The 48743-nt window shown below is 64.8% G+C and carries 43 protein-coding genes; 18 read left to right on the plus strand and 25 right to left on the minus strand.

The genetic code is table 11. From position 1 onward, the window contains the following. On the minus strand, window positions 1-1150 hold a 1150-nt coding region (locus A5906_RS27790; RefSeq protein WP_245326945.1), incomplete at its 3' end, for a Spy/CpxP family protein refolding chaperone. A 146-nt stretch (window positions 1151-1296) separates the two neighbouring features. Next, entirely contained in the window at window positions 1297-2286 is a 990-nt protein-coding gene (locus tag A5906_RS27795; RefSeq protein ID WP_080138419.1) for a LysM peptidoglycan-binding domain-containing protein, read from the minus strand. A 184-nt stretch (window positions 2287-2470) separates the two neighbouring features. On the opposite strand from A5906_RS27795, the gene A5906_RS27800 reads away from it, so the two are divergent. From A5906_RS27800 to A5906_RS27810, 3 genes are all read left to right on the plus strand, one after another. Next, a complete protein-coding gene (locus tag A5906_RS27800; protein WP_080138459.1) occupies window positions 2471-3166 on the plus strand; it encodes a hypothetical protein in 696 nt (231 codons plus the stop codon). A 181-nt stretch (window positions 3167-3347) separates the two neighbouring features. Continuing rightward, entirely contained in the window at window positions 3348-6008 is a 2661-nt protein-coding gene (locus A5906_RS27805) for a bifunctional diguanylate cyclase/phosphodiesterase (protein ID WP_080138420.1), read from the plus strand. A gap of 284 nt (window positions 6009-6292) precedes the next feature. Beyond that, entirely contained in the window at window positions 6293-6685 is a 393-nt protein-coding gene (locus A5906_RS27810; protein ID WP_080138460.1) for a hypothetical protein, read from the plus strand. A 1994-nt stretch (window positions 6686-8679) separates the two neighbouring features. Here A5906_RS27810 and A5906_RS27830 read toward each other — a convergent pair. Both A5906_RS27830 and A5906_RS27835 read right to left on the minus strand, forming a co-directional pair. Continuing rightward, a complete protein-coding gene (locus A5906_RS27830) occupies window positions 8680-8877 on the minus strand; it encodes a hypothetical protein (protein ID WP_080138424.1) in 198 nt (65 codons plus the stop codon). Window positions 8878-9056: 179 nt separating this feature from the next. Further along, a complete protein-coding gene (locus A5906_RS27835) occupies window positions 9057-9572 on the minus strand; it encodes a Spy/CpxP family protein refolding chaperone (RefSeq protein WP_080138425.1) in 516 nt (171 codons plus the stop codon). 231 nt (window positions 9573-9803) lie between these two features. Here A5906_RS27835 and A5906_RS27840 point away from each other — a divergent pair, with 231 nt between their 5' ends. After that, entirely contained in the window at window positions 9804-10064 is a 261-nt protein-coding gene (locus A5906_RS27840; protein ID WP_080138426.1) for a hypothetical protein, read from the plus strand. A gap of 3 nt (window positions 10065-10067) precedes the next feature. Here the strand turns inward: A5906_RS27840 and A5906_RS27845 are convergent, their stop codons facing one another. Then, complete coding sequence (locus A5906_RS27845) at window positions 10068-10958, minus strand: LysR family transcriptional regulator (protein ID WP_080138427.1); 891 nt, start codon at window positions 10956-10958, stop codon at window positions 10068-10070. Window positions 10959-11063: 105 nt separating this feature from the next. On the opposite strand from A5906_RS27845, the gene A5906_RS27850 reads away from it, so the two are divergent. Continuing rightward, window positions 11064-11945: an SDR family oxidoreductase gene (locus A5906_RS27850; protein ID WP_080138428.1), complete on the plus strand. Its 882-nt coding sequence runs from the start codon at window positions 11064-11066 to the stop codon at window positions 11943-11945. A gap of 195 nt (window positions 11946-12140) precedes the next feature. Then, window positions 12141-13838 carry a GMC family oxidoreductase gene (locus A5906_RS27855; protein ID WP_080138429.1) on the plus strand — a complete coding sequence of 566 codons (1698 nt, stop codon included), beginning with the start codon at window positions 12141-12143 and terminating at the stop codon, window positions 13836-13838. A 144-nt stretch (window positions 13839-13982) separates the two neighbouring features. Here the strand turns inward: A5906_RS27855 and A5906_RS27860 are convergent, their stop codons facing one another. The 3 genes from A5906_RS27860 to A5906_RS42685 form a co-directional block, all read right to left on the minus strand. Further along, window positions 13983-16082, minus strand: a complete 2100-nt coding sequence (locus tag A5906_RS27860) for a methyl-accepting chemotaxis protein (protein WP_080138430.1) — start codon at window positions 16080-16082, stop codon at window positions 13983-13985. Between the two features lie 155 nt (window positions 16083-16237). Beyond that, entirely contained in the window at window positions 16238-16360 is a 123-nt protein-coding gene (locus tag A5906_RS46030) for a hypothetical protein (protein WP_283807739.1), read from the minus strand. Window positions 16361-16455: 95 nt separating this feature from the next. Then, window positions 16456-16632 carry a hypothetical protein gene (locus A5906_RS42685; protein ID WP_161495441.1) on the minus strand — a complete coding sequence of 59 codons (177 nt, stop codon included), beginning with the start codon at window positions 16630-16632 and terminating at the stop codon, window positions 16456-16458. A gap of 247 nt (window positions 16633-16879) precedes the next feature. On the opposite strand from A5906_RS42685, the gene A5906_RS43240 reads away from it, so the two are divergent. The 4 genes from A5906_RS43240 to A5906_RS27880 all read left to right on the plus strand — a co-directional run bounded on the left by A5906_RS43240 (window position 16880) and on the right by A5906_RS27880 (window position 19582). Beyond that, window positions 16880-17017, plus strand: a complete 138-nt coding sequence (locus A5906_RS43240) for a hypothetical protein (protein WP_186465202.1) — start codon at window positions 16880-16882, stop codon at window positions 17015-17017. 129 nt (window positions 17018-17146) lie between these two features. Next, complete coding sequence (locus A5906_RS27870) at window positions 17147-18271, plus strand: lactonase family protein (protein ID WP_080138432.1); 1125 nt, start codon at window positions 17147-17149, stop codon at window positions 18269-18271. 59 nt (window positions 18272-18330) lie between these two features. After that, the gene (locus tag A5906_RS27875) at window positions 18331-18510 is read left to right on the plus strand and encodes a hypothetical protein (RefSeq protein ID WP_080138433.1); all 180 of its coding nucleotides are present in this window, start codon (window positions 18331-18333) and stop codon (window positions 18508-18510) included. 178 nt (window positions 18511-18688) lie between these two features. After that, a complete protein-coding gene (locus A5906_RS27880; RefSeq protein ID WP_080138434.1) occupies window positions 18689-19582 on the plus strand; it encodes an efflux RND transporter periplasmic adaptor subunit in 894 nt (297 codons plus the stop codon). A 278-nt stretch (window positions 19583-19860) separates the two neighbouring features. Here A5906_RS27880 and A5906_RS27885 read toward each other — a convergent pair whose 3' ends face one another. Then, window positions 19861-20712 carry a caspase family protein gene (locus tag A5906_RS27885; protein ID WP_080138435.1) on the minus strand — a complete coding sequence of 284 codons (852 nt, stop codon included), beginning with the start codon at window positions 20710-20712 and terminating at the stop codon, window positions 19861-19863. Between the two features lie 422 nt (window positions 20713-21134). Between A5906_RS27885 and A5906_RS27890 the strand changes: the two genes are divergently transcribed. The 3 genes from A5906_RS27890 (at window position 21135) to A5906_RS27900 (ending at window position 25036) form a co-directional block, all read left to right on the plus strand. Beyond that, window positions 21135-22862, plus strand: coding sequence for a hypothetical protein (locus A5906_RS27890; protein ID WP_080138436.1), 1728 nt, complete (start codon window positions 21135-21137; stop codon window positions 22860-22862). Window positions 22863-23019: 157 nt separating this feature from the next. After that, window positions 23020-23742 (plus strand): thermonuclease family protein, encoded by a 723-nt coding sequence (locus tag A5906_RS27895; protein WP_080138437.1) that lies wholly within the window; start codon window positions 23020-23022, stop codon window positions 23740-23742. 106 nt (window positions 23743-23848) lie between these two features. Continuing rightward, entirely contained in the window at window positions 23849-25036 is a 1188-nt protein-coding gene (locus A5906_RS27900; RefSeq protein WP_080138438.1) for a pyridoxal-phosphate-dependent aminotransferase family protein, read from the plus strand. Window positions 25037-25227: 191 nt separating this feature from the next. On the opposite strand, the gene A5906_RS27905 is transcribed toward A5906_RS27900, so the two are convergent. Further along, window positions 25228-26328, minus strand: a complete 1101-nt coding sequence (locus A5906_RS27905) for a hypothetical protein (RefSeq protein WP_080138439.1) — start codon at window positions 26326-26328, stop codon at window positions 25228-25230. Further along, on the minus strand, window positions 26328-27764 hold the full coding sequence (locus A5906_RS27910; protein WP_080138440.1) for an MBOAT family O-acyltransferase: 1437 nt from the start codon (window positions 27762-27764) through the stop codon (window positions 26328-26330). The genes A5906_RS27905 and A5906_RS27910 overlap by 1 nt, the downstream gene beginning before the upstream one ends. Window positions 27765-28071: 307 nt before the next feature. On the opposite strand from A5906_RS27910, the gene A5906_RS27915 reads away from it, so the two are divergent. Next, window positions 28072-30171 carry a S9 family peptidase gene (locus tag A5906_RS27915; protein ID WP_080138441.1) on the plus strand — a complete coding sequence of 700 codons (2100 nt, stop codon included), beginning with the start codon at window positions 28072-28074 and terminating at the stop codon, window positions 30169-30171. Between the two features lie 159 nt (window positions 30172-30330). Here A5906_RS27915 and A5906_RS27920 read toward each other — a convergent pair whose 3' ends face one another. From A5906_RS27920 to A5906_RS27945, 6 genes are all read right to left on the minus strand, one after another. Continuing rightward, complete coding sequence (locus A5906_RS27920) at window positions 30331-31422, minus strand: SMP-30/gluconolactonase/LRE family protein (RefSeq protein ID WP_080138442.1); 1092 nt, start codon at window positions 31420-31422, stop codon at window positions 30331-30333. 76 nt (window positions 31423-31498) lie between these two features. After that, window positions 31499-32218 carry a ribonuclease activity regulator RraA gene (locus tag A5906_RS27925; RefSeq protein ID WP_080138443.1) on the minus strand — a complete coding sequence of 240 codons (720 nt, stop codon included), beginning with the start codon at window positions 32216-32218 and terminating at the stop codon, window positions 31499-31501. Window positions 32219-32316: 98 nt separating this feature from the next. Next, window positions 32317-34053 carry an L-arabinonate dehydratase gene (gene araD, locus A5906_RS27930; protein ID WP_080138444.1) on the minus strand — a complete coding sequence of 579 codons (1737 nt, stop codon included), beginning with the start codon at window positions 34051-34053 and terminating at the stop codon, window positions 32317-32319. Then, the gene (locus tag A5906_RS27935) at window positions 34050-34913 is read right to left on the minus strand and encodes an ABC transporter permease (protein WP_080138461.1); all 864 of its coding nucleotides are present in this window, start codon (window positions 34911-34913) and stop codon (window positions 34050-34052) included. The genes araD and A5906_RS27935 overlap by 4 nt, the downstream gene beginning before the upstream one ends. Window positions 34914-34924: 11 nt before the next feature. Then, entirely contained in the window at window positions 34925-35686 is a 762-nt protein-coding gene (locus tag A5906_RS27940) for an ABC transporter ATP-binding protein (RefSeq protein WP_080138445.1), read from the minus strand. Then, the gene (locus tag A5906_RS27945; protein ID WP_080138446.1) at window positions 35686-36702 is read right to left on the minus strand and encodes an ABC transporter substrate-binding protein; all 1017 of its coding nucleotides are present in this window, start codon (window positions 36700-36702) and stop codon (window positions 35686-35688) included. The genes A5906_RS27940 and A5906_RS27945 overlap by 1 nt, the downstream gene beginning before the upstream one ends. A 95-nt stretch (window positions 36703-36797) precedes the next feature. Here A5906_RS27945 and A5906_RS27950 point away from each other — a divergent pair, with 95 nt between their 5' ends. Next, window positions 36798-37511 (plus strand): GntR family transcriptional regulator, encoded by a 714-nt coding sequence (locus tag A5906_RS27950; RefSeq protein ID WP_080138447.1) that lies wholly within the window; start codon window positions 36798-36800, stop codon window positions 37509-37511. A gap of 1 nt (window position 37512) precedes the next feature. On the opposite strand, the gene A5906_RS27955 is transcribed toward A5906_RS27950, so the two are convergent. Continuing rightward, the gene (locus A5906_RS27955) at window positions 37513-39633 is read right to left on the minus strand and encodes a HAMP domain-containing methyl-accepting chemotaxis protein (protein WP_080138448.1); all 2121 of its coding nucleotides are present in this window, start codon (window positions 39631-39633) and stop codon (window positions 37513-37515) included. Window positions 39634-40029: 396 nt separating this feature from the next. Here A5906_RS27955 and A5906_RS27960 point away from each other — a divergent pair, with 396 nt between their 5' ends. Together A5906_RS27960 and A5906_RS27965 are read left to right on the plus strand one after the other, a co-directional pair. Next, window positions 40030-40449 (plus strand): response regulator, encoded by a 420-nt coding sequence (locus A5906_RS27960; RefSeq protein WP_080138449.1) that lies wholly within the window; start codon window positions 40030-40032, stop codon window positions 40447-40449. Then, the gene (locus tag A5906_RS27965; protein WP_080138450.1) at window positions 40427-44023 is read left to right on the plus strand and encodes a PAS domain S-box protein; all 3597 of its coding nucleotides are present in this window, start codon (window positions 40427-40429) and stop codon (window positions 44021-44023) included. The genes A5906_RS27960 and A5906_RS27965 overlap by 23 nt, the downstream gene beginning before the upstream one ends. Window positions 44024-44176: 153 nt before the next feature. On the opposite strand, the gene A5906_RS27970 is transcribed toward A5906_RS27965, so the two are convergent. Next, a complete protein-coding gene (locus A5906_RS27970) occupies window positions 44177-44812 on the minus strand; it encodes a response regulator transcription factor (protein WP_080138462.1) in 636 nt (211 codons plus the stop codon). Between the two features lie 149 nt (window positions 44813-44961). Here A5906_RS27970 and A5906_RS27975 point away from each other — a divergent pair, with 149 nt between their 5' ends. Continuing rightward, a complete protein-coding gene (locus A5906_RS27975) occupies window positions 44962-45267 on the plus strand; it encodes a hypothetical protein (protein WP_080138451.1) in 306 nt (101 codons plus the stop codon). Between the two features lie 170 nt (window positions 45268-45437). On the opposite strand, the gene A5906_RS27980 is transcribed toward A5906_RS27975, so the two are convergent. The 6 genes from A5906_RS27980 to A5906_RS28005 form a co-directional block, all read right to left on the minus strand. Next, window positions 45438-45941 (minus strand): response regulator, encoded by a 504-nt coding sequence (locus A5906_RS27980; protein WP_080138452.1) that lies wholly within the window; start codon window positions 45939-45941, stop codon window positions 45438-45440. Between the two features lie 140 nt (window positions 45942-46081). Further along, window positions 46082-46399, minus strand: a complete 318-nt coding sequence (locus A5906_RS27985; protein WP_011083221.1) for a hypothetical protein — start codon at window positions 46397-46399, stop codon at window positions 46082-46084. A 2-nt stretch (window positions 46400-46401) separates the two neighbouring features. Next, window positions 46402-47280 carry a CheR family methyltransferase gene (locus tag A5906_RS27990; protein WP_080138453.1) on the minus strand — a complete coding sequence of 293 codons (879 nt, stop codon included), beginning with the start codon at window positions 47278-47280 and terminating at the stop codon, window positions 46402-46404. Between the two features lie 61 nt (window positions 47281-47341). Further along, window positions 47342-47728, minus strand: a complete 387-nt coding sequence (locus tag A5906_RS27995; RefSeq protein ID WP_018321619.1) for a response regulator — start codon at window positions 47726-47728, stop codon at window positions 47342-47344. A gap of 31 nt (window positions 47729-47759) precedes the next feature. After that, window positions 47760-48233: a chemotaxis protein CheW gene (locus A5906_RS28000; RefSeq protein ID WP_080138454.1), complete on the minus strand. Its 474-nt coding sequence runs from the start codon at window positions 48231-48233 to the stop codon at window positions 47760-47762. Between the two features lie 27 nt (window positions 48234-48260). Beyond that, a partial coding sequence (locus A5906_RS28005; protein WP_136615527.1) for a response regulator occupies window positions 48261-48743 on the minus strand: 483 nt, incomplete at its 5' end.

Consider the following 48743-nt stretch of genomic DNA (forward strand, 5'->3'; position numbering starts at 1 on the left):
GGGCCAGCGGCGTCGCGGCGGCCTCCGCGGGACAGGCGCTCAGCGTCTCCATGGTGCGCAGCGTGGTGTCCTGGAGTACCTCAAAGCGGGCGCGGCCGGTGTCGTCGAGGCGAAGCGTCGCGGCGATGTCGTCCGCAGGCCATTGCTGCTGCACGAGCTGCTCATATTGGCGCTGCGCCTTTTCGTCGTAACGAGGATCGTAGTCGGGCCGGCAAGCAGCGGCGGCCTGCGCGTCCCTGGACTGATCCTTGGGCTGGCGAGACGCAAGCTGAGCGCGACGATCATTGGCGAGGGCATTGAGCCTGGCTTTCTGGTCGTCGTTAAGGAGGCCCGCAAACTTCGCGAGCGGCGCTTCGATCGCATCCGTCGCCTTGATCATGGCCGCGATGCGCTCGCGCATCAGGCCGAGGCGCTCCAATGCGGTCGCGGGCGCTTGCGCCGGACAGGCGGCGCGGATGCCGTCGCGCGCTGCATTCCAGGCCGCACTGAGCTCATCGAGCGCTGCGCGCTGCAACTCGTTGGGCGCCACAATCGCGGCGATGCGATCGACCGGCAGGCCGCCGGTGTCGGTGGCATCGCAAATGCTCTCGACCGAGGGGACCCTTCGCGCGCGCCGGCCTTGCGGCGCGGTGTAGGCGGCAAGCTCGGTGGCCGCATACGGCGCGAAGATCGCCGCATAGATGTCGCCGTAACCGTAAAGCGAGAGGCTGGTCGTATCGCCGAAGATGATCGCGTTGGTGAGGTCGTCATGCGCGAACGGCCAGAACACCGGACCGGCCCAGCCATAGCTGCCGTCGGGGTGGCGCCACCAGCCCTGCGGGCTGCGCCCACCGCGCCAGCCCGACAGCGCGGCTTGCGCCGTCAGCGCCGCACGCAGGACGTAAGGATTGGCGGGCTGGCCGCGTTCGGCGCCGCGCGGGTCGTAACGAGGATCTTGGGACCGCAACGCAGCGGAACGGTAGCGGCCCCCGCGCACCGCCATGCGGGCATGGCGCAGGCGTGACAGGCCGATCACGTGGCCGACGGCGAAGCGTGCAACACCGAGCGGCCCACCTCGCAGTCCGAACTGTGCTTGCGCACTATTCGGCAGCAGCACTGCCGCAATCAGGAGGGTCGCGCCAGCGAGCACCAGCCCCATGCGTCCCGACATGACCGCCGCTTTGGCCACTTTCTGGCCCTCCCTCCCGCATGAAGCGCGCAATGTGCCTCACCATAATGACGCGCGAGGGAACTAAATGTTCCGGAGGTACACAGGCGAAACGTCGCTGGCGCGCAACGGAGCGCCAACGCGCCGCGTCACGGCGTCTTCTGCGGCAGCACGAGAGTTTGGCCGGGATAGATCAAATTGGGATTGTGGATCTTGTCGCGGTTGGCCTTGAAGATCACAGCGTAGCGGGCGCCGTCGCCATAGGCGAGCCGGCTGAGGGCCCACAGGCTGTCTCCGCGGGAGATCACACGGCTGGCGCCCGCTTCCGCCGGTGCGGCGCTGAGGGCGTCGGCCGGCAAGGCCGACGCGACCGTCGTGGCCGCCGGCACCCGCGCCATGGCCCTTGGCTTTGCCGCGCCCATCCGAAGGGCGGGAGACGTTGACGCCAGGTGCGGTGCGGCCGATTGCAGCGACGCCACGATATCCGATTTGTCGTCGACCTTCTCGGCCTGCTTCGCAACAGGCGCGAGACGCGCGGGCGGCGGCGCCGCGGCGGCAACCGTCACCGGCATGGTGCGACTGGACTGCGTGACGGTGCCGTCGGGCGCCTTGGCCCGCAGCGTCAGCTCGTAGCTGCCTGCAGGAAGCTGCGGCGGCGTCATGACGAACTGACCCGACGCATCAGCCACCACCGAATCGAGCGGCTGGCCGTCGCGCAGCAGTTCGACCTTCGATCCCGGCGCGGCCTGGCCCGCGATCACCGCGGCCTCGCCATGATCGTCGATGCGGGCGACGTCGAACCGGGGCCCGGCATCCGTCACGGCCGGAGGCGGCTTGACCGGGGCGAGATCGGCGAGCGCGGCCGTAACCTGCGTCCGCGTCTCGGCCGCCCGATCCGCCAGCTTCGGCGCGGCCGCTGGCGCGGGCTGTGCGGCGGCGAGCTTCGGTTCTTCGGGTTTCGGCGCTGCCGTGATTTCGGCTTTGGGCTCGACCTTGATCTCGGGCTTGGCGGCGACAGCAATCTCGGTGCCCGTTCCGCCCGGCAACAGGCGGCGCAACTCGGCGGGACCGATCACAAGGACGGTGCCGCCTACCGCGAGCAGGCAGAACGCAATGAGGGCCTTGGTTGCGGTCATCATCAGAGGTCGAACCCTTGCTGGCAAATCAGCCGATGGGGGACAAAGTGCGCCGATTTGGTTTCGGCAGCAAGTCGCTCAAAGGGATGATCGGCCATCGTTCCCGCACGCCGCGGATGAACCGACACCGCCCCCTCGGCGTCAAATGTGCGAGGCCCCGCTGCGGCTATTTTTCAAGGATTTTTCCATGACCGCACCCTTTCGCACCGCGCCATGGCTGGCGCTCGCCCTGATGCTCGCTGCAACCCCCGCGCTCGCGGCGTCCGGCCCACCGCCGGGCTACGTCCTCACCGACGATGAGGACCTCGCCTTCACCTCGCCCGACGGCGCCACCAAGCTCGAGCAGTACATGAAGGACAGTGAGGACCTTTTCGGCATCAAATGGCAGGTCTGGGCGCGGCGCGGCGACCAGATGACGGAGCTGAAGCCCGAGCAGGGCTATGGCGCCGGCTTCCGCTTCACCAGCGACTCGCAATGGCTGGTGCGGATGCAGAAGACCGGCTCGGGCTCGCAGGATCTCTTCCTTTACCATTTCGAGAACGGCGCCTTCGTGAACGCGACGAAGAAATCGCTCAGCGAGCTCGCCTGGGCCTATTTCCACAGCCGGCCCGACACGAAGAATATGAAGCTCGACTACCACATCTCGGCCGACCTCATGAAGGGCACCGAGGATGCCTATCGCTGGCTCGGCGTCGATTGGCCCAATAACCGCTATCTCCTGATCTCGCTGTCGGGCGCGATGGACAAGCACCCGAAGAACGTCGCCGTGAAGGGATTGGGGGATTGGACGTGCCGCTATGACCTCAAGACCGGCAAGTTCGACGTGCCGGCGATGTTCGCGAAGGACAATGCGGAAGCGCTGAACTGGGAGATCAAGCGGTGAGTGCCGCTGCGTAGCGTCGCAGCTTCGTCGGCTGGGCAATTGCGTGCCCGCCCCGCGGTCTCGTCACGGTGCGCACTGGGAACCAACTCACTGATTCCGCTCCGATTCATATTTTTCTAACCCTCAATGGTAACGGGGTCTTGTCGGTTTTGCTGCATCTTGCATCCCAAGGGAGGGCTGGATGGGCACATCGATCCGATGGACCGCGCGGATGCGCGCGCTGCTGCGCCGCTGGCGTGGGGCGCCGCTGACATGGCTGACCGCCGGCGGCTTCGTGCTGATGCTGGCGACCGCCATCGGCACAGCGCTCACCGTCGACCGCTTCCGCCAGAATGCGATCGAGAGCGGCCGCGACAGTCTCGAGAGCGCCGTCCGCCTGCTGGCCCGCCATTTCGACCGCGAGTTCGAGGATTTCGCGGTGCTGCAGAAGAGCATCATCGCGGAGCTCGAAAGCCACGGCATCGCGTCCGCAGACGTCTTCCGCAGCGAGATGGGCACGCTCGCCATGCATGAGGTGCTGCGCGCCAAAGCCAGCGCCTGGTCCGACGTCGCCGGCGCCAATGTGTTCGACGCAAGCGGCATCCTGATCAACTCGTCGCGGCGCTGGCCGGTCGCCAACGTCTCGGTCGCCGACCGCGACTATTTCAACCGACTGAAGAACGACCCGATTGCGGAAGAAGAAGTCGAGGTCGTGCCGGGGCGGCTCGGCAACGGACCGGCGATCGTGTTCGCGCGGCGCGTCTCCGGCCCGCGCGGCGAGTTCCTCGGCATCGTCTCGCGCGCGCTTGCTCCAGAGCAGCTCGAAGCCTTCTTTGCCTCGACCGGGCTCGGCGAAGAATCCTCGATCGCGATGCACCACCAGAACGGCCAGCTGCTCGCGCGCATTCCGCATGTCGATGCCATGATCGGCCAGAATTTTCGCCAGGGCACGCCGGAGCAGATGGCGGTGTTCGAGCGCACCTTCGTCACGACGCAGCTCGCGAGCCCGATCGACGGCAAGGACCGCATCGTCGCCTCGCGCCTCTTGACCGGCGAGCCGCTGGTCGTGGTGGCGACGAGGTCGCTGGATGCGACGCTCGCCACATGGCGCACTCAGACGAAATTCTTCGTCACCGTCGCCGTGACGTCGATCGGCCTGCTCGTGCTGACGCTGTTCCTGATCTTCCGCCAGGTGACGCACAGGCTCTCGCTCGAGAAGCAGCGGCTCGACACCGCGATGAACACGATGAGCCAGGGCCTCCTGATGTTCGACCAAGACGAGCGGCTGATCGTCTGCAACCGGCGCTACATCGAGATGTATGGCCTCTCCACCGACGTGGTGAAGCCCGGCGCCCATTTCCGCGACGTGATCCAGCATCGCCACGACACCGGCTCCTTCGACGGCGATGTCGATGCTTATTGCGACGGCATTCTGGGCAGCGTCGAGCAGACGCACAGCACAATCGTGGAGACCGGTGACGGCCGCCTGATCGAGATCAAGAACCAGCCCGGCGCCGCCGGTGGCTGGCTTGCCACCCATGACGACGTCACCGAGCGCATCCGCGCCAACGAACGCATCGCGCATATGGCGCATTACGACGCGCTGACCGACCTGCCCAACCGCGTGCTGATGCGCGGCCATCTGGAACGCCGCGTCGCGGAGCTTCACCACGGCAAGCCGTTCGCGATCCTCTATATCGACGTCGACGAGTTCAAGGGCGTCAACGATTCGCTGGGACACGAGGTCGGCGACGAGCTGCTGCGCCAGGTCGCGAGCCGCCTGCGCGCCTGCGTCAGCGGCAATGACCTCGTCGCCCGGCTCGGCGGCGACGAATTCGCCATCGTCAAGGCCGGCACAAGCGATCATGCCGAATTGACGGTGTTGGCGGAATCGATCCTCAATGCACTGCGCGTGCCGGTGAACTGCAAGGGCCAGGAGGTTCCGACCGATGCCAGCATCGGCATCGCGGTCGCGCCGGAGCATGGCGACAATCTCGACGATTTGCTCAAGCGCGCAGATCTCGCGATGTACGCCGCGAAATCGGAAGGCCGCGGCACCTTCCGCATCTTCGTGCCCGAATACGACGCCAAGGCGCGGATGCGCCGACAGCTCGAGCTCGATCTGCGCCAGGCGCTCGCCCGCGGCGAGTTCGAGGTGCACTACCAGCCGCTGGTCGATCTCGCCGCCGACGTCGTCACCGGCTGCGAGGCGCTGCTGCGCTGGCGCCACCCCGAGCGCGGCATGGTCTCGCCCGCCGATTTCATCCCGGTTGCGGAAGACACCGGCCTGATCGGCGAGATCGGCGAATGGGTCTTGAGGCAGGCCTGTGCCGAGGCCGCCGGCTGGCCGGACAATATCCATATCGCCGTCAACGTCTCGCCGGTGCAGTTCCGTTCCAGGTCGCTGGCGCTGAAGGTCGCCGCCGCGCTTGCGGACTCAGGCCTGGCGCCCAGACGGCTCGAGCTCGAGATCACCGAGACGGTCCTGATCCGCGACGACGAGGAGGCGCTGACGATCCTGCAGCAGCTGCGCGAGCTCGGCGTGCGCATCGCGCTCGACGATTTCGGCACCGGCTATTCGTCGCTGAGCTATCTGCACCGTTTCCCCTTCGACAAGATCAAGATCGACCGCAGCTTCATCAGCGACATCGGCGAACCCGAGGATTCCTCGCCGATCGTGCAGGCCGTGGTGCACATGGCCGCCGCCCGCCACATGGCGACGACGGCGGAAGGCGTCGAGACCGAAGCCCAGCGAGAGGTGCTGCGCCAGCTCGGATGCAGCCAGATGCAGGGCTGGCTGTTCAGCCCGGCCGTGCCGGCAGCGAAGCTGAAGCAGCTGCTGTCGGCGCAGGCGGCTGCCTAGGATCAGCACTGTCGTCCGGGTACGACAGGATTTCGAAGAAGATCCTGGAGTGCCTGAAGCGATCGGCCGGCCCCAGTCCCGACATGGCACCGAGCAAACGCTCCAGAGAGCGCGACGCGTCGACATCCCTCCGCTACCGCCGTGCGCACGGTTACGTGCACAGCTCGTCGAGAGACACAACTTGAAGTCACGAGACAGGCCAAGGCCGTTGATCTTGGTCAATGTCGGCGTCACCCGGCGGGACTTCTTACGCAAGGGGCGGGCGACAGCATAGGAGGAAAGCGATGAAGCAGACGGCTTCTAGAAAATTTGCAATTGCAGCTTCGACGATCGCTTTTGCAGCACTGTTCACCGTCGACTGGTCTGAGCAGCGCGGGCTTTCGCTCTCAGTTGAGAGTGTCCAGGCGAGGCGACTCTATGTCAGCCCGTATCCCTATAATCACTACATACCCGATCAGACCGGCCTCCCCTGGTACGCAGTGCGGGCCTACTACACCGGCGGCCCCTGGTGTGGCGTCGGCGGCAGGTCCGGATACAGCACCACCGTTGGTGTCTTTGGACGCGCTTCCTATACCTGCTACGACGGTTGGGATAGCTATGCGAAGCTCAACGGCATTGGCTGCACGCCGGGTACATTGATCAAGGGCGCCGACGGAATCATGTACGTCTGCCAGTAAGCACGCGAGCCACAAGGAGAGGCGGCACAAGCGCCGCCTCATTCATTCTGACAGCGGTGCATTCCCGCCGTCGCGGGCTCGGCTCGCTCGACCCGCACCTCGACGAAAACTCGTCGGCAGCGTCAATGTCTCTGCCTTATCCGGGCCCCGCAAGCCGCCTCGCCCATCCTTGATCTAGCGCAATGCTCGCCCCGGCGGGGAAGCAGCATTTTTTGAGTATGGGGCAAGCCAGTCACGGAGCAGGTTCATGAGACAGATGCATCTGACAAAACTTGCAATCGCGAGCTCAACCGTCGCATGCGCGGCACTGTTCTCGTTTAGCTGGTCTGAACAACGCGGCATCTCTTTGTCAGTGGAGAGTGCCCAAGCGAGGGTCGGTCGACCGCTGACCCCAATGAGCGTCGCAGGTGTTGCTCGCCGGCACGATCGGCGGGCTGCATATGGGTATGGAGCCGGGGTCGTCGGCGCTGGCGTCGCTGGCGCGGCCGCCGTGGGCACGGCCGCCGCTGTGGCGGCCACATCACCCAACTGGGGATGGGGCGGCGGGCCTTACTCCACGGGTCCGGGCTACTACACGGGTGGCGACGTCAGAGCAGCCAACGCCTACTATGGTGCGCCCGCAGCCGCCTCCAGCAGTGGCTGGTACATAGGGCCTACCGGCATGGCCTGCACATCGGGGACCTTGGTCACAGGCGCCAACGGCTTGCCGTTCCGCTGCCCGTAGGACACGGACGAAAGCGGGTACAGCGGATATCGACTTCGGCCCGGAGGCGGCCCACACGGCCGCCTCCTGATCAAACTCTTTCTGGTCCTGCATGCGGACTGATGTTGCCTTCGAAGCGAAGCCAACCTCGCTCTGCTTGATTTCAAGAGGAGGGTGACGATGATCAGGTTATTTGCTGTCGCAAGTTTTGCGCTAGCCATCGCGACATCGACGCAGGCAATGCCACGCGCGCCGATTCAGTCGGACGACCTCATCACGCAAGTCGCTGCCGGCTGCGGGCCGGGCAGGACAATGGTCAATGGCGTGTGCGTAGCCAGAACCACAATCCGTCAAACCCGCCGGGACGTCCGCAGGTGCGTGCGATGGAATGCAGGCGTTTGCGCGCAGTATCAGTGAACCATCATCGCGCAGGCATCTGATCGGCCACCCGCAGTTCAGACGCGAGAAGAGGTCATTCGCCGCGCCTGGCTCGCGTCGGACGAGCGAACACTTGCGAAGCCACGCAGGCGTCACGTGTTACCGCAGCTTCCCCTTCGGACAATGGTGCGAGCGGCAGTTTCAAGCTCCAAATTAGCGGCTGACCTCTCGCGTGAATGTGCGCCCGGAGGTTGGCTTGGCGGGGCTCCAGAACAGTACAGGTGAACCATGCTTGTCCGGGGATGGCGACAATTGTGTTCCCTGCGGGCTGTGCGCCCGCGCATCAGTGTGCGCGCGTGGTTCACGGCGGGCCACAAGCCTCGTGCGTCAAATGAGTGTTCTCTTGATCCGCTCACGTCCCCGATCGTCATGGGTTGGATGAAGAGCAGTTTGCATCCGCCCAAGGACGACTGGCGCGGAGTCAGGATTGTTTCGCTCTTCAAAACAGCGAGCAGGCTCGATGGAGAGAGGCTGCCGTAAGCCCGTCATGCCCGGGATCTGCGAGTTTGGCGTTGACGGTGGGGTTCGCGGAGCGCCGAGACGGCGACGGAACTATCACTACCCGCTGTAATTAGAACGGAGATGACGGCAATTTGGTATGTAACCTTTGCAGCTCGCAGACATGGCCTGCTTCGGAAGCCGCGAAGTCCCCACGAAACGAGGACGTTTGCGACCGAGGCCGAGGCCAAGGCATTCGCTCGGTCAAAGCTTGAGGACGGTTTGATCCTGTTAGCTGGCACGATCAATCCGCATTCTCCCAAGCAACTCATTCCGGCGTCTCGCATCCAGTCCTGGCTGGCTGACGATCAGGAAGGGGAAGCCCCAAATGCCGCTTGCCCCGAGTAGGCGAGCGTCAGGCCATGAGGTGCTTGCCCACGAAATTCATCAGCAACATGACAGTTATCAGCACACCCATCACCACCACGGCGACGTTTCCCACGCGCCGGAACGGCCCGCCAAGCGGGTTCAACTCGATCAAGAAGCGCAAAAGCCAAATCACGAGGCCGACGACAACGATATTGACGACCAGATAGATCAGACCTTCGATCATGGCTGGCCTTTCCTCAAATCTCGAGCTGATCAGGAGGATTAGCTCGGACAAGCGCGGCCCCTCGATGGTCGCGCATGCGGCCTGGGGATGTCGCCCTTGGCAAAGGGGACATCCCCAGGCTTCAAATTAGCCGCGCGGGTTCAGGCCATCACGCGGCGTGTATGGATCAACATCCTGTTTCAGTCCTCATCCTCGGCCTGCGCACGACGTCGTTCCACGACATCGCTCATGTCGTGAAGGACAAGGACCGCGAGGGCCCCCATGCGCTGCCTCTGTTCGGGATTGAGGGTCTTGTAGAGTGGCTGCCATGCCTCGGCGAGTTTATCCAAATCGGCGGATCGTTGAGCCAATGCCTCCGAGCGTCGCTGCAGGAAGGCGATGGGGTCACGATTACGTATCGTTTCGACGGCATTTTGGTCGGCCCGTCTACCCACTGTTTCCGAGATTTTTGCAACACGGGCCTTCCGATCCTCCGCTCTGGCACGAATGGCGCTCTCGACAGGCGGCCAGAGTTTTTCCTGGTCAGGTGTCAGCTGCAATGCGGCCTTGGTCAAATCGATCCGCATGTCCATCAATGTATTCCGGTCCACTGCGTTGAGGCGTTCTGACGTCGCAGGGGACGGAGCTTGCGCGCTGGCAATCGACGGCGCGGCAAGAAGGAGTGCGGCTGTTCCGATCACGACTATTTTCATCATCGGCGACCTCCTAGGTGAGGAGCCCCCAGGCACCACGCTAACAATGGTCGGCAGGGCGATGTCACATTGATTCAAATCAAGGGACTTGGAGCAAGGGACTTGGAGCAAGGGACTTGGAGCAAGGGACTTGGAGCAGGAATTGTGGCGCGCGCTGAGCATGACCTGCGGCGTGGGCCTGAGACTTTTTCCTCGGCGCCTTGCAATCGCGCGGAGGTTCCATATCTCATCGGCATGATAAAGCTCACACTCGTGCAGGACCAGGCCATCCAGGCGCTGATGGCAGGTATAGTCGGCGCCAAAACATTCGATCACGTCTTCGCGGGCATCCGCTTCGACGAGATCGAGGGTACGATGCTCTACGCCATCGCCAGGAACGAGGACGTCGCGTCCGACATCGAGGACGGCTACGCGCCTCTCATCGCCGCGCTCGCATCGCGGGTGCTGGGCAAGCAGATCGATGTCGTTGTCGTCATGCCGAAGGTCCTGCAATAGAGCTCAATCGATAAATGATGCAAACTCCTCCGGAGTCCCGGAGGGAAACGCCTCCTTGAGACAATCGAGGAACGCGGACACGCGCGCGCTCAGCAGTCGGCGCGATGGATAGAGCGTCCAGAGAGCGATCTCGGGTCCATCGACATCACCCCAATGCACGAGCCTGCCGGCCGCCAGATCGTGACTCACAAGCGAGACGGGGAGCCGCGCGGCCCCGACGCCAGCGCGCACCGCATCGCGGACCATGACGAGCGACGACAGGCGAAGCACCGGCTCGACCCTGATACGCGAGCTTCCGTTGGACTGCATCAAATCCCAGACGGAATTCAGATCGCTTGCTCCGCGCACGACGGCCGGCACAGCGACATCGCCCGCGGGACGACCGAAGGCCGGGCTCGCCACGACCACGAGCCGGTCACGCAGGAAGATTCGTCCAACAAGAGTTTCGTCCGGATCCGGGTTGACGCGGATCACCAGGTCATAGCCCTCCTCGATCATGTCGACGACGCGATCTTCCGTGGTGACCTCGAGCCGGACCTCCGGATATTTCAGCGCGAACAGGGCAGCCAGTTTTCCCATCGCGGTCTGCGAAAACAGCAGCGGCGCGCTGATCCGCAATCTGCCACGCGGCCTGTCGCCGCCTGACGCGATTGCGGCGGCGGTCTCGTCGAGCTCCGCGAGCAATGCTCCCGTCCGTTCGTAGAGCGCGCGACCTTCTTCGGTGAGCTTCAGCTCGCGTGCGCCGCGCTCGAACAGGCGCAGATCGAGACTGCCCTCCAGTTCAGAGACCCGGCGGGACAGCGTCGCCTTTGGACGGCCGGAGGCCCGTGCGGCCCGGCCGAAGCCTCCGTGCCGGGCGACCAGATTGAAGTCCGCGAGCGCAAGCAGGTCCATCTGTTCCACTTATGAGACACTTGGTCTATAATTAGCGTCTATAGGCCCGAATGTGGATCACTAATTTGCGGGTGTCTTCTCAATCCCAAAAAAGGAGTGACCCCCATGACCATCCTCATTACCGGCGCCACCGGCCGTGTCGGCCGCCATGTTGTCCAGCAACTCGTTAAGCGCGGTGCGGACGTGCGCGTGCTGTCCCGTGATCCCTCGAAGGCCGATGTTCCGGCCGGCGTGACAGTCGTGAAGGGCGACCTGCTCGACATCGACTCCCTGCGCACTGCAGTGAACGGCGTCAGCACGCTGTTCCTGCTCAACGCGGTGACGGGCGACGAATTCACCCAGGCGATCATCGCCCTGAACATCGCCCGTGAGGCGGGCGTCGACCGGCTCGTCTATCTGTCGGTGATCCACGCCGATCGCTTCGTGAACGTACCGCACTTCGCGGTGAAGTCCGGCGCCGAGCGGATGATCGAACAGATGGGCTTCGGTGCCACGATCCTGCGTCCGTCCTACTTCATCGACAATGAGCTGATGATCCGGGACGTCATCCTGAACCACGGCGTCTATCCGATGCCGATCGGCAGCAAGGGTGTCGCCATGGTCGACACACGCGACATCGGCGAGGTCGCAGCGATCGAGTTGATCCGGCGCGAGCGGGCACCTGGCAAGCTGCCGATCGAGACCATCAATCTGGTCGGCCCCGACACGCTGACCGGTTCGGACGTGGCCAATATCTGGTCGGACATTCTGGGCCGCCCGGTCACCTATGGCGGCGATGATCCCACCGCCTTCGAGCAAAATCTGGCGAACTTCATGCCGAAATGGATGGCCTACGAAATGCGCCTGATGGCCGAGCGCTATGTCAGCGACGGGATGATTCCCGAGGAGGGCGACGTTGCGCGTCTGACCAGGATTCTGGGTCGTCCGCCGTACTCCTACCGCAGCTTCGCGACCCAGATCGCGGCGGCCGCCACCAAGCCGGCCTGAGCCCAACAACCGTCCAGACACGACGCTCTGTGCCGCACGCGGACGTCGCCATGACGCGACGTCCGCGGTTTGAATCGATGGCGGGCGTCATCTCAGTCATGTCGATGCCGCAGTCACGAACAGCGTAGCTGTGAGGTGACCTCGAAACAAAACCACGCTACCCTTTTCCGACAAGAACAAGAGGAAGCGTCAATCGTGTACGACTACATTATCGTGGGCGGCGGCTCGGCAGGGTCCGTGCTGGCCCACCGGCTCTCCGCGAAGAGCGCCAACAAGGTCCTGCTCTGCGAAGCCGGACAGGACACGCCACCCGGCAACGAGCCGGCCGAGATCAGGGACAGCTATCCGGGCACCGCATATTTCGATCCGCGCTTTCACTGGACCGAGCTCAAGGTCACGACGCAGGTCGTCAGCCACAACAATCCGCACGAAGCGCGGCCGCCCTTGCGCAAATACGAGCAGGCGCGCGTGCTCGGCGGCGGCTCGTCGATCAACGGCCAGATGGCCAATCGCGGCGCGCCGACCGATTACGATGAGTGGGATGCGCGGGGCGCCGAGGGGTGGACGTGGAACGACGTGCTGCCCTTCTTCAAGAAGGTCGAGCGCGACCTCGATTTCGACGGGCCCTATCACGGCAAGGACGGCCGAATTCCGGTCCGCAGAATTCCCAGGGAGCACTGGACGCGGCATTCGCAGGCGTTCGCCGACGCCTTCCAGCAGGCCGGCCATCAGTTCGTACCGGACCAGAACGGCGAGTTCGTCGACGGCTATTTCCCGGTGACCCATTCGAACCAGGCCGAGCAGCGCGTCTCGGCCGCGATGGGCTATCTCGACCGCGACACGCGCCAGCGCGCCAACCTTACCATCTCCACCAACACGCAGGTGAGGGAGCTGCTGTTCGACGGCACGCAATGCGTCGGCGTGAAGGCCGTTGTCGACGGGCGCGAGCAGGAATTCCGGGGGCGCGAGATCATTCTCTCCAGCGGCGCGATCCATTCGCCGGCGCATCTCCTGCGCGCCGGCATCGGCCCGGTCGGCCACCTCAAGGAGTTGGGGATTCCTGTGCTGATGGGCCTGCCGGGCGTCGGCCAGCGCCTGATGGATCATCCCTCGATCTCGCTGTCGTCCTTCGTCCGCCGCGGCGCGCGCATGAACGAGCACACAAGGCGCCACATGCAGCTCGGCCTGCGCTATTCGTCGGGTCTCCCCGGCGTGCCGAAGGGCGACATGTTCGTGGTCGTGATCAGCAAATCGGCCTGGCACGCGGTCGGCGCGCAGATCGGCTCGCTGCTGACCTTCGTCAACAAGACTTATTCCGAGACCGGACAGGTCAAGCTTGCCTCGCCCGATCCTTCGGCAGAACCGATCGTCGAATTCAATCTGCTGTCCGACCGGCGCGACCTCGATCGCCTGATGAGCGGCTTCCGCAAGATGGCGGCGGTGCAGATGAGCGACATCGTCAGGAAGGTGACGGACAAGCCGTTCCCCGCCGCCTATACCGACCGCGTGCGCAAGATCGGCGTCGTCAATACCAGGAACAGAATCCTGACCCAGATCGCGGCGGCGCTGATGGACGGGCCGGCGGCGCTGCGGCACTACATGATCGACAATTTCGTGGTCGAAGGCTTTACCTTCGACCAGGTGATGAACGATGACGAGGCGCTGGAAGCCTTCGTGCGCAAGGCGACCATCGGCGTGTGGCACGCCTCATGCTCATGCCGCATGGGCCGGGCCAACGATCCGATGGCGGTGGTCGACAACCAGGGCCGCGTCAAGGGCATCCAGGGCCTGCGGGTCGTCGATGCCTCGATCTTTCCGGTGGTGCCGTGCGCCAACACCAACTTTCCGGTGCTGATGACGGCGGAGAAGATCGCTGCGGCGATGGTGCAGTGATCGGCGCTCGTCTCGCTGCTGAACCGGACCCAGAATGCCTCGGCATGGGCCCCGGCTCTGCAGCTTATCACCATAGTGCGTCGAAGACGCGCGTAGACGCGCTTATGGTGCTGCGCAGCGTCCGGGGCACGAGACCACCGGGAACTACGCCGCCCTGAGGTCGCCGACGAAGCGGTCGACATCGCGCTTGAGATCGTCCGACAGGCGCGCCAGCATTTTTGCGGAATCCAGCACCTCGCCGGCGGCAGCACCGGTCTGGCCGGCGGCTTGCGAGACACCGGAGATGTGGCGCGAGACCTCGTTGGTACCTTGCGAGGCCTGCTGCACGTTGCGCGCGATCTCGCGCGTCGCGGCGCCCTGCTCTTCGACGGCGGCGGCGATCGCGGCCGCGATCTCGTTGACCCGCTGGATGGTCGCGCCGATCGACCGGATCGCGGTCACCGACGACTGGGTCGCGCCCTGGATCGCGGCGACCTGGCCGGTGATCTCCTCGGTCGCCTTCGCGGTCTGCGTGGCGAGGCTCTTCACCTCGGATGCGACCACCGCAAAGCCGCGGCCGGCCTCGCCGGCACGCGCAGCCTCGATGGTGGCATTGAGCGCAAGCAGATTGGTCTGCTCGGCAATGCCTGTGATCAGCGCGACGACGTCGCCGATGCGCTGCGCGGCATCGGCCAGCGCCTGCACTTCGGCATTGGTGCGGTCGGCTTCGGCGGAGGCGGCGCCGGCAATGCTGGAGGATTCGGCGACCTGACGGCTGATCTCACTGATCGAGGCCGAGAGCTGCTCGGTGGCGGCGGCGACCGTCTGCACATTGGAGGAGGCATCACCCGAGAGGCTCGCGACCGAGGCCGCCTTGGACGAGCCCTGCTCGGCGGTCGACGACATCGACTGCGCGGTGGCGTTCAGCTCGCCGGAGGCCGAGGCCAGCGTGTGCAGCGATTGCGTCACGGTGTTCTCGAATTCTCCGATCAGCCGCTCGACGGCGAGCTGCCGCCGCTCCTTCTTTGCCTGCTCGGCGGCCTGTTCCTCGGCGAGACGGTCGCCGGTCATCATGTTCTCCCTGAACACGGCCACCGCGCGCGACATCTCCCCGATCTCGTCGCCGCGCTCGATGCCGGCGAGCTCGATCGCATAATCGCGCTCCGCGAGGCGGCGCATCGCCTGCGTCATCTTGCGGATCGGCGTGCTGACGCGGCGATTGACGAGGATGAAGCCGAACAATGTGACGGCGAGCGCGACCAGCATCATGCCGCCATTGAGCGCCAGGCTCCATTTCGCCGATATCATCTGCTGCCCGGCACGGGCGACCATCTCGGCGAGCGCGGCCTGGCCGGCCTCGACGCTGGCATTGAGGAGGGCGGTGTTGAGCTTCGACAGATCCTCGATCTTGATATCGATGGTCTGGTTGTTGCTCAGTGCCTTGATGAAGCCCTGCTGGCGCTCGGCCATGGAAGCGGCCTCGCCCTGCTTCGAGCGCGCGATGACGTCGGTGAGGCTTGCCGGCGCGTCAGGGCGAGCGGCTGCGTCGAGCACCTGGCTCCAGGCCTGCTTGGCGCGGCCGGTGTCCTCGGCGGCGCCGACCATGTCGGCAGCACTCCAGGGCTTGCCGCTCGCAGCCGCAGCTTCGAGACGGATGGCGACGAGGCCGCCGAAATTGCGCGCGGCCCAGGCCGACTGCTTCACGGCGAGCAGGTGATCGACCACGGGATCGGTGAGCTTGAGCGCGTTCTCGAGCTCGGCAGTCAGTGCCAAGATGGCGTCGAGATAGTCCTGAGCGGCCTTGCGAAACTCGTCGCCGACCTTCGGATCACGCTCCGCCTTGGCCTGATGGATGGCGGCCTCGGCCTTGGGCCGCAACGGCACGAGCGCGTCATGGATCGCGACGAGCTTGCCGAGCGCACCGGCGAGGCGCGGATCGGACACGCCATCGAGGCGCTCGAGCACGCTTTTATAGGCGGCTTCCGACAACTGCCGGTTGGTGGCGATGCGGTTGTCGGCGTTGGCATTGGCCGGCGCGTCCGCGACCAGTGCCGACAGGAAAGTGCCGCGTTCGAGGCGGAAGCCGAGCAGGGTCGCAAACAGCTGCTGGTCGGTGCTGGCGAAGCGCTCGACCTTCTGCGCGGCTCCGTTGCGCTCAACGGCCCCCAATAAACCGATCGCGAGCTGCCCGACCAGGAACAGGCCGAGGACGCCGATGATGGCGCCGAGAATAGAGCGAATGGAGGGATTGCCGAACAATGCCATGGGAAGCGCCGGGTCTTCTGCGGAAAAGATGCAGAAAAATACCGGTCTCCCCCTAAGAATTGGTTCACCAAATGCCCCTCGCCCACAGGGGCGAGCCGCCCAAGGCGAGCTACGGAGATCGCGCTACGGAAACGGGGGCCTGAAACGGGACCGGCTCATTTCGCCTGTTTGGCCGCCTGGATCTCGACGAACTCGGCGTCGGGATGCGTGACGATGGTGGTGAACATGATGCCGCTGATGATGATCGACCAGGCGGTGTCCCAATAAATCCAAAACACGTGCCACCCTCCGTTTTGGCGTCCTCTGCCTGCGGGATCAAGGTAACGGCAAGACGAGGCTGTCGTTCCTGACGCGAGCGCGCGCGGGCGAGGCGCTATTTGGATTTGGTCGGCGGCGATGCGCGATCGGTTTGACCGGTGTGGCGCTTTGCCACGACATCCTCATCGCGTGAGCCTTCGCGTGGGCGCGGCGGCAGCTTGGGTTGGCCGGCCTGGCCGCCATGCTTGCCGCCCATGTCGGGCTTGCCTTCGAGATCGTTTTCGCGGGTCATGCAGGATCAATACCTGCGCGCGGCATTGGTTCGCTCGCATTGTCCGGTTTTCGCCTGTGAACGAGTTCATAGGCGTGTCGTCCGTTGCAGTGCACGATGGATTGAAGCGCGATGAGATTTGGATGAATCGTCATCGCGCTTCAGGTGGTTGTTTACGCATGATCTTTTCGGAAAACCGCTTCGTACTTTTCCGGATCATGCTTCAGCGTGCGTCGCCGCATGCATTCGACGAACGGGATTTGGCCTGATGCGAAAACGGCTGGTCGCCTGGACGATCCTGACCTGCGCCCTGCTCGCGGTCGCCGTGTGGACCGTGCTCGGGCCGCCTGAACCCCCCGCCGGCCCGCATCTGCCCTCCCGCGATTTGACGGCGGCGGTGCGATAGCCGCGCCGACACAATCGATACAATTTGGGCATCGATCGATCTCAACTGGATTTTGGTGCGGCAACACGCCGCCCGCTATCTTGTCCGGCAAAACAACAACGCCACACTGGCGAGCTGAGGAGAACGCCCATGTCGAGCCCGACCCGCCGCATCGCGTCCAAAACGCCTCGCGCTGCGATCGCCACCACTCTCACCTTCCTCACCCTCACTCTGGGAGCCCGTGCCGGCATGGCCGAAACCTTCGCCTATGTCGGCAACGCCGACAGCAACGACATCAGCGTGTTCAAGCTGGCCGAGAACGGCGAGATGACGCCGGTGCAGACCGCCGCCTTCACGGGTGTGGAAAAACCTGGAGCCTCGACGCCGCTCGCGATCACGCCGGACCACCGCGTGCTGATCGCCGGCGTGCGCTCGCAGCCGTTCCAGGCGGTGAGCTTTTCGATCGACCCCAAAACCGGCCAACTCAACCACATCGGCAACGGGCCGCTCGCCGACAGCATGGCGAACATCGCCACCGACCGCGGCGGCAAGGTGCTGTTCAGCGCCTCCTATGGCGGCAACAAGGTCGCGGTGAATCCGCTCGGAGCGAACGGCGTGGTGTCCGCGCCGACGCAGGTGATCCCGACAGGGCTGAACGCGCACGCCTTCCTGCCCTCGCCGGACAACCGCTTCGTGTTCGCAACCAATCTCGGCTCCGACCAGGTGCTGAGCTTTGCGTTCGAGCCCACCACCGGTTCGCTGACGCCGAGCGATCCGCCGGCCTACAAGGTGCCGGAAAAATCGGGGCCGCGGCACTTCGTGTTCCACCCCAATGGCAGGTACGTCTACCTGCTCCACGAGCTGAACGGCGATGTCGCCGCCTTTACCTATGAAGCCAGGAGCGGTGCATGGAGCGAGATCCAGCGCACCACCGCACTGCCTGAAGGGTTCACCGGCAAACCCTGGGCCGCCGACATCCACGTCACGCCGGACGGGCGCTTCCTTTACGCCTCCGAGCGCACCACCAGCACGATCGCCGCCTACAAGGTCGATGCGACGAGCGGCAAGCTGACCGCGATCGGCAGCGTCTCGACGGAGAAGCAGCCGCGCGGCTTCAACATCGATCCCAGCGGGCGCTACCTTGCTGCGGTCGGCGAACTCTCCGACGGCATGACGGTCTATGCGATCGACCAGGGCAGCGGCGCCCTGGCCAGGCTGAAATCCTACCCCACCGGCAAAAAGCCGAACTGGGTGGAATTCCTGAGCCTGCCGTGAGGCGCCGCGACCGACCTACGTAATCATCCGCAATTTCAGAAGTCCCGCGTTGCCATCATATGACGGTCATGGACCGCCATATCCTTTTCAAATGCCCGCAGACCGGCATGAACGTGCAGCATCGGCTCGACGACGCGCCGGCCGATCGCACGCATGTGCCCGTGCCGTGCCCGGCCTGCACGCGGCTGCACCTGATCGACCGTTCCACCGGCAGGCTGCTCGGCGATCGCCGGAGCTGAGCTGTCCGCTCGGGGCCGGCATGGAGGGCAGCGAACCTGTTTCCCAATCCCGCGACTAATCAAGGACTTGCCGCGTCAGCCCGGGCGGCGTGGCATCCCCGCTGTGGGACAACGCCGCCGTAGTCCGGACCCCCGCCATCTGCTATCGGTTGGAGGCATAGCCCCCGTGGAATTTCCAATGCGTCATTTGTCCCGTGCCGTCGTTCGAAGCCTCTATCCCGCAGCCATCGCCGGAGCGCTCGTCCTCGGTCCCTATCCGGCCGGAGCCGCCGAAGACGACGCGCCCAAGGGGCCGGCGGTCACGGTGCTGAAAGTCGCAAAATCCTGCTTCTCCGACATCGTCGAGGCCACCGGCACCATCATCGCGCGCGAGGAAACCTCGGTCCGGCCCGAACGTCCGGGCCTGAAGGTGGCGGAAGTGCTGGCGGAGGCCGGCGACACCACCACGGCCGGCCAGGTGCTGGCGCGCCTCGCGCTGCCCGAAGGCGGCACGCTCCAGGTCACGGCCCCCGTGGCCGGTGTGATCGCCACCTCCACCGCCCAGATCGGCAATCTCGCCTCGGCCAAGGGCGAGGCGCTGTTCACCATCGTGGCGCGCAGCGAATACGATCTCGTGGGCCTGGTCGCGACCACCGACGTGCGCAAGCTCGCCGTCAATCAGCCGGCGACCGTGCGGATCGCCGGCGCCGGCGACCTTGAGGGCAAGGTGCGCCGCATCGGCCCGACCGTCGAGCCGAACATCCAGCAGGGCATGGTCTATATCGGCATCTCCTCGCAGAAACGGCTGCTGCTGAACGCGAGCGGGCGTGCGCTGATCAAGACCGGCCAGAGCTGCAACGTCGCAGTGCCGCTCACCGCCGTGCAATATTCGTCGGCCGGCACCGTGGTGCAGGTGATCCGCCGCAACCGCGTCGAGACCAAGCGTGTCGAGATCGGGTTGATGTCGGGCGGCAATATCGAGGTCCGCGACGGGCTCAACGAAGGCGACGTCGTCGTCGCCCGCGCCGGCGCGCTGCTCCGCGAAGGCGACCCCGTGCGCCCCGCGATGGCGAGCGCGGAAGCGGCGAAGTAGCAGCCACGATCGTCATTGCGAGGAGCTCTTGCGACAAAGCAATCCAGAGTCTTTCCGCGGAAAGATTCTGGATTGCTTCGCTGCGCTCGCAATGACGATGGAGAGGCAGTCATGCGCCACGCACGCATGCCGTCGGGTGGGCAAAGCGACTTGTCCGCCATAGCTCGCAGAGCGACGGCGGAAGCGTGCCCACGTCTTCTATCGAAACATTGGAAAGGTCGTGGGCACGGCGCTTTGCGCCTTTGCCACCCTACGAGAGTTCGCGAGCTCTTAGAAAACTAACCGCCGGCCTGGTCGAACTGCACGTCTTCGAGCAGCGAGGACGAGACGGTCGGGACCTGGCCGCCTTCGGAGGCGCGGGAGATGGCGACGCGGGTCTTGTTGAAGACGGCTTCGGCGCTGCCGCTCTGCGCATTGAGATTGCCGAGCAGCTCGCCGACCAGCACGCTGTGCTCGCCCTTGCCGTCGTCGGCGACCTTGCCGGGCGATGCCGAGGAGAGGATCAGCGCATTGTCGGGCGCGTTGATCGGCGCGAGGCCATGGCTGTAGGAACGGAAGCGGCGCTCGTAGGGATTCCGGCGGGAGGCATCGACGACGACGAGCTTGGCCTTGGCGCCCTGCTCCTTCATCATCTCCAGCACGCCCTCGATCGAGACGCCGTGGCGCCGAACGTCGCTTTCCTTCCAGATCACGGCATCGACCGGCAGCATGTAGCTCTCGCGTCCAGCCTGCACGCCGAAACCTCCGAAGAACAGCATGACGACGGTGTCGCGCTTGATCCGCGACTTCAGGCGATTGACGGCGCGGACCATGTCGTCCTTGGTCGCGTCCTCCACCATGTCGACGTCAAAACCGCTCTTGCGCAGGGACGAGGAGAGCGCGCGGGCGTCGTTGATTGACTGCGTCAGCGGCGCGCTGGCGTCGGGATAATGTCCATTGCCGATGACGAGAGCGAGGCGCGAGGTCTGGCCGATCGAGCCGGTGATCTGGTCGGTCGTCACGGCCTTGGCGGCATCGAGCGCACGCATGTTGAGGGCAGCATGGGCGCCGATCACCAGCGAGACCGTGCCGATGAGGGCTGCGGCCACCGCTATGGTGCGTCGGGAAATGTCGAGCTGCCTTACATTCATCTCGGTTCATTCCTGTCAGTGCCAAAGACCAGCCAAGCGCGCGCACACTGTTTGAGTAGCGCGATAGCGTCTTTAGGTTTGAGGGATTGGCCGGGGGAGTGCCCCCGAATTGCGCGCAATTTGCGGCGCCGCACCAAACAAACCCTTAACCGGATATCGCCCTGCCGGCAATAGATCGTCCAAAATTTGAGCTAAGTCGCTGAAGATATTGATTAATTCTCCACGCCGGATTTCTCGATTTATTGCATTCCCGTAACCCTCCGGGCGTCTCATCATGCAGGCCTCGTGCCGGATATTTCTGTGATCACCATCACATTTGTTTTTCCTGCGAATCCGAGTAGCTTTTCAAAGACTTGCGGGGGGTGGTGGGCGGATGGGTGCGCGCTCCTGTTCCCGGGCAAGGCCCCGCGACCAGGTATTTCATGAGCTTTCATTATTTTGCCGGCGCCGCCTGCCGGGCGCTGACGGCGCGGAAGGACGGTCCCTCACTTTATGAGGTCTGCGATCCCGTGCTGGCGGCTGGCGCCAGCGGTGATCCGCATCTGGCGAAGTTCTACAAGACCGCACTCGGCAATCCCGCATTGCGGATGCTGCTGCGGCGGGCCGGGTTGCCCGAGCTGCGCGAGGAAGCGAAGCTGACCCGGCTGCGCCAGGCGCTGGTGCGTGCCCGCGACGAGGCCGAGCCGGATTGGGCGGCGGTCGGCCAGCCCGTGGCCGATCTCGTCGACAGCATTGCGCTTGACCATCCGAGGCCGCCGCCGGCGATGTTCACGGGCTCCGCGCCGCCGCCGGCGCAGATCGACGGCGTGATCCGCGACTGCGCCCAGCACCTGCTCGGCTCGTACCGCCGAAACGGCTTTCTGCCGACCTATGCCGCCTTCAACCTGATCGGCGATCCCGATGTCCGCGGCCGCGAGCTGATCATGGCGCTGACGGGGCTGAACGCACGCGGCTACAAGAATTCCTCGCTGCTGTTCAACCTCGCACGCGTCTTCATCGCGCGCTCGCCCGCGCGCGCCGTGGTCAATCCGCCCTGGAGAGGCATCGCCGAGCCGATGTGGGAGCCGGTGCAGATCCGCCACCGCTCGGCCTATTACGATGCGTTCTTCATCGAGGCGCTGCTCAGCTTCATCGAGACCGGGCTCGCCTCGCTGGCCGACAAGACCGCAGCAGAGCGCGCCATCGCCGACATGGTCGATTTCTGCGTCAACATCAGCCGCGAAGAGGTCGAGGGCATCGATGGGACGCGCTTCAACGTGATCACCGCGCTGGCGCCAGCGCCGCATCCGCGCTTCTCGCGCTTCTTCGCGCAGATCAAGCAGGACCTCGGCTTCGGCGTCTATGTGCCGGATTGCGACACCACGGCGTGCTCGATCTCCGCGGCGACGCAGGCCGGCTGCCTTGATGCGATCATCGACCAGCCGCTGCTCGACTTCTATAGCGGCTATCAGGTGCTTGCCGGCGTCAACGAGCCGCGCGTCACCGTGCCGCTCAACGACAATATCGACTATGAAGGCGGGGTTGCGACCTGGATCGACAATCTCAAGGGCGAGCGGCCCTATGGCAACGATCTCGATCCGACGCTCAATCTCGACATACTCGAGGTGAGCTTTCGTAACCTGGCGCGCTGGAAAGTACTGGAAACACCGGCGCGGCTCGCCACCGTGCATCGGATCATCGGCTTCCAGAAGCGCCTGGCGGCGAGCGGCGCCTTCGCCAATCCGCGCTCGCACATCTATTATCTGCCGGAGCTCTACAGCGCCTATTTCGGCCGCTGCTATGCAGCCTTCCTGGCGCTGCCGCTGGCGGCGCAGACGGCGATCGACCCCGACGGCGATTTCGATTTCATCCGCCACCGCGTGCTCTCCTACGTCAAGGGCGAGCTGATGGCCGCGGAGATGAACGTGTTCGACGCCGCGCTGGCGCTGATCGCACTCGGCCATCTCGGCGCCGACCCGCGTGCCTTTGCGCCGGCGCTGAACGTCATCATCGCCAACCTCGGCGAAGGTGGCCGCCGCGGCCCGTTCCGCGCCTATGAATGGAACAAGATGAAGACGCCGACGCGGATCCTGGTCGGCGGCCCGGAGGTGACGTCGGCGTTCGTGCTGATGGGACTGGCGGTGGCGAAGCGGGCGATGGCGCGGGGGTGATGAATCCTCTTACCCTCCCCTGGAGGGGGAGGGTAAGCAAAGCCGCTACAATGACAGGAAGTTGAAAGCCCAACCGTTAGGCATATGCTGGCCGAGTGGCCAAAAGCCGACCACAATCGCGCGGCTTATCGAGATTTTCCTGAACACCCGGACCGGCATGTTGCGAAAATTCCTGATTGCGCTGTTCCTGCTTGCCCCTTCGCTCGCCCAGGCTGCCGACATCACCGGCACTGCAAAGGTCCGCGACGGCGATTCCATCGTGATCGGCAACACGCGCATCCGGCTCGGCGGCATCGACGCGCCGTCCTCCGACCAGCTCTGTCTCAACACCAAGAGCGAACGCTGGACCTGCGGCGTGGCCGCGCGCGAGGAACTCGCCAAATACACCGAAGGAAAGACCTGGGTCTGTCACACCCGCGCGATCGACCGCCGCGGCCGCACCGTCGCGCGCTGCGACGTCGGCGGCGAGGACATCCAGAAATGGCTGGTGCGCAGCGGCTGGGCGCTGTCCTACACCCGCGTCTCCCATGACTACGACGCCGATGAAGCGGCCGCGCGCGAGGCCAAGGCCGGCATGTGGCAGGGCGCCTTCATCGCGCCCTGGGACTGGCGCGTGCGCAACAAGAAGACGACGATATTGGGCGCCACCAAGCCGCCGGACGGCGCGCATTCCGTGCTGCTCGCCTCGGCCTCGGGGCCGGTCGCGCCCTCGCCGGACTGCACCATCAAGGGCAACGTGAACAGCGCCGGCGAGTGCATCTATCACCAGCCGACCAGCCGCTGGTACACCCAGATCAAGATGAAGATCAGCAAGGGCACCCGCTGGTTCTGCTCGGTCGAGGAGGCGGAAGCCGCCGGATGCCGCGAGACCAAGAGATAACCCACGTCAGACCTGCGTTTTGGGTGCTTTTCTTGCATCTCCACGCCGCGTAAAAGTGAGATTCAGCAACCCACCATCCTGTTCTCAAGCAACAAGGACCAATGCAATGACCGTTCGCGCGGGCCGGGAATTTCTGGCCATCCCCGGGCCCACCACGATGCCCGACGAGGTGCTGCGGGCGATGCACCGTCCGGCGATCGACATCTACTCCAAGGAGATGCTCGACCTGACCGAGAGCCTGCTTAGCGACATCTCGAAACTGTTTGCGACCAAGGGCAAGTCCTACATCTACATCGCCAACGGTCATGGCGCCTGGGAAGCTGCACTGAGCAACGTGCTGTCGCGCGGCGACAAGGTGCTGGTGCTGGAGAGCGGCCGCTTCGCGATCGGCTGGGGCAATGCGGCAGCGCTGATGGGCGCCGAGGTCGAGGTGCTCAAGGGCGACTGGCGTCGCGCGGTGCGGCCGCACGAGGTCGAGGAACGCCTGCGCCGCGACAAGGAGCACAAGATCAAGGCCGTCGTCGTCGTCCAGGTGGATACGGCCTCGGGCGTGCAGAACGACATCGAGGCGATCGGCAAGGCGATCAAGGCGAGCGGCCATCCCGCGCTGTACATGGTCGACACCGTCGCCTCGCTCGGCTGCATGCCGTTCGAGATGGACAAATGGGGCGTCGACGTCGCGATGTCCGGCTCGCAGAAGGGCCTGATGACGCCGCCCGGCCTCGGCTTCGTCTCCGCCAATACGCGCGCGCTCGAAGTGCACAGGAAGGCCAATATGTCGACGCCGTATTGGAGCTGGAGCGAGCGCGAGGGCGCCGAGAATTACCGCAAATATGCCGGCACCGCGCCGGTGCACTTGTTGTTCGCGCTGCGCAAGGCGATCGACCTCTTGCACGAGGAGGGCCTGGAGAACGCCTTCCGCCGCCACAGCCTTCTCGCGGAGGCCGCGCGCCGCGCGGTTGCGATGTGGTCGGAAGGTCAGGTGCTCGGCTTCAACGTTGCGGAAGCCAGCGAACGCTCCAACACCGTGACCACGGTGACCATGAGCAACGGCCATGATCCGGCGGTGCTGCAACGCTATTGCAAGGACAAATGCGGCGTCGTGCTCGGCACCGGCATCGGCGACCTCTCGGGACAGGCCTTCCGCATCGCCCATATGGGTCACGTCAACGCGCCGATGCTGCTCGGCACGCTCGGAGTGATCGAGATCGGATTGAATGCGCTGAATATCCCGCACGGCAAGGGCGGGCTTGAGGCGGCGGTGTCGTATCTCGGTGAGGAAGTGGCGGCGTAAATATTCCGCTGTCGTCCCGGCGAAGGCTTCTTTCTTCCTTCTCCCCTTGTGGGAGAAGGTGGCGCGAAGCGCCGGATGAGGGGTCGTCTCCGCGAATCTCATCGCGAGAGTTTGATGCGCGGATAGAGACCCCTCACCCGTCTCGCCGCTGCGCGGCGAGCCACCCTCTCCCACAAGGGGGAAGGGGAAGATCACTGTTCCACGCGATACGCTTCCACCTGCTTCTTCAGTTCGTCCAGCGACGCGAGCGGCGCTTTCGGATCGACGCGATATTCTCCGCTCGCCAGCCACTTCAGCACCAACGCGTCCACGACCGGCGAATGGTGGATGACGTCGCTGTAATTGTCGAGATCGTGCGTCACCGCCTTGATCGCTCGGAAATCGTGCAGGCGCACGTTCCGAATCTGCGCCAATCGCTGCGCAATCACCGCCGTGAGATCGGTGACGATCTTCAGCGTCTCGGGTGAGGCATCGCGCATCGCGACGAATTGCAGGATCGAATAGGGCGGGAAGTAGACGTCGAAGGTCACGTCCGGATGGCGCGTGATGAGACCAGCGGCATCGTGCTCGAAGTGCCGGACCATGGCCTCATAACCATAGCCTTCGCCGAGAAAGCGACTGCGCACCGGGCTGGTGATGTAGGCGAAGGCGGCGAGCGTCTTCGTCGCATTGTAATCGCGCGCAATATCGAAATTCCGCGGCAGCGCGTAGATGTCGTCGACCTCGGACAGCGCGAACTTGACGGGGAGAAACGGTGCTGCGCGAGAAAGCGGCTGCTGCAAGGGCGGGATCGATCGCAGCAGCACGAACAGCGATTCCTTCGCCATCGCCGCACTGAAGACGTAGGACGCAATCCCCCTGGGCGTCCTGCGATAGAGATCGACGGACAGATAGGGGTCGGCCTCGATATCGGCCGCGTCGACGAAGCTGAAATCGTCCATCGCCCAGATCACGCGCCGCGCGCCGCGGTCGATCGCCTGCTCCAGCACGAAGGCCTGCTGACGCGAGTTGGAGCCGGTCATCGCCAGCTTGAGCGAGCGGACGCCGAGCGCGCGGTCGATGTCGCTCTGACGGAAATGGATCGCGAGCGAGGTGCCCATGAAGGCGGTGTCGAACGACTGGCTGCGGATCAGCCCGGCATTCTGCACGCGCGTATCGTCGGAGTAGAACGCCCGTCGCGAGGGACGAAACAATTGCAGGGGATCGACGACATAGGTGAGCACCGCCGCGCCCAGCAGGCACACCATGCTGGCGAGGAGAAGGCGCTTCAGGCTGGTGAACGATCCGCGCATCAGAACCGGAAATAGATGAATTCGCTGTGGCTCTGGATGCCCAGAATCCCGAAGGCGAGCACCAGCGACGCCGCATAGAGGGCCAGCGGCCGCATGCGTCCTGTCTGCAAGGCTTCGCCGACCCGGCGGTTGCCATGATCATAGCCCATGATGTCCTGCGTGTTCGGCGCCAGCCACACCAGCGCCGCGTAGATCATGACCAGCACCAGCGCTGCGATCTCCTCGCGGCCGAAAACGATGTTTGAGGGATCGGCCATGGCGTGGAGCACCCGCAGCGCCCAGGTAACGCTCTCGGCGCGGAAGAACACCCAGGCGATGACGACTGCGAAGAAGGTCAGCACAGCGCCGGCGATACGGACCGGACGCGCAAGCAACGCCGGAACGTTCGGCACCAGCGCGTTGAAGGCGTGGTTGATGCAGAGATAGGCGCCATGCAGCATGCCCCAAACGACAAACGTCCAAGCGGCGCCATGCCAGAGCCCGCCGAGCAGCATCGTGAGCATCAGATTGACATAGCGCAGCACGCGGCCGCGGCGGTTACCGCCGAGCGGGATGTAGAGATAGTCTCGCAAAAACTGCGACAGCGTCATGTGCCAGCGCCGCCAGAACTCGACGATGCTGGAAGCCTTGTAGGGCGAGTTGAAGTTGACCGGCAGGAAGATACCGAACATCAGCGAGATGCCGATCGCCATGTCGGAATAGCCGGAGAAGTCGAAATAGAGCTGGAACGTATAGGCGAGTGCGCCAAGCCAGGCCTGATCGAAGCTCGGCGAGCGTGCCTCGAAGGCGAGCGCGACCAGGGGCTGGATGCCGTCGGCAAGGCAGGTCTTCTTGAACAGGCCGATGGCGAAGATGATGACCCCGCACAGGATCAGATGCGCGCGCGGATGCTTGGAGTCCTCCCGCTCGAACTGCGGGATCATGTCCTTGTGGTGGAGGATCGGCCCCGCGATCAGATGCGGGAAATAGGTCACGAACAGCGCATAGTGCGGCAGCGCATAGGCCGAGACCTGTCTGCGATATGCATCGACCAGGAACGCGATCTGGGTGAAGGTGTAGAAGGAGATGCCGACCGGCAGCAGGATTTGGATCGCAAGATGCGTGCCGAACAAAGCGTTGATGTTCTCGGTCGCAAAGCCCGCATATTTGAAGATGCCGAGCACGAGCAGATCACCGGCGACACCGAGGACCAACGCCGCCCGGCGCTGTGACGCCGTGAGCTCGGCTGCGATCAGGAGATAGCCGACGCCGTAATTGAAGGCGATCGACAACAGCAGCAGACCCACGAACTGCCAGTTGCCAATGGCATAGAAGGCCAGCGAGGCGGCCGCCAGCCAGATCACCGGCGCCAGATTGCTGCGCCGCCCAAGCCAGAAATAGCCCGCCAGCACGGCCGGCAGGAACAGCAGGATGAACGGGTAGGAGTTGAACAGCATCAGGCTGGACCGGCGGCGGGGATACGGAGCCTAAGCATACAAGGGGCGGATCAACAACCCGGCGACTTGGCGCAGTCCCGCTGGCAATCCGCGGAATCGGAACGATATAAGGGAACGCGCGAACAAGGCGGCGGCCCCTCTTCTCCCTCTCCCCGTTCTTACGGAGAGAGGGTTGGGGTGAGGGGCCTCTCTCCACACGCGAGATGGTCGGGGGACCTGTACCCCCTCACCCGCCGCTTCGCGGCGACCTCTCCCCGCAAGCGGGGCGAGGTTAAGACAAGACGATGCGCTGACGAACGAGGACCGAGTGACACAAGCAAAGACGCCTTCTAAGCCCCCCGTCGCCCCGCGCCGGCCGCATTCCTTCACGCGGCACGGTATCGCCGTGACCGACGACTATGCCTGGCTGAAGGACGCGAAATGGCAGGAGGTGTTGCGCGACCCCAAGATACTCGATCCTGACATCCGCAAATATCTGGACGAGGAGAACGTCTATACCGAGAGCCTGCTCGGCCATACCGCGCCCCTGCAGAAAACGCTGGTCGGCGAGATGCGCGGACGGATCAAGGAAGACGATTCCAGCGTACCGTCGGCGGACGGTCCGTTCGCCTATTTCCGCAGGTTCCGCGAAGGCGGGCAGCACGAGCTGTTCGGCCGCATGCCGCGCGACGGCGGCGAGGGCGAAATCGTGCTCGACGGCGATGCGCTCGCCAAGGACCACAAATATTTCAAGTTCGGGGGCAGCCGCCACTCCTATGATCACAAGCTGCAGGCCTGGAGCGCGGACACCAAGGGCTCGGAATATTTTTCGATCCGCGTCCGCGACTGGGCCACGGGCAAGGACCTCGACGATCTCGTCGAGGAGACCGACGGCGGCGTGGTCTGGGCCGCGGACTGCAAGAGCTTCTTCTATGTGAAGCTCGACGACAATCACCGCCCGATGCAGGTGTGGCGGCACAAGCTCGGCACCAAGCAGGCCGACGATAGTCTGGTCTATGAAGAGCAGGATGCCGGCTGGTTCACCCATCTGCACGAGAGCACCAGTGGCCGTTTCTGCGTGATCGCCGGTGGCGATCACGAGACAAGCGAGCAGCGGCTGATCGATCTCGCTCATCCCGAAGCACCGCCGCGCCTGGTCGCAGCGCGCGAGGACGGCGTGCAATATTCGCTCGCCGATCGCGGCGACGAGCTGTTCATCCTCACCAACGCCGACGACGCCATCGACTTCAAGATCGTCACCGCGCCGCTTGGCTCGCCCGAGCGCAAGAACTGGCGCGACCTGATCCCTTATCGGCCCGGCATCTACATCATCGACCTCGACCTCTATGCCGGACATCTGGTGCGGCTGGAGCGCGCCAATGCGCTGCCGTCGGTCGTGATCCGTGACCTCGCGACCAAGGACGAGCACGCCATCGCCTTCGACGAAGCTGCCTATTCGCTCGATACGATGGGCTCCTACGAATTCGAGACGACCAATCTGCGCTTTGCCTATTCGTCGATGACGACGCCGTCGGAGGTCTACGACTACGACATGGTCAAGCGCACGCGCACCCTGCGCAAGCGGCAGGAGATTCCGTCAGGCCATAACGTTGCCGACTACGTCACCACGCGCATCATGGCCAAGGCGCAGGATGGCGCCGAGGTGCCGGTCTCGATCCTCCATCGCCGCGGGCTCAACCTCGATGGCACGGCGCCGCTGCTGCTCTACGGCTACGGCTCCTACGGCATGGCGATGCCGGCCTCGTTCAGTGCCAACCGCCTGTCGCTGGTGGACCGCGGCTTCGTCTACGCCATCGCCCATATCCGCGGCGGCGCCGACAAGGGCTGGGGCTGGTATCTCGACGGCAAGCGCGAGAAGAAGACAAACAGCTTTGATGATTTCGCCGCCAGCGCGCGTGCACTGATCGCGGCGAAATACACGAGTGAAAAACGCATCGTCGGCCACGGCGGATCGGCCGGCGGCATGCTGATGGGCGCGGTGGCCAACCGCGCTGGCGAATTGTTCGCCGGCATTGTCGCCGAGGTGCCCTTTGTCGACGTGCTCAACACCATGCTCGACGACACGCTGCCGCTGACGCCGCCGGAATGGCCGGAATGGGGCAACCCGATCGAGAGCGAGAAGGATTTTCGCACCATCCTGTCGTATTCGCCCTACGACAATGTCGCGGCGAAGGACTATCCCGCGATCCTGGCGATGGGCGGCCTGACCGATCCGCGCGTCACCTACTGGGAGCCCGCCAAATGGATCGCGCGGCTGCGCGCCACCATGAGCGGCGGCGGCCCGGTTCTCCTCCGCACCAACATGGGCGCCGGCCATGGCGGCGCCTCGGGACGGTTCGACCGGCTCGATGAAGTCGCGATCGTCTACGCGTTCGCGCTGTGGGCGGCGGGAATCGCGGAGGCCTGATCTTCTCCCTCTCCCCGCTTGCGGGGAGAGGGTCGGGGTGAGGGGGAGTCTCCGCGAGGACGGCGGAAGATGGACTCGCGGAGAGTCCCCCTCACCCGTAATTCAAGCTGCGCTTGAATTAAGGCCTCTCCCCCGCAAGCGGGGAGAGGCGCAGGCGCCTCACACCGCCCCATGCGCCTCGACATAGAGCGCATACACCGAATGGCTGCTGGCCATGTAGAGCCGGTTGTTCTTCGGCCCGCCGAAGCAGAGATTGGCGCAGCGTTCGGGCAGCTTGATGAAGGCGAGCGGCTTGCCTTCGGGGTTGAACACCATCACGCCGTCGAGATCTTCCGACTTGCCCCTGAGCTGAAACACCCTGCGGCCGCCGACGTCGGTGGGCTCGGATTGCAGGGCGCCGTTGGAGCCCCAGCCGCACCAGAGATTGCCGTCGCGGTCGACGCGGAAACCATCGAGCGAGCCCTGGTCGGCGGCGTCGATCAGCTTGGTCTTGCCGCTTAAGGCACCGTCGTCGCCGACATTGTAGCTCCAGATGCTGCGGTTGGGCGTGCCCTTCCACTCGACCACATAGAGCTTCTTCTCGTCCGGCGAGAAGGCAAGGCCGTTGGGATTGACGAGGTCGGTGAGCACGGCGCTGATCTTGCCGTCCTTGGCGATGCGGTAGACATTGGTGGTGGCCTGCTCGGCCTTTTCCTTCTTGCCTTCCCACTCGCCGTTGATGCCGAACAAGGGATCGGTGAACCAGATGCTGTCGTCGGACTTCACCACGATGTCGTTCGGCGCGTTCAGCCGCTTGCCCTCGAACTTGTCGGCGAGCACCGTGATCTTGCCGTCCTTCTCGGTGCGGGTGATGCGGCGCGTCACCGAGTGCTCGCATGTGACGAGGCGGCCCTGGCGGTCGCGCGCATTGCCATTGGCGTAATTGGCATTGGCGCGGAACACGCTGGTCTGGCCGGTCTTCTCGTCGAACTTCATGATCCGGTTGTTGGGAATGTCGGAGAACAGCAGATAGCCGCCCTCGGGGAAATAAGCGGGGCCTTCGGCCCAGCGCATGCCGGTTGCGACCTGCTCGACCGTCGAGGAATAGAGCCGGTATTTTCCAAAGCTCGGGTCGAGGATCTGGACGGCGGGATCCGGATAGCGCTGGTTCGGCGTGAACGCGAACGACTGGGCGCCGGCGGCGCGGGCGAGAAGCGTGGATGCTGCCACGGCGCCAGCGCCGGCCATGAGATTGCGTCGCGTGAAATTCATAAAAGTCCTCCCTGCTCGATAAAAGGCCGGCGCTTGATGCGGCCGGCCTGTTTCTTGATGCGAGTTCGTCTCGGCCTTAGCGGCCGTTCTTCTTCCGCCATTCCGCGAAATCGGTGAGGGTCTGCGGATCGGTGGCGGGATAGAGACCAAAAATGCCGCGGCCCTTGCCGACTTCCTCGGTGACGAAGTCCTCGAACGCGGTCATCTCAAAGGTTTCGTTGGCGATCTCGTCGGCGAGATGCGCGGGGATCACGATGACGCCGTCGGCATCACCGAGGATGACGTCGCCGGGAAACACCGGCGCGTCGCCACAGCCGATCGGAACGTTGATCTCGATCGCCTGGTGCAGCGTCAGATTGGTCGGCGCGCTCGGTCGGTGGTGGTAGGCGGGGATGCCGAGCTTGGCGATCTCGGCGGAATCGCGAAAGCCGCCGTCGGTGACGACGCCGGCAACGCCGCGCTTCATCAGCCGCGTCACCAGGATCGCACCGGCCGAGGCCGCGCGCGCGTCCTTGCGGCTGTCCATCACCAGCACCGCGCCCGCCGGACAATCCTCCACCGCCTTGCGCTGCGGATGGGAACGATCCCTGAAGACGTCGATGGTGTTGAGGTCCTCGCGCGCCGGCATGTAGCGCAGCGTGAAGGCCTCGCCGACCATCGTCGGCTGGTCCGGGTTCAAGGGGCGCACGTCCTGGATCATCTGGATGCGCAGGCCGCGCTTGAACAGCGCGGTGGCGACGGTGGCGGTGGAGACGGATTTGAGCTTGTTGCGGGTGGCTTCGGAAAGTTTGGTCATTTGGTACACTCTCTCTTTCGTCATTCCGGGGCGATGCGTAAGCATCGCACCCGGAATCTCGAGGTTCCGGGTTCGCTTCGCGCCCCGGAACGACGGTGTTAGTAAATCGACGGCTCGCCGATCGGCGCGCCGAAATCGGTCTCCAGGAAGTCGAAGTCGCAGCCATCATTGGCCTGCTTGATGTGTTTAGTGAACATCCAGCCGTAGCCGCGCTCGAAGCGGCGCTCGGGCTGCTTCCAGGCGGCGCGGCGCCTTGCGAGCTCGGCCTCGGGAACATCGAGATTGATGGTGCGTGCGGCCACGTCCAGCGTGATGCGGTCGCCGTTCTGCACCAACGCCAGCGGGCCGCCGATATAGGCCTCCGGCGAGACGTGCAGGATGCAGGCGCCATAGCTGGTGCCGCTCATGCGCGCGTCGGAAATCCGCACCATGTCGCGCACGCCCTGCTTCACGAGCTTTGTCGGGATCGGCAGCATGCCCCATTCCGGCATGCCGGGGCCCCCTTGCGGACCGGCATTGCGCAGGATCAGGATGTGATCCTCGGTGACGTCGAGATTGGGGTCGTCGACGGCCTTCTTCATCGAAGGATAGTCGTCGAACACCAGCGCCGGGCCGGTGTGCCTGAGGAATCGCGGCGCGCAGGCGGAGGGCTTGATGACGCAGCCGTCGGGCGCGAGATTGCCCTTGAGCACGGCGAGCGCGCCTTCCTTGTAGATGGGATTGTCGACCGAGCGGATGACATCGGCATTGTGGACTTCTGCGCCCGCGATGTTCTCGCCAAGGGTCTTGCCGGTGACGGTGATGCAGTCCAGATGCAGGTGCTGCTTGATCTCGCCCATCAGCGCCGGCAGGCCGCCGGCATAGAAGAAGTCCTCCATGAGATAGGCATCGCCGCTCGGCCGGACATTCGCGATCACAGGCACCTTGCGGCTTGCGATCTCGAAATCGTCGAGGCCGATGTCCTGGCCGGCGCGGCGGGCCTGCGCGATCAGATGGATGATCGCGTTGGTCGAGCAGCCCATGGCCATGGCGACGGCAATCGCGTTCTCGAAGGCTTCTCGGGTCTGGATCACCTTGGGCGTCAGATCCTCCCATACCATCTCGACGATGCGGCGGCCACATTCACTGGCCATGCGGATATGGTTCGCGTCCGCGGCGGGAATCGAGGAGGCGCCCGGCAGCGTCATGCCGATCGCCTCCGCAATCGCGGTCATGGTCGAAGCCGTGCCCATGGTCATGCAGGTGCCGTAGCTGCGGGCGATGCCGGCTTCGATGTCGAGCCAGTCCTTGTCGGATATCTTTCCGGCGCGGCGCTCGTCCCAGTACTTCCAGCCGTCGGAGCCGGAGCCGAGCGTCTTGCCCTTCCAGTTGCCGCGCAGCATAGGGCCGGCCGGCAGGTAGATCGCCGGGATGTTCATCGAGGTCGCGCCCAAGAGCAGCGCCGGCGTGGTCTTGTCGCAGCCGCCCATCAGCACCACGCCGTCAACGGGGTGACTGCGCAACAGCTCCTCTGCGTCCATCGCCAGCAAATTGCGATAGAGCATGGTGGTGGGCTTCAGCAGCGATTCCGACAGCGACAGCGCCGGCAATTCCAGCGGCAGGCCGCCGGCCATCAGGATGCCGCGCTTGACGTCGTCGACGCGCGACTTGAAGTGCATGTGGCAGGGCTGCGCATCCGACCAGGTGTTGAGGATCGCGATGATCGGGCGGTCCTTCCACTCCTCGGGCGCGTAGCCCATCTGCATGGTGCGGGAGCGATGGCCGAACGAGCGGAGATCGTCGGGCGCGAACCAGCGCGCGCTGCGGAGCTGATCGGGTGTTTTCTTCTTGGTCATGATTGCGTGCCCCATTTCTGGACGGTATTCCGCTCGATGGCGCGGAAGATCAGGTTCTCGACAAAGAGCCCGATGATGATCACCGTCAAGAGGCCTGCGAAGACCGCAGGTATGTCCAGAAGATTGCGGTTCTCGAAGATGAACCAGCCGAGCCCGCCTTGCCCTGAGGACACGCCGAACACCAACTCGGCCGCGATCAGCGTGCGCCATGCGAAGGCCCAGCCGATCTTGAGGCCGGTGAGGATCGAGCCGAAGGCCGCGGGAATGAGGATCTTGGCCACATAAGGCAGCCCGCGCAGGCCGTAATTGCGCCCGACCATGCGCAGCGTGTTGGACACGCTCTTGAAGCCGGAATGGGTGTTGAGCGCGACCGGCCACAGCACCGAATGGATCAGCACGAAGACGAGGCTGCCATTGCCGAGCCCGAACCAGATCAGCGCCAGCGGCAGCAGCGCGATTGCCGGCAGCGGGTTGAACATCGCCGTCACCGTCTCGAGAAAATCGGTGCCGATCCGGGTCGAGATGGCAAGGATTGTGAAGATCGCAGCCAGCACGATGCCGGCCGAATAGCCCATGAACAGCACTTTCAGCGAAGCCCAGGCCCGCATCGGAATCGTGCCGTCCTTGACGCGGTCGTAGAGCGTGGCGATCGTGTCGTGCAGCGTCGGAAATAGCAGGGGATTGTCGAGCGTGACGCCGTAGGCCTCCCAGACCGCCGCCAGGAACAGGATGATGACGGCCTTGCGGATAAAACCGTCGTTCCAGAGCAACTCGGCAAAGCTCAGCCTGCGCTCGACCTCGCCCGCACCTCCGACTGCCGCGACCGGCGCGTCACGCAGCAATATTCTCGCTTCGCCCATGACCGGCTCCTTCAATGCGCGGTGGCTTCGCCGGCGAACAGGAGATCGTGGATCTCCTTTTCCAGCCGGCCGGCGCTGCCGTCTTCGTTCGAGACCTTGTCGACGTCGATCACCTCGGCCTTGACGCGGCCGGGATGCGGCGACAGCAGCAGGATGCGGTTGCCGATGCGGATCGCCTCCGCGATCGAATGGGTCACGAACAGCACCGTGAATTTGGTCTCGCTCCAGAGCTGGAGCAACTCGTCCTGGCAGGTCCGGCGGGTCAGCGCGTCGAGCGCTGCGAACGGCTCGTCCATCAGCAGAATGTCCGGCTCCATGGCCATGCCGCGCGCGATCGCGACGCGCTGCTTCATGCCGCCGGACAGCGTGTGCGGATAGGCATCGACCACGCGCGTGAGGCCGACCTTCTCGATATAGGCCCGCGCCTTCGCCTCGGCGTCCCTGCGCGACAATTTTCGCGCGGTCAGCAGCGGAAACATCACGTTGGCGAGCACGCTCTTCCAGGGCAGCAGCTGGTCGAACTCCTGGAAGATCATCATGCGATCCGCGCCCGGACCGCGGATTTCGCGATCGCCGATCGTCATTCGGCCCTCGCTCGGCGTCATGTAGCCGCCGACGGCCTTGAGCAAGGTCGACTTGCCGCAGCCGGACGGCCCCAGCAGCACGAAGCGGTCGGACTTGTCGACAGTGAAGGAGACTCTTTCCGTGGCGGTGACGACGGCGCTGGAGGTCTTGTAGCGCAGCGTCACGCCGCTGACGTCGAGCAGTGCCATCAGTTGCCCTTCAGATCATGCGCGACGGGGAGATAATAGTCCGTCCAGGCCTTGGGCTGGTTCTTCAGCGTGCCGGTCTTGAACAGATGGGCAGCGAATTTCATCGTGCCCTGCGGCTCGAGATTCCACTCCATCATGCCGGGCTCCCTGAGCAGATCGAGCAGCTCCTCCGCCGAGGTCTTGTCGCCGGTGATCTCCTTGTAGATCTCGACGGCCTGCCTGGTGTCGCTGCGGATCAGATCCTGCGCCTCCTTGGTGGCGTCGCGCACGGCCTGGATGATCTTCGGATTGGCGTCGGCGAATTTGGTCGTGGTGAAGAACTGCGCCTGGCTGAGCGGGCCGCCCATCACGTCGGGCGAATTCAGCACGACATGCGCGCCCGGCACGTTCTTCAGCTCCAGGAACGTGAACGGCGGGATCGAGAAGTGGGTGTGCACCTCGTGCTTGGGATTGGCGAGCGCCGCATAGGCGTCGGGATGGCCGAGCTGCACGGTGTTGGCGTCGAGCTTCGACCATTGATCGGCGCCGAAGGCTTCGGCGGCCGCGATCTGGAGCACGATCGCTTGCGTGGAAACCTTCACGGTCGGCACCGCGATCTTGTCGCTGGGGCCGAAATCCTTGATCGACTTGATGTTGGCGTCGCGGCTGATCAGCGTCATCGGCTGCGCCGAGGTCGCGACGATGCCCTTCACGCCGCCGCGGGTGCGGTCCCACAGCAGCAGCAGATTGCCGGTGCCGGTGTTGAGGATGTCGACGCCACCCGCGAGCAGCGCATCGGTCTGCGCGCCGCCGCCGGAGAAGGTGATCCATTTGGTGGTGACGCCGGCAACGCCGAGAGCCGCCGCGTGCTTCTCGATCAGCTTCAGCTTCTCCAGGATGTGGCTCGGCATGTAGAAAATACCGGGCTGGCGCGACAGCGCGATCTCGGTTTTCTGCTGCGCATGCGCCGCGGGCGCGAAAAGTGCGGCGGCGATCACGGCAGCGGCCGCAAGCCTGCTGCGAAGATGCTGGATCATTGTTGTGTGTTTCCTCCGGGTGCAGATTGCGCTGCGTTGACCCCTGTGATGCACTAATATATTAGTGCATCAAAGGCAAGCCCGCGGGACCCGACATGGAAGCAGCCCATACCGCCGCGCGCGCGACGTCACGACCCGCCCGGCTCGACCGCGCCCGTCAGGCCGCGCCGCAAGTGTTCGAGCGGCTACGCAATGCGATCATCGCGCTGGAGCTGCCGCCCGGCGCGCCGCTGTCGCGCGCCGAGCTCGCCGCCCAGTTCGGCATCAGCTCGACGCCGGTGCGCGATGCCCTGATGCGACTTGAGGAAGAGGGCCTAGTCGACGTCTTTCCGCAGCATGCGACCGTGGTCAGCCGGATCGACATCGGCCGCGCCCAGCAGGCGCATTTCCTGCGCCAGGCGCTGGAGCTGGAGATCGTCCGGCTGCTCGCGGACATGCATGACCACGCGCTGATCATCCGCCTCGACCATGCCATTGCGCTGCAGCAGCAATTCGCCAAAGCCGGCGAGTTCGAGGCCTTCATGGCCGCCGACAACGACTTCCATGCCCAGCTTTATGCTGCCGCCGGCAAGGAGGAGCTTTGGGCGCTGGTGCGCAGCCGCAGCGGACATATCGACCGGCTGCGCCGGCTGCATCTGCCCTCACCCGGCAAGGCCCAGAACATCGTGCGCCACCATAAGCTGATCACGCGCGCGATCGAAGCCGCAGATGCCGATGCCGCACAACAGCATCTGCGCAAGCATCTGTCGGGCACGCTGAGCGAACTCGACAAGATCCGGAGCCACCACCCGGAATATCTGACGGATTGAATCAGGCTGCGTCGCGGCCGCTGCGCAGCTTGACGAAGAAAGCCTGAACCTCGGCGGCGAGGCGTTCGGCCGCCCCTGATACATGGTTCGCGGCCCCCATGACGTCGTCGGCCGAGCGGTTGGTTTCCGCGATGGCGCCGGAGACGGTCCCGATGCTGCTTGCCAGTGTCTGTGTTCCCGACGCCGCCATCTGGACGTTCTGCGAGATCTCCCGCGTCGCCGCGCCCTGCTGCTCCACGGCGCTGGCAATCGCCGCCGTCACCTCGTCGATCCGGCGCATCGCGGTTGCGACCTCCTTCACCGAGGCGACCGCGCTGCCGGTCGCGTTCTGGATCGCGGCAATGTGCTGGACGATGTCCTGCGTCGCATTGCGGGTCTGGTCGGCCAGCGCCTTGACCTCGGACGCCACTACGGCAAAGCCGCGCCCGGCCTCGCCGGCGCGCGCGGCCTCGATGGTGGCGTTGAGCGCCAGGAGGTTGGTCTGGGCCGCGATCGCCTGGATCAGATCGACCACCGAGCTGATGCTCTGCGCGGCGTGCGCGAGACCCTCGATCTCGCTCTCCGAGCGCGCGGTCACCTCGCCCGCCGACCGCACGGTCGTGTTGGACAGTTCGATCTGCCGGCCGATCTCGACGATGGAGCTCGCGAGCTGCTCGGCCGCCGATGCGACGGTCTGGACGTTGACCGCAGTCTGTTCGGAGGCCGTCGCTGCGGACGCGGCCTGGCTCGTCGCATGGTTGGCGATGCCGCCGAGGCTCTCAGCGGTCTGCCGCATGGTGCCCGCATTCTCGCCGACCAGCGCGAGCAGGTCGCGCGAGGTGACGCGAAATTCCTCTACCGCGTCTTCCATGTTCAGGTTGGCCGCTTCGCGCGCCTCCGCCTCGCGCGCGAGAGACGCCGCCGCCTCCTGCTGCGCGATCACATTGTCGCGGAATTTGGCCACCGCCTGCGAGACCACCCCGATCTCGTCACCACGCTCGGCCGTCCTGAATTCGACGCTGGTGTCGCCGCCGGACAGGCGCGCAGAATCGCCCACCAGCTCGACGATCGGACGGGTGATGGAGCGCGCAACCAGGATCGCGATCACCGTTCCGAGCGCGAGCCCCGCGGCGAGCAGGATCCATTGCAGCAGCAGCAACCTCTCGACCGCATCGGCCACGCTGCGGGCGTCGTCGGCGAGCCTCGACTGCTGGTCGCTCTTCAGACCGCCCGAGCGCCTGCCTTCGGCGTCCTTGCGGCCGTCGAGCAGGTCGAGGATTCGGGCCGCGCGCGGCGCCGCCTCGGTGGACAGGATGAAGACCGGCGCGTTCCATTGCGGCGTCTGGCGGATCGCGAAGATCTTCTGCGGCAGCGGCGTGAAGGCTTCGTTTGCCTTGACGATGGCGCGGTAGGCCGTCGTTTGCTTTACAGTGAGCAGATCCGCCTGGGTCCCGACGGAGGTGAGCGCGGCCCTGAAGGTCGCGAGCGGCTTTTCGAACTTGTCGCGGTCGGCGGCCTCTCCCGAGGCCACGTAGAGGCGCAATTGCGATCCGGCCGCGGCAAGGTTGCCGCGCACATCGGCAAAGGTCTTGAGCAGGCGCTTGCGCTGCGGCGTCGCCTCCAGTGCCTCCTCTTCGTCGATCATCGCGGTGATTTCGGCGAACATGGTCGCGATCAGCGGCGCGGCCTCCTTCGCGAGCAGCTCGGTCGCCGGATAGGCCGACGGCGTGAAGGCGGCGAGCTCGGCCCTGTCCTGGGCCTGGCGGAATTCCGCCATCAGCGCCCTGGCCTCGCTCCAGTTGGTCTTGTTCTGCGGATTGGAAAAGTCCTCCGCCATGCGGTCGACCGCGGCGGCGGTGCGATCCAGCTCAGCCCAGACTGCGGCGCGGTCGCGTTTGCCCTGCGCATCACCCGTCAGCAGATAGCCGCGCAGCGTCGAAAGCGTGGAATAGAGATTGCCGACGAGCTCCGTGCTCGCGATCGCGACCGGCGCCCGCTGGTCCACGACCGTCTTGATGCGCGACGAGATCTGCGAGATTGCCACAACGGTGTAGATCACGGTCGCGGCGAGCAGAACGCAGATCAGCGCAAAGCCGCCGAGCAGCCGGGTCCGAATTCCGGTGTTCGCGATCGATCTGAACATGAGGGGTCTCGTGCTGATGGCCGGGTTGGCGGCCGGATTCGCCGGATGTCAGGAGCGGAAATGAATGCGCGAATACGGGTACGGGAACTATCGGTGGTTGTAGTTTGGGACCTTTAATCCATCGTGAAGGCGTGGACCCCGCACAACTACGGCGAGAGAAATATCCTCCGTTGCTGCAATGGGTTACGACATTCGAAACCAGATCTCGACTTCATATGCACGCAAGAGTGCGTATGCGGATCATGCTCGGGGAACCGGCTTCCGGCGCGTCAGGAAAGGCAATCGCAGCGAGCGCGAGGCGCTTGCGGGGCGGACAGAATCCGCGCAACAATTTCGCATTTGTTGCTTTGATTTGAGGTCGCTGGAACGTCCCATCCGACCCGGAGGATTTCAGACGTGGCCAACATCCTGATCGTGGATGACGACCCGGCCGTGCAGATCACGATCCGGCTGCTTCTGGAGAGAGCCGGCCATCACGTCACCGTCGCCGGCGATGGCCGCAAGGGACTCGCGCTGTTCGAGGCCAGCCCATTCGACCTGCTGTTTCTCGACATTTTCATGCCCGGCATGGACGGGCTGGAGACAATGCGCCACATCCGGGCGCTGGCCCCGGCCACTCCGATCATCGTCATTTCCGGGCGCTCGATCACGCCGGATGCCTATGCGGAGCCCGATTTTCTGAAGATGGCAACCAAGCTCGGCGCGGTGGCGAGCCTTCAGAAGCCGTTCCGGCCCGATGCGCTGCTCGCAGCGGTCGAGGGCTGCCTGAAGGTGAGCGTGCCGGAAGAATCCGATGTCAACTCCGGCCGCCGATGACGAGACCCTCCTCTCTGCACCGGAGCGGAGCAGGCACAGCCTTCCGGCAAATCCGGCGAACATCCGCATGACGCTCGCAACGCGCCTCGCCATCGCGATGATCCTCCTGGTGGCGGTGACCGTGGCTGCCGTCGGCTGGCTGGGCTATCGCAACACCACACAAGCGGTGATTCCCCGGGTCCTCGAGCGGGTCGAGGCCCAGTCACGCCTGCTGGCAACCAATCTCGAATCCTACGTTGCCGGCGCGCGCGGCGATTTGACCGGCTATCGCTCCGCCGCAGCCATCAACGGCCTGATCCGCGCTCACCTCGGTGGAGGCATTGACGCTTCCGACGGCGTTTCAGAGCAGACCTGGCGTGAGCGCATCGCGGCGCGGCTCGTCGCCGAGATCGAGGCCAAGCCCAGCTATGCGCAATTTCGCATCATCGGTCTCGACGATAACCAGCGCGAGCTGGTCCGCGTCGATCGCTCCGGCCCGAATGGAACGGTACGGATCGTCCCCGACAGCGAACTGGAGCGCAAGAGCGAGCGAACCTATTTTCAGGAAACGATACGGCTGGCACCCGGCGAGATTTATGTCTCGCCCATCGATCTCGCCACCCGCCAGGGCGGCACGACGGGCCTCCACATTCCGACACTTCGCGTCGCGATGCCCCTGTTCACGCCGGACGGCAAGCCGTTCGGGATCGTCATCGCCAATATCGACATGCGTCCGGCGCTCGACCGCGTCCGCTCGACCACGAGTTCGGGAGGAGAGATATACGTCGTGAATTCGCGCGGCGACTATCTCGTCCATCCCGACCGCTCGCAGGAATACGGCTCGTTGCGCGGCCATCCCACCGATTGGCGCAAAGACTTTCCGTTCTTCGCAGCGCTGGCTGGCACGCCGGACGTAGCCACGCGGCTCGGAACCGACGGGTCAGGCCGTCCGAGCGGCGCGGCGATCGCGCCGGCGCTGCTCGCGGGCAAGGAATGGGTCGCCATCATCGTGACCATTCCCCCGTCCGTGTTCGGTCGCGTGCCGGCCGCCATTCAGAAGACGTCCCTTCTCGTCGGCGTCCTTGCCGTGCTCGCCGCAGCCGCGCTCGCGGTGCTGCTGGCGCGCTCATTGACCCGTCCGATCGGGCGCCTGACCGCGGCGGTGGAGGCAATCGGCAGCGGACGGCCCGCGGACATCCCCGTCGATGCGAGCGGGGAGACCGGCGTGCTGGCGCGGGCTTTTGCCCGGATGGTCGAGGAGACGCAGGCGAAGACAGCCGCGCTCGAACGCGAGATCCGGGAGCATCGCCGCACCGAGGCGGCACGAAGCCATCATGCGGCGCGCGAGCAATTGTTCAGCGCGGCCGTCGAATCATCCGACGATGCGATCGTCATGCAATCGCTCGATGCCGTCATCACGGGCTGGAATCCCGCCGCCGAACGTCTCTATGGTTATGCGGCGACCGAGGCGATCGGGCAATCCACTGCGATCATCGTGCCGCCCGACCGCCGCGAGCAGGGCAAGGACTATCTGCGACGGATCGCCCGGGGCGAGCCGATCGAACGCTTCGAGACGATACGCCTGCGCAAGGACGGCACAGCGGTCGAAATCTCGCTCAGCCTCTCGCCGATCAGGGGGCCCTCGGGCGAAATCGTCGGCGCCTCCGGAGCCGCGCGCAGCCTCACCGAGGCGCGACGGGCCGAGCGGGCGCTGCAACAGCAGCTCGAGGAGCGGCGGCAGCTTTTCGACGCCTCGCAGGACCTGATCATGATTATGGACTCGCGGGGCCATGTCGTGCAGATCAGCCCGAGCAGCGAGGCCATTCTCGGCTACCGGCCCGACGAGATGATCGGCCGCAGCGGGACGGACTTCATCCATCCCTCGCATCTCGGGCGATCCCGCGAGGAAATGCGCGCGCTCAGGCGCGGCGAGCACCCGAAGCTTGCCGACACCCGTTGCATTCACAAGGATGGGCGTGAGGTCTGGCTGTCCTGGCTCGGCAACTGGTCCGAGAAGGCCGAACGCTTCTTCTTCGTCGGGCGCGACATGACCGAGGCGAGACTCGCGGAGGAATCCCTGCGCGAGAGCGAGCAGCTCGCGCGCAACATCGTCGAGACCGCGCTCGACGCCTTCGTCCAGACCGACGAGCGCGGCATCATCCTGAACTGGAGCTCGCGGGCCGAAGAGCTGTTCGGCTGGCGCCGCGACGAAGCGCTGGGCCGGAGCTCGATCGATCTCATCGTCGCTCCCGGCGAGCGCGAGAGGGTCAGGGACGGCCTCGGGCGCTTCCTCGATTCCAGGGGCGGCCAGATGCTCAACCGCCGCCGCGAACTGATGTGCTGCCGCCGCGACGGCAAGGAATTCAGAGCCGAGCTGAGCGTCGCGGCACTGAAGCGTCGCGAGGGCACCCTGTTCAACGTCTTCTACCGCGACCTCACCGACAAGATCGCGGCCGAGGAGCGCATCCGCCACGCCCAGAAGATGGAGGCGGTCGGCCAGCTCACCGGCGGCGTGGCGCACGACTTCAACAACATCCTCACCGTGATCACCGGGACGATCGAAATCCTCGGCGAAGCGGTGGCCAAGGAACCCGAGCTCGCGGCGATCACCAAGATGATCGACGAGGCGGCCGGACGCGGTGCCGAGCTGACCCAGCACCTGCTTGCGTTTGCGCGCAAGCAGCCGCTCCAGCCGCGCGAGATCGACATCAACTCGCTGATGGTCGACACCGCAAAGCTGCTGCGGCCGACGCTGGGCGAGCAGATCCAGATCGAATCGGTGTTCGAGGACGAGAGCTGTGTCGCGATGGTCGATCCCAGCCAGCTCACCACGGCGATCCTCAACCTCGCGCTCAATGCCCGCGATGCCATGCCCGGCGGCGGCAAGCTGATCTTGGAGACGGGCGCCGCCTATCTGGACGAGGTCTATGCCAGCGTCAACGACGTCCGGCCAGGACACTACGTGCTGATCGCCGTGAGCGACACCGGCACCGGCATTCCATCCAACATGCTGGCGCGGGTGTTCGACCCCTTCTTCACCTCGAAGGGACCGGGCAAGGGCACCGGACTCGGGCTTTCCATGGTCTACGGATTCATCAAGCAGTCCGCAGGCCACATCAAGATCTACAGCGAGGAGGGCCACGGCACCACGATCAAGATGTATCTGCCGCCCGGCAAGACCGCGACGCCGGTCGGCGACGGCGTGACGCCCGCGACAATCGAGGGCGGACAGGAGACGATTCTCGTGGTCGAGGACGATCGGCTGGTGCGGGACTACGTGCTGGCGCAGCTGCATTCGCTGGGCTACGTCACCCTGCAGGCCGCGAACGCCGCGGAGGCGCTCGCGATCGTCGCCGCCGGAAATTCGTTCGACCTGTTGTTCACCGACGTCATCATGCCCGGCAAGATGAACGGACGACAGCTCGCCGACGAGCTGATGAAGACGCGCCCCGATCTCAGGGTGGTCTACACGTCAGGCTATACCGAGAACGCGATCATCCATCATGGCCGGCTGGATTCCGGCGTTCTGCTGCTGGCAAAGCCCTATCGCAAGTCGGATCTGGCGCGGATCATCCGCAAGGCGCTGAACGGGTGAGGCCCCGCTCCCGTGTCCCGGACGCACTGCAGTGCGCAAGCGCTGCTGTGCAGAGCCGGGACCCGGAGCCGTCAGCCGTGGAGTTGGAGAGATGGGCCTCGGCTCAGCGGCGCATCATTTCATGATGCACCGCGTCCGGGGCACGCGACCATTTTACGACGCCCGCTGGGCCGCGGTCATCACGATCCGGATCAGGTCGGCGGCATTGCGCGCGCCGAGCTTCTTCATGATGTTGGCGCGGTGGTCCTCGATGGTGCGCGGGCTGATGCCGAGGGTGCGGCCGGCTTCCTTGTTGGACGCACCGGAGGCGAACTGCTCGAGCACCTCGCGCTCCCTGCGCGTCAATGGCTCGCGTCCGGGGAAATGCAGCGAGCCGAATTTCGGCGACGCGCTCTCCGCCTGCCGGCGTGCATAGGCGCCGATTGCCTCGTCGAGCCGGCCGACGATCTCGCTGCCACGGAACGGCTTCTCGATGAAGTCGAGCGCTCCGTTCTTGATCGCGCTCACCGCCATCGCGATGTCGCCCTGCCCTGAGATCATGAAGATCGGCGCCGGATAATCCTCGCCGTGCAGCTCCCTCAGAATGTCGAGACCCGACTTTCCGGGAATGTGCACGTCGAGCAGGATCGCAGCCGGTGTGCGATTTCGCGCGACGGAGAGCAGCGCTGCGCCGTCGGCAAAACAGATCACCTCATAGCCCGCCGCCTTGAGCACCATCGACAAGGTGTCGCGAACGGCAGGGTCGTCGTCGACCACGAAGATTTCACCGCGAGAGCTTTGTTCGGCCATGTGCCACATCCAGTTGGCATGAAGGACTCGCGTCCGCGCCTCCCGTTATGGCGTTCGGCGCGGATTCGGCCCACCCGTATTTGTACGGGACATGGACTTAACGCACAAGTAGCGGCAGGGTGCCTTATTGCGGGAGACGGAGAATATCCATGCTAAATTACGCAGGCATCCCCCCGCTCACCGCAATGGCTGACACAGACAGCCGTCAGTTGATCGCGGCCGAACTTCGCTCTCTGATCGCGCGCATCGACCTCAGCATGCGTCTGATCGACGCGGCCATGACCTCGCACGATGTAGAGCCGGAGGACGACGGCCCTACCGCGGGTTCCCTGGAGATTTTCGTGCTCGACGACGTCACGCCCCGTTTTGCCACGGCAAGCGCTGCCCTCAACGCCTGCCGGATGGAGCTCGACCACGCCCTGCAGCAGTTGTCGGAGTCGGACAGTCCCGTATAGGCCGCAATCGCGCACTGTCTGCCCGACGCAACCATGGCGGCTCGCAGCCTCAAGCGCGATGAGATTGGAACGAATCCTCATCGCGCTTCAGAACATTGGTTGAGCGTGATCTTTCCCGAAAACCGCCGCGCCCTTTGCGCTGACGCGGCCCTTCGGGACCGGATCATGCTCTAGGTGCGGTGCCGCTCCACGATCGCGTCGCTGGCGACACCACCCCAGGTGTGGATCGCCGGCAGTCCCATCGCGGTCTTGCCCAGATTGGCGAGGCTGATGCGCAGGGCCGCCAGATCGAGCGGCTTCGGCAGGCTTTGGAGCTCGATTCCGACCGAACGGGCAAAGCTGCGGGCGGCGCTGCGGCGCTTGCCGTCCATGCCGCTGATGACGATCACCGCGCCGGCGAACTTCGCCTCGGCCATCTCGCGCAGCACGTCGATGCCGTCGCCATCCTCCAGCACGAGATCCAGCGTCACGCAGTCGAAGCGCGCGGTGCGGAGCTTCTCGATCGCTTCCGCCACGGACGGCGCCACGGTGACTTCGTGGCCGGCCTGCTTGGCCGCGACCGTGATCAGGCTGCGCTGCGTGGCGTCGTCATCGACCACCAGGAGCTGAAGCGCGCGCCGCTCGGCGACGTCGGGCAGGTTTGACGGGATGGGGGACAGGGAACTTCTGGGCATTGCCGTATTCCTGGGATTGAGACGGGCAATGGATACACGGCGCGCGCTTAGGCCACGTAAAGCCACTGCTGCAAATTCGTCCGGATGTTTCAGCAAATGTAAAGCAACGGGGCGGAAAGCGCGGGGCGCCAACGTGCCGGTCAGGCGGCCGCGTCGTGGCCGCCGGCTGCGCCGCGCTTCTTGCGGTTCTTGCCGCGCAGGAACTGGATGTCCATTTCGGCGCCGTTGACCCGCACCAGCTCGCAGCGGCGATAGGCAAGGCCGGTGGACGACAGCAGCAGGAAGAACTCCTTCAGGTTCAAGCCCTGGATCGAGCCTTCAACCGTCAGGATGGCATCGGTGTCGGAAATGGCGTTGAGCTTGCAATCGCGACGCCAGGTGCCGTCGATGGCCATGATGCAGACATCATAGCCGCGGCTGAACGTGACGCGTTCGGCGCCCTTGCCATCTTCGGCCATGCCTATCGTCCTGCCATGACCGCCATGCGCGGCGCCGCGCCGGCGAGAGCCGGCTTGGCAGCCGCGGCACGCGGATCGTTCGGCTTGTAGAGGCCGCGCCGGTCCGGAATCGGCCTGAATGTGTCGGTCAATCCAACCACGGTTTCCGCCGCGCCGAGCACCAGGAAGCCGTCGGGCTCGATCTGGCGCGCCAGGCGGTTGAAGATGTTGATCTTGGTGTCCTGGTCGAAATAGATCAGCACGTTGCGGCAGAAGATGACGTCGAACGTGCCGAGCTGGGAGAAATCGTGCAGCAGGTTGAGCTGCCGGTGCTGGATCATCGCCCGCAATTCGGGATTGATCTGCCAGGTCTCGCCGGTCTGCTTGAAATACTTCACCAGCATCTGGATCGGCAGGCCGCGCTGCACCTCGAACTGGCTGTAGACGCCGGCCCTGGCCTTCTCCAGCACCTCCTGCGACAGGTCGGTCGCAATGATCTCGACCCGCCAGCCGGTGAGGGACGCGCCCATCTCCTTCAGGCACATCGCCAGCGAATAGGGCTCCTGCCCGGTCGAGCCGGCGGCACACCAGATCCGGACGCTGCGTTTGTTCGCGCGCGCCTTGATGATCTCGGGCATGATATGGTCGCGAAAGTGATCGAATGGGACCTTGTCGCGAAAGAAGAAGGTCTCGTTGGTGGTCATGGCTTCGACCACGTCGGTCATCAGCGTGCGCGAGCCGCCTTGCAGCTTCTGCACGAGCTCGGCGATGCCGGAGAGCCCGGCCTTGCGGGCGAGCGGCAGGAGACGGCTTTCGATCAGATATTGCTTGTCTGCGGACAGGTCGAGACCGGAATTATCTTTCAGAAACTTACGCAGATACTCGTACTCGGTCGGGGTCACGGATGGCCTCTTCGAAGCTGTACTGGGAACACTCTGGCCGGAATATGCGGGCCAGACACACTCAGACCATGGCTTGTCCGACCGGGATCAAGCCAACTTCGGCGAACTTGTCGGCGATGATGTCTTTGTCGAAGGGCTTCATGATGTACTCATTGGCGCCGCCGCTGAGCGCCTGGGCGATATGAGCCACGTTGTTCTCGGTGGTGCAGAACACCACCTTCGGCTGGTCGCCGCCTGGCAGGCGGCGCATATGGCCCATGAACTCGAAGCCATCCATGACGGGCATGTTCCAGTCGAGCAGCACCGCGTCGGGCAGCTGCCGCTGGCAGATCTCGAGCGCTTTCGAGCCGTCCTCGGCCTCGGTGACCTCGAATTCCAGCCCTTCCAGAATCCGGCGCGCGATCTTGCGTACGACGCTGGAATCATCGACCACCAAACACGTTTTCATTTCGGTTCTCCGGCTTCGATGTTTCGTTGGCTTAGGCAGCCATTTGCACTTTGGTTTCGAGCTCGAGGACGCGATCGACGTCGAGCACGACCATGAGCTGGCCCTCGAGGCGGTGGACGCCGCCGGCGAGCTTGGCCATGCGGGGATCGAGGTTGACGGGGTTCTCTTCCATGCCGGCCTCGGGCAGGCGCAGCACCTCGCCGATCTGATCGATCAGGAGGCCATAGGATTCACCGCGCAGATCGACACCGACCGCCATCGGCACCTTGCCGTCCTCGGCCTTGGGCAGGCCGAGGCGGGCGCGCATGTCGACCACGGTGACGATGCGGCCGCGCAGGTTCAGGACGCCCGCGATCTCGCGCGAGGACAAGGGCACGCGGGTGACGCGCTCGGGCATGAACACGTCCTGGACGCGGGAGATCGGCAGGCCGAACAGCTGGCCGCCGATCATCGCGGTGACGTATTCGACCATGGCGCCTTCGGCGGATTGGGTCTTGGTGCTCATGAGCTTATCTCCTGATCCCTGTCCGGCTTACGCCGCCGCCCGGCTCAGCTCGGAGGCGCCGGCGGCGCCCGCGGTCTGCTCCTTCAGCGCCGCGATCAGACCGGGACGGTCGAACTTGGCGACATAGTCGTGGAAGCCGGCCTGCCGGCCGCGCTCGATCGCCGCCGGCGACACCAGCGCCGAGAGGCCGATGATCGGCGTCGCGGCGAGGTTGTTGTCGGAGCGGATGGTCTCGGCGAACTCGAACCCGTTCATGTCCGGCATCTCGATGTCGGTCAGGATCACGTCGAAGCTCTGGGCGCGGAGCGCAGCGAGGCCCTCCTGCGCGGTCGGCGCGGTGCGGACGCGGTAGCCGGCCGCCTTCAGCACCGGTGCCAGCATGTTGCGGAAGAACGCAGAGTCGTCCACCAGCAGCACCGACTGCGAGTGCATCGACGGCTTCATCTCCTTGCGGGTGAACCAGTCGGAGAACGCCATGGGGAGGAAGTGGCCGACGTCGATCACCTCGGT

Origin of the sequence: Bradyrhizobium sacchari, assembly GCF_002068095.1 — a bacterium.
Lineage (GTDB): Bacteria > Pseudomonadota > Alphaproteobacteria > Rhizobiales > Xanthobacteraceae > Bradyrhizobium > Bradyrhizobium sacchari.

Coding starts and splice junctions, on each gene's coding strand:
- A5906_RS27795 (WP_080138419.1), bottom strand. CDS start 2,286: ATGATGACCGCAACCAAGGCCCTCATTGCGTTCTGCCTGCTCGCGGTA.
- A5906_RS27800 (WP_080138459.1), top strand. CDS start 2,471: ATGACCGCACCCTTTCGCACCGCGCCATGGCTGGCGCTCGCCCTGATG.
- A5906_RS27805 (WP_080138420.1), top strand. CDS start 3,348: ATGGGCACATCGATCCGATGGACCGCGCGGATGCGCGCGCTGCTGCGC.
- A5906_RS27810 (WP_080138460.1), top strand. CDS start 6,293: ATGAAGCAGACGGCTTCTAGAAAATTTGCAATTGCAGCTTCGACGATC.
- A5906_RS27830 (WP_080138424.1), bottom strand. CDS start 8,877: ATGATCGAAGGTCTGATCTATCTGGTCGTCAATATCGTTGTCGTCGGC.
- A5906_RS27835 (WP_080138425.1), bottom strand. CDS start 9,572: ATGATGAAAATAGTCGTGATCGGAACAGCCGCACTCCTTCTTGCCGCG.
- A5906_RS27840 (WP_080138426.1), top strand. CDS start 9,804: ATGATAAAGCTCACACTCGTGCAGGACCAGGCCATCCAGGCGCTGATG.
- A5906_RS27845 (WP_080138427.1), bottom strand. CDS start 10,958: ATGGACCTGCTTGCGCTCGCGGACTTCAATCTGGTCGCCCGGCACGGA.
- A5906_RS27850 (WP_080138428.1), top strand. CDS start 11,064: ATGACCATCCTCATTACCGGCGCCACCGGCCGTGTCGGCCGCCATGTT.
- A5906_RS27860 (WP_080138430.1), bottom strand. CDS start 16,082: ATGGCATTGTTCGGCAATCCCTCCATTCGCTCTATTCTCGGCGCCATC.
- A5906_RS42685 (WP_161495441.1), bottom strand. CDS start 16,632: ATGACCCGCGAAAACGATCTCGAAGGCAAGCCCGACATGGGCGGCAAG.
- A5906_RS43240 (WP_186465202.1), top strand. CDS start 16,880: ATGCGAAAACGGCTGGTCGCCTGGACGATCCTGACCTGCGCCCTGCTC.
- A5906_RS27870 (WP_080138432.1), top strand. CDS start 17,147: ATGTCGAGCCCGACCCGCCGCATCGCGTCCAAAACGCCTCGCGCTGCG.
- A5906_RS27875 (WP_080138433.1), top strand. CDS start 18,331: ATGACGGTCATGGACCGCCATATCCTTTTCAAATGCCCGCAGACCGGC.
- A5906_RS27880 (WP_080138434.1), top strand. CDS start 18,689: ATGCGTCATTTGTCCCGTGCCGTCGTTCGAAGCCTCTATCCCGCAGCC.
- A5906_RS27885 (WP_080138435.1), bottom strand. CDS start 20,712: ATGAATGTAAGGCAGCTCGACATTTCCCGACGCACCATAGCGGTGGCC.
- A5906_RS27890 (WP_080138436.1), top strand. CDS start 21,135: ATGAGCTTTCATTATTTTGCCGGCGCCGCCTGCCGGGCGCTGACGGCG.
- A5906_RS27895 (WP_080138437.1), top strand. CDS start 23,020: ATGTTGCGAAAATTCCTGATTGCGCTGTTCCTGCTTGCCCCTTCGCTC.
- A5906_RS27900 (WP_080138438.1), top strand. CDS start 23,849: ATGACCGTTCGCGCGGGCCGGGAATTTCTGGCCATCCCCGGGCCCACC.
- A5906_RS27905 (WP_080138439.1), bottom strand. CDS start 26,328: ATGCGCGGATCGTTCACCAGCCTGAAGCGCCTTCTCCTCGCCAGCATG.
- A5906_RS27910 (WP_080138440.1), bottom strand. CDS start 27,764: ATGCTGTTCAACTCCTACCCGTTCATCCTGCTGTTCCTGCCGGCCGTG.
- A5906_RS27920 (WP_080138442.1), bottom strand. CDS start 31,422: ATGAATTTCACGCGACGCAATCTCATGGCCGGCGCTGGCGCCGTGGCA.
- A5906_RS27925 (WP_080138443.1), bottom strand. CDS start 32,218: ATGACCAAACTTTCCGAAGCCACCCGCAACAAGCTCAAATCCGTCTCC.
- araD (WP_080138444.1), bottom strand. CDS start 34,053: ATGACCAAGAAGAAAACACCCGATCAGCTCCGCAGCGCGCGCTGGTTC.
- A5906_RS27935 (WP_080138461.1), bottom strand. CDS start 34,913: ATGGGCGAAGCGAGAATATTGCTGCGTGACGCGCCGGTCGCGGCAGTC.
- A5906_RS27940 (WP_080138445.1), bottom strand. CDS start 35,686: ATGGCACTGCTCGACGTCAGCGGCGTGACGCTGCGCTACAAGACCTCC.
- A5906_RS27945 (WP_080138446.1), bottom strand. CDS start 36,702: ATGATCCAGCATCTTCGCAGCAGGCTTGCGGCCGCTGCCGTGATCGCC.
- A5906_RS27950 (WP_080138447.1), top strand. CDS start 36,798: ATGGAAGCAGCCCATACCGCCGCGCGCGCGACGTCACGACCCGCCCGG.
- A5906_RS27955 (WP_080138448.1), bottom strand. CDS start 39,633: ATGTTCAGATCGATCGCGAACACCGGAATTCGGACCCGGCTGCTCGGC.
- A5906_RS27965 (WP_080138450.1), top strand. CDS start 40,427: ATGTCAACTCCGGCCGCCGATGACGAGACCCTCCTCTCTGCACCGGAG.
- A5906_RS27970 (WP_080138462.1), bottom strand. CDS start 44,812: ATGGCCGAACAAAGCTCTCGCGGTGAAATCTTCGTGGTCGACGACGAC.
- A5906_RS27975 (WP_080138451.1), top strand. CDS start 44,962: ATGCTAAATTACGCAGGCATCCCCCCGCTCACCGCAATGGCTGACACA.
- A5906_RS27980 (WP_080138452.1), bottom strand. CDS start 45,941: ATGCCCAGAAGTTCCCTGTCCCCCATCCCGTCAAACCTGCCCGACGTC.
- A5906_RS27985 (WP_011083221.1), bottom strand. CDS start 46,399: ATGGCCGAAGATGGCAAGGGCGCCGAACGCGTCACGTTCAGCCGCGGC.
- A5906_RS27995 (WP_018321619.1), bottom strand. CDS start 47,728: ATGAAAACGTGTTTGGTGGTCGATGATTCCAGCGTCGTACGCAAGATC.
- A5906_RS28000 (WP_080138454.1), bottom strand. CDS start 48,233: ATGAGCACCAAGACCCAATCCGCCGAAGGCGCCATGGTCGAATACGTC.